We start from the raw sequence: 40,491 nt of genomic DNA, 5'->3' as shown, positions 1-40,491 counted from the left end.
AGCTTTTGCGTTCACTTAGACTCATATTGCAGCTCCCGAAAGTTCGGTTACATTAATTATGAGTCAACGATAGTTTTTAGGACTGACCTTGAAACAGCTAGGGTTACATTTAATGTGAGTCAATTCGACGCAAATAAAAAACTCACTTTCTACTTTTTATTTAATAAATGTCTACTATGCTTATTTTGTAGACAATTTTTTTGCTGAAAAATTAATAGTTATAATGCAACAGTTTGGCAGTTCGCTAGTTGTCTTAAAAATAAACCAATAAAAATAATATTTATCCTAGTTGTTTATAAATAATAACAATAAACATAGGAATTGGGGGCGTAGTGGAATTAACTAGTCAAGTTAATGAAATTTGGCCAATAGCGGCGTATTTTATCATTCTCGTCGCGATGCTAATTTTCATGATGGTTTTGTCTTATTTCTTAGGACCGAAAACTGCCTCCCGTGCTAAAAATACGCCTTATGAATCAGGCATAGTTTCTATTGATAACAATAAAACTCGCTTTGGTAATCACTTCTTTTTGTACGCTATTTTCTTTGTCATTTTCGATCTAGAAACAATCTTTCTTTTTGCTTGGGTTATTGCCTTCGATGAAGTGGGTTGGTTAGGATTTATTGAGGCGAGCATTTTTATTTTAGTGTTATTGGCCGCTTTAGTTTACCTCATTAGAATAGGTGCATTAGAACTTAATAAACGCCATCAACCACTTCGTGTTCAACAGCTCAATATCAGTAATAAGGAGCGATTTTAATGGAATGGTCGTTAACAAAAGCTAAGCTTGATGAACAAATGAGCCAAGCTAGTTCGGTAACCGAGGAGGAGCTACAACGTAGTGTCTTCATGGCTAGGCTTGATGACATGATTAATTGGGGGCGAAAAAACTCTATTTGGCCGTTTAACTTTGGACTAAGTTGTTGTTATGTGGAAATGGCAACTAGTTTTACCTCTCGCCATGACATTGCCCGTTTTGGAGCAGAGGTAATTCGTGCTACGCCAAGACAAGCTGATTTAATGGTGATTTCAGGCACTTGTTTTCGTAAAATGGCACCGGTTATTCAACATTTATACGAGCAATTATTAGAGCCACGTTGGATAATTTCTATGGGTTCTTGTGCTAACTCTGGCGGCATGTACGATATTTATTCGGTAGTGCAGGGGGTTGATAAATTTATTCCTGTTGATGTTTATGTTCCAGGTTGTCCTCCTCGTCCAGAAGCCTTACTAGAAGGTTTACTTTTATTACAAAATCAAATTCAGCATCAACCTAGGCCGCTAAGTTGGGTAGTGGGTGAGCAGTCAGTATCACAAATTGCCAAACCCTCACTTCGAGATATTAAGCATGAAAGTCGAATACAGGTCACTAATCTAGATTCACCGGACTTATCTTAATGGAAAGCTTAATGAATAGATTAATGGAAAGGTTAATAGATAAATTAATGAAGGGCTTAATAGGGGTATTAATTGCGGCTGTTAGCATTGGGGGATGTAATGATAGCTAATGCAGTTGATTCCATTGACTTAACTGCCAGTAAGGATTGGCAGCAAGCCAATGTTATTAGCATATTTGATGAAATTACCACGCTTGTGCCAGAAGTAAAATTAACCCCAGTTACCGCAGTTGAAAATATTGTTGATGACATTCCTAGCTTTTGGCTTGATAAATCGAATATTTACAAGTTGATGGACACGTTAAAAAATAATTTATCTAAACCTTTCGATATGTGTTTTGATTTAAGTGCCATTGATGAAACTGAGCGTCAGCACAAAGCTGATTATGTTGGCGATTTTACGGTTAGCTATCACTTACGTTCTCATCAACGAAATCAAGATATTCGCTTAAAAGTAGCACTGGCGCGCCATGATAAAAATATTGATAGTATTAGTCGTATTTGGCTCAATGCGAATTGGTATGAACGTGAAGTTTGGGATATGTTTGGCATCAATTTTATAGGTCATCCCTACCTTTGCCGTATTTTAATGCCAAACACTTGGCAAGGACACCCGTTATTAAAAACCCATCCGGCGCGCGCTACAGAAATGGCACCCTTTACGTTACCGCCAGATGTACAAGATAAAGAGCAACAAGCATTAAAATTCGACCCGCAAGCATGGGGCATGAAACGTCAAAGTGGTGTTAATGGCGAAGATAACGACTTTATGTTTTTAAACCTTGGGCCCAATCACCCCAGTGTTCACGGTGCATTTCGAATTGTGTTGCAAATGGACGGTGAAGAAATTGTCGATTGTGTGCCTGATATTGGTTATCACCATCGCGGCGCAGAAAAAATGGGCGAGCGTCAATCTTGGCATAGCTATATTCCTTATACCGATAGAATTGATTATCTCGGTGGCGTAATGAATAACTTCCCTTATGTGATGGCAGTTGAGAAATTGGCAGGCATAACAGTACCAGACAGAGCCAAAGTCATTCGAATTATGACCGCAGAAATGTTTCGTATTTTATCCCATTTACTGTTTTACGGTACTTTTGCACAAGATATTGGCGCGCTGTCACCTATTTTTTATATGTTTATTGACCGTGAAAAACTCTTTGGCATTATTGAAGCCTTTACTGGCGCTCGTATGCACCCTAGCTGGTTTCGAATTGGTGGTGTTGCGCAAGACTTACCTCAAGGTTGGGATAAGTTGGTACGTGATTATGTTGACTACTTGCCAAAGCGTCTTGATGAATATGAAAAAATGGTGATGCAAAATGCTTTATTGAAAAGACGTACCGTTGATATTGGGGCTTACTCCAGTAAAGAAGCGTTGGAATGGGGGGTTACTGGGCCCGGTTTGCGCGCCACAGGTTATGCGTGGGATTTACGTAAACAACGACCGTATGGCGGTTATGATCAATTCGATTTTGAAGTGCCACTGGGTCATAAAGGTGATTGTTATGACCGATGTAAAGTGCGCGTGGAAGAAATGCGCCAAAGCATTCGTATTATTGAACAATGTTTAAATAATATGCCTGCTGGGCCATACAAAGCAGAACATCCACAAACTACGCCACCAGATAAAGCACGCACTATGCAAGATATTGACACTTTAATTCCTCATTTTGTCAATGTTACTTGGGGGCCGGTTATTCCTGTGGGTGAGGTATCAATGTTTGTTGAAGCCACTAAAGGCATTATGGGTTATCACCTGATTAGTGATGGTAGCACCATGAGTTATCGCACTAGAATTCGTACGCCAAGTTTTGCTCATTTACAAATGCTACCGTTAATTTCAAAAGGGCAAATGGTGGCAGATTTAATCGCTACGCTTGGCAGTATTGATTACGTTATGGCAGATGTAGATAGATAAAAAGTCAGTTGCGAAAAGCAAGTTAAACATAAATTAAGCATAAATTAAGGTTAGGCATTTATGAATAACAATAACACTGAAATTATACCTAGCATGATGATCACTGATGAAGAAATCGATTTTCGTCAGTATCTTAGCTCGGAAGAATTATCTGTTATTGAACATGAAGTGTCTATTATGGAAACACGCGAAGCCGCAGGAATTGAAGCGCTTAAAGTAGTGCAAAAACATCGAGGCTGGATCAGCGATAATAGCTTAATTGCCATTGCTCAATGTTTGCAAATATCGAGTGCACAGTTAGAAGGCGTAGCGACTTTTTATAACCTTATTTACCGACAAAAAGTCGGACATTACGTCATTCATCTTTGCGACAGTATTAGCTGCCATTTAACCGGTTATGATGAAATTCTAAAAGTTATTCAAACCTATCTCGGCATTGGTTATGGCCAAACTACTCCTGACGGTGAATTTACCCTGCTGTCCAATGTTTGTTTAGGCAGCTGTGATAAATCACCGGCAATGATGATTAATGGCCAGCACTATCATTCGCTTACTAATGAGTCTGTTGTCAGTATTTTAAATGGGCTTAGCCAAAATGCGGGAGAGAATGTATGACGAGTGAAAGCTGGCTAGAACAAGCATTATCTCAAGCACTAACTAGACCATTAACGCACTTGGTTAACTTAGAGCAGCCGCTTGATCTTCAAAGTTATGTTCAAGCTGGCGGTTATATTGGGGCAACAAAAGCATTAACTCAATTAACTCCTAAAGAAGTGCTCGATATTGTCAGTGATTCAGGGTTGAAGGGACGTGGCGGTGCGGGCTTTCCCACAGGAATGAAATGGGGTTGTATACCTGCATTGCAAGATGAAAGTAGGCAGGCACCACCGAGCTATTTAATTTGCAATGGCGATGAAATGGAGCCAGGAACCTTTAAAGACCGATACTTACTTGAAGGCGTTCCTCACCAACTTATTGAAGCGATGATTATTGCTAGTTATACCATCAATGCTGATAAAGCGTTTTTATTTTTACGAGGTGAATATCACTTAGCGGCAACTCGCTTACAACAAGCGATTGACCAAGCTTATGAAAATAACTGGCTAGGTGAAAACATTCAAGGCACTAATTACCAATTAGATTTATACCTGCATACTAGTGCAGGTCGTTATATTTGCGGTGAAGAAACTGCACTGATTAATGCCTTAGAAGGCAAACGAGCTATTCCTAGAGCTAAGCCGCCATTTCCACAAGTAAGTGGTTTATTTGGCAAGCCAACGGTAGTTAATAATGTCGAAACCTTAAGTAATTTACCTCATATTCTCAAGCATGGAAGTCAGTGGTTTAAAGACTTATCGCCTAATAGTGATCCCGGCACAAAACTGTATGCTGCCTGTGGGCAGGTAAAAAATCCCGGCGTGTGGGAGTTGCCTATGGGGGTAACCATTCGGGAGTTATTGTATGACTATGCTGGCGGCATGAAAGATGATGTAAAGCTAAAAGGTTTATTACCGGGTGGCGCCTCTACTGATTTTCTCGTTGAACAACATCTTGATACCCCGATGGATTTTGATTCTATTGGTAAAGCGGGTAGTCGTTTAGGTACAGGTGGTTTAATTGTGTTAGGTGACAAACATTGTCCTGTAGCGATGGTGCTTAATTTATTACGTTTTTTTGCACAAGAGTCTTGTGGTTGGTGTACACCTTGTCGAGATGGAACTCCGTGGGCGGTAGAAATATTAACGCGTATTGAGCAAGGGAAAGGGTCGCTTTCCGATATGACGCAGCTAGAAGATTTATGTGATTTTATGTGGTTAGGCAAAACCCATTGTGCTTTAGCACCTGGGGCAGTAGAGCCGCTAAAAAGTGCCATGCGTTATTTTAAAGATGATTTTGAACAACATATCGAACAAGGTTGCTGCCCTTATCAATCTAATAGCAATGAACAGGCGCAGAAAGAAGAACAAATAGAGTCAGAACATTTAGTAAGAGAGGGTACAAATCAAGAGGGCTTAAACCTAGAGGGCATAAACCAAGAGAGGGACAGCGATGAGTGATGATGTTAACGGCAAAACACAAAATATAAAAATCACCATTTATGTTGATGATGTGCCTTATCAAGTATCGCCTGATAATAACTTGCTTGCTGGCGTGTTATCCAACAAGTTAAAACTCCCTTATTTTTGTTGGCATCCTTCTATGGGCTCAGTAGGAGCTTGCCGTCAATGTGCAGTGACTCAGTACATGGATGAAAATGATACGCGTGGTCGACTGGTGATGTCATGTATGACACCTGTTGTTGATGGCATGCGGATTGGTTTAACGGACAAGGCTTCAGCTAAGTTTCGTGAGCAAGTTATTGCCGCCATGATGACAAATCATCCCCATGACTGTCCTGTTTGCGCAGAAGGCGGTGAATGTCACTTGCAAGATATGACGGTGATGACTGGACATAGTGCTCGTCAATATCGTGGTGAAAAGCGAACCTTTACTAACCAATATTTAGGCGAGTTAGTTGGGCATGAAATGAATCGCTGCATTACTTGTTATCGTTGTGTGCGATTTTATAAAGATTATGCGGGAGGTAAAGATTTTGATGTTTTTGGTTCACGAAATCAGGTGTATTTTGGCAGACAAAAAGACGGCGTTTTAGAAAGTGCCTTTAGCGGTAATTTAGTGGAAGTTTGTCCCACGGGGGTTTTTACTAATAAGCTTTTTTCTGCTCATTATACCCGCAAGTGGGATTTACAATCAGCCCCTTCGGTGTGTGCTCATTGTTCAATAGGGTGTAATACTAGTATAGGTGAACGCTACGGCTCAGTTAGACGAGTGATGAATCGCTACAATCATGAGCTTAATGGTTATTTTTTATGTGATCGTGGTCGCTTTGGTATTGGTTTTGTCAACTCAATGGCGCGCATTCGTACTATTAAAGGAGTAAATAGTACGGTAGACGAGTTAAGTGTTGGCTTATTTAATGAAAAAAAATTTGCTAAAGAAATCAACAAGCACAGCAGCGAAAGCTTTATTGGTATTGGCTCTTCGAGAGCTTCCTTTGAAGCCAACCGTTTAGTAAAGTATTTAGTTGGTAGAGAAAATTTCTCCTTAGGTTATACCAATCAAGAAATGCAATTAGCATTGCGACACAAGCAATTATTAGTGCAATATCCACAACAGAGTTTAACCGGAATGGAGCATAGAGTTCATCAGGGAAGTGAAGCTAAAGAACATGATTTGGTTGTACTTATTGGTGAAAACATTGAACAAACTGCACCACGTTTGGCGTTAACAATTAAACAAGTATTAAGAAATTCGGCGCGTGAAAAAGCCGATAGTATCGGGGTGAAACACTGGCAAGATTCAGCAGTACGTACTTATGCCGGAAACACTACAACGCCATTATTTTCGCTACAAGCACAGCAAAGTGAATTTGTTCAACAAGCAAATGGTGCCTTGGTTTTATCGGTACAACAAATTATTACCTGTGTTGAGCATTTAACGCAAATGCTAAAAGCGGAGTTTATCAGTCATATCGTAGTGCCACTGAAAACGCAGCAAAGTAACCCTGAAAGTAACGCTACTGAAAGAGCCAACCAAGGATGCTCTAGCCAAGAAAGTGTCGGTAAAGATCTGTCTGATCAAGAAAGTGAGTTTCTCTTATTACTTGCTAATGCTTTGTCACAAGCAAAAATGCCACTTATTGTTACTGGGCTGAGTTTAAAGTCGCCCAAGTTATTAAGCGCAATAGATAATTTGATGGCTTGTTTATCGCAAAAGTCTCATGTTTTTTCTCCTGAACTTACCGTGGTAGCACCAGAATGTAATAGTGTTGGCAATCTACACTTTTTAGACGAGCATAATTTATCGATAGAGCAAATAATTAAACGCTGCTCAGCTAGCTCTGCTGAAAATAAAGCTGCGTCTACAAGCTTGTTGATTCTTGAGCAAGATTTAGCACAGTTAAGTCATCAACAATTACAGCAGTTGCGCCAGCACTGTAAAACCATGATAGTGCTGGATCACACCAAAAATAAATTGACAAAAATGGCTGATATTGTTTTACCTGTCGCTGCGGTAAGTGAAAGTAATGGTCATTTTGTTAATTACCAAGGTAGGTTACAACGTTTTAGTTCAGCACATATAGCCGTTAAACCGATTATGGAAAATTGGTATTGGCTTGGTTTATTAGCTAAACATTTATTTGTCCATCAAGAAGTGAATTTTTCGAGTTTAACGCAGCTTCAATCATTTTTTGCTGAAGACGGAGAGCCATGGGCGCTGCAAGTACTGACTTGTCAGCAATATAATCGCCACGTAGCTCGACAAACTCATCGAGCCAGTGGCCGTACAGCGATGACGGCAAATCAATCGGTACATGAATGTAAAACCTTTTTAGAAAACGGTAATAACCAGGAGGATTTCCGTTATTCAATGGAAGGTGATAATGCCAATAGCAGTCCTAATATGCCTTATGCTTGGGCTCCTGCATGGAATTCAAATCAATCAATTTTTCAATATCAACAAGAAGTAAATGGTGAACTGAATCATCAAGGTAATGAGAATTTACTCAATTTGAGTTTGTCTGTCTTTTTTGATGACACAAAAGAAGAAAATGTCGATGAGAAACTGGAAAAATTGTGGCCATGTAAAGTGTTCAAACGAGATGGCGATTTAACACTTATTCAAAATATCCCTTGGTTTTTAGCTGAACAACAAACCCGTAATCTACCTGAGTTTATACTGATGTTTGTTGGCAACAGCATTGAAATGTCGACAGAACTAGCCACACAAAATGGTCACTGTAGTGGTGATGTTCTAAAGTTAGTTATTGATGGTCAGCAACTATTTGGCAAAGTGAAGGTGAATGAAAAACAGCCTCGAACTGTGGTGTTAGTGAGTTTATTTGACCTACCAATGTCGATAAACAATGTGGTTATTACCGCTAAAAACATGAGTAAAGCAACGACTGAAGAAGTGACTGAATTTCAACAAATAGAACACAATCGTAAGCAAACTGCGCAACAAGAAAAGGCTGATATTTTAACGAGACTTAAAAAACAAGATCAAATCGTTCCCATTTCTTTCATTATCGATGAAAGTAAAGCTGATGCAAGTGAAGCAGAGGGGAAACCCAATGCTTGAACTTTTATTTAAACTGCTTGAAATAACGGTGATTATCGCATTATTAATTCCTATTGCGGCTATGTTGGTATGGGTCGAACGACGGATGATAGGCATTTGGCAAGACCGTTTAGGCCCAAATAGAGTTGGCCCTTTTGGCATTTTACAATCATTAGCGGACTTGTTAAAAATTTTGGGTAAAGAAGATTGGATCCCCCCATTTAGTGATCGCTTAGTGTTTACTATTGCTCCGGTAATAGGTGCGGTTTGTGTGCTCATGAGTTTTGCCGTTATTCCTTTTTCACCAAGTATCGGCGTATCAGACTTAAATATTGGCTTATTGTTTTTTCTTGCGATGGCATCACTCTCTGTTTATAGCGTGGTGTTAGCTGGCTGGGCTTCTAATTCTAAGTATGCATTGTTAGGCAGTATGCGAGCAGCCGCTCAAACGGTTAGTTATGAAGTGTTTATGGGACTATCTGTGATGGGAGTGGTTTTGCTCACAGGAAGTTTTAATTTACGAGAAATAGTACTGGCTCAAGAGAGCGGTTGGCTTATTCAAACACAGTTTTTAGGTTTTATTATTTTTCTTATTGCAGGTATTGCTGAAAGTCACCGTTTACCTTTTGATTTACCCGAAGCAGAAACGGAGCTTACTGCAGGGTTTCATACTGAATATTCTGGTTTGAAGTTTGCGTTATTCTTTTTGGGTGAATATTTAAGTGTCACCCTGATTTCAGCGATGTCAGTGGTGTTATTTTTCGGTGGTTGGTTGATGCCAGAGCCATTCGCATCATGGTTGCCCCCCTTGGTGTGGTTTATTTTAAAAATACTCATCTTTGTGATGTTCTTTATTTTACTGAGGACTTCCTTGCCACGTCCTCGTTTTGACCAGTTACTGAGCTTTGGCTGGAAATATATGCTGCCATTGGCGTTGATCAATTTACTGGTAACTGCCGCCTTTAAATTGGGAGGCTTTTATGGATAAAGATAAAAAACAAAACACAGTTAGTGCTGCATTCGATATGATCTTTAGCCAACTAAGAACGATGGGCTTGGTGTTAAAACATACTTTTACCAAAGCTGATACGGTTGAATACCCTGAGCAAAAACCTTATTTAGCACCGCGTTATCGTGGGCGTATTGTCTTAACGCGTGATCCCGATGGTGAAGAGCGTTGTGTTGGTTGTAATTTATGTGCAGCAGCATGCCCTGTAGATTGTATCGCCCTACAACAAACGATAGATGACGATGGTCGAAAACGAGCAGATTTTTTCCGTATCAACTTTTCACGCTGTATTCTTTGTGGTTTTTGTGAGGAAGCTTGTCCTACTTATGCTATTCAATTAACGCCCGATGTTGAACTGGCTGAATACGACAGGCAAAACCTAGTGTATGAAAAAGAACACTTGTTGATTAATGGCGTAGGCAAGTATCACGACTATAGTTTTTATCGTCATAGCGGTATAGCAGTAGACATTAATGGTGAACGTAAAGCGAAGGGCGATGCGCAACAAGAAAAACCACCTGTTGATATTAAGGGGTTGATGCCGTGATTAGCACTTTTATACAACTAAACCCTTTACAATTAACCTTTTACTCTGCCGCACTTTTAGCCATTGTCGCTAGTTTAAAAGTGATTACGGGTAAAAACACCGTACATGCGCTGCTGTATTTAGTGGTGTCATTGTTAGCGGTGGCGGTGTGTTTTTATTTAATGGGTGCGCCATTTGCTGCTGGTTTAGAAGTGATTGTTTATGCAGGTGCTATTTTAATCTTGTTTGTTTTTGCCATTATGATGTTTGGTCTTGGACAAGATGAAACGCTACATGCGCCTAACATTGATGGTAGTAAGGTAAATAAATTTAACCTTTGGTTTGGGCCTTTTTTGTTGGCGCTACTCTTGTTGATCGAATTAGTTTATGCCATTAACAGTGGCGAAGTTCAAGCGAAGCTTACCTCCAATACTATTGATGCTAAGCAAGTAGGGATGTTGCTTTATGGACCTTATTTACTTGCGGTTGAAATAGCGTCTTTTTTACTATTAGCAGGGTTAATCGGGGGTTATCATTTTGCTAAACCTGAAGGCGTTGGCTTAGATCGAAAAAAAGACCTAGGAGAGCACGGATGATTGCTATCCCTCTGAGTCATATACTTATATTGGCAAGTATTCTCTTTGTTATCGGTTTTATCGGTGTTATTACCCGCAAAAATACCTTATTTATTCTGATGAGTTTAGAGGTGATGCTTAACGCGGTTGGTGTTGCCTTTATTGGTGCGGGTAGTGCTTGGCAGCAAGCTGATGGTCAAGTGATGTTTATACTTATTTTGACGTTAGCTGCAGCAGAAGTTGCCTTGGGCTTGGCCTTGTTAATTCAAATGCAGCGTCGTTTTAAGTCGCTTGATATTGACAACCTTAGCAAATTAAAGGGGTGATGAATGAATGACGCTATGCTCCCTTTAATAACAGAAACCGTTTTAGCCTGTTTGCCCTTTTATCCATTAATCAGTTTTGTACTGTTAATTAGTTTTGGCAAACACTTATCTTGGCGTGTTGCAGCAGGCCTTAGTGTTGGTGCTATGGTGTTCAGTGCCTTATCTAGCCTCTTTGTTATTCAACAACTTTCTATAGATGTTCCGGTAATTACGAGTCACTTATGGACTTGGTTTACGTTGGCTGAGGAAGTGAATCAAACGACCACGAGTATTAATATCAAATTTTATCTTGATGGTTTATCTGCGGTGATGATTTCAGTCGTTACTGGTATCGGTTTATTGATTCATATTTTTGCCGCAGCTTATATGAAAGAAGATGAAAACTTTAGCCGTTTTATGGCTTATATGAATTTATTTATTGTTGCGATGCTAATTTTAGTGTTAGCAGACAATTTAGTCTTGCTGTATTTAGGTTGGGAAGGAGTTGGCTTATGTAGCTTTTTGCTCATTGGTTTTTGGTATCATGAAAAAGCCAATGTAATGGCAGCAAGAAAAGCATTTATTGTTACCCGTGTTGGTGATACTGCCATGGCGATTGGTTTATTTATGCTGTTTAAAGAGTTAGGGCAGTTAACAATTGTTGATATAACCCAAAGTGCGCAAACCTTATGGACAACAGGTGATGATAAGGCCTATTGGATCGCTTTATTACTATTAGGTGGTGCGGTTGGAAAATCAGCTCAGTTACCATTGCAAACATGGTTACCTGATGCCATGGCAGGACCTACGCCGGTTAGTGCGCTTATTCATGCTGCTACTATGGTGACTGCTGGTGTGTACTTAATTGCCCGTATGAACAGTGTGTTTTTACTTGCACCACAGGTGATGACGTATGTTGCTTGGCTTGGCGCTGCAACATTAATACTTGCTGGTATTGCTGCCTTAGCACAAAGCGATATTAAACGAGTTTTGGCCTATTCAACCATGAGTCAAATTGGTTATATGATGTTGTCCTTAGGGGCAGGGGCATTTTCTGCGGGTGTATTTCATTTAATGACCCATGCTTTTTTTAAAGCGTTACTGTTTTTAACGGCAGGGGCAATTATTCTTGCTCTACACCATCAGCAAAATCTGTTTAAAATGGGGGGCTTATTAAAACGGTTACCTTTTGAAACGGCTTTGTTTGCTGTTGGCTTAGTGTGTTTGATAGCATTACCGGGAAGCTCTGGCTTTTTCTCTAAAGAAGCGATTATAGCGCAACTTTGGTCATCAAATACTGCTGGCCCTCTACTTTGGACTTGTGCGATATTCGGTGCATTACTTACCAGTATTTATAGTTGTCGATTGTTCTTTCTTGCCTTTATGGGAGAAAGTCGTTTTGAGCAAAGTTTACAACCCTCTTCAAGTAAATTAGTAAAATATTCCTTAATAGCGCTGGCGGTATTATCTCTTGTTGGCGGCATGTTCGGCAATATTATTGAAACGAGTTTGGCTCAAGTATTTCCCCTTGTTACTCGCTCGGCTTTAAATGAACCTAATTGGCTACATAGTGTTGCTATTGCTACGCCCTTTGTTGGTATTATCTTTTCTTGGTTCTATTTTGCTTCATACCGCAGTAAAGACAGTGCGGGTTTGAATAAAAATATCTTTATTGAAAGCACTAGCGGGCTAGCTAATTTTTGCCGCCAAGGTTTGGGCTTTGATTGCCTTTATCATTGGTTATTAGTGAAGCCTTATTGTTCGTTGGCTAAATTAAATCGTCGCGACATTTTTGATCAATTGATCATGTTGAATGCTTGGTATGTTGCTTTACTTCATGACGTACTTAAAAGTAGTCAAACCGGAAAGTTACGTTGGTATGCCGCTGCCATTGGCTTGGCAACTTTTTTATTGTTGTTAGTCTTGAGTGTTGATGTTATTTCAACGGAGGCAAGCTAATGAGTATTACATTGCTTATGTGTGGTTTACTTTTTGGTGGCGCTTTAGCGTGGTTTTTAGAAGGCGTAAAAGCGCAAAGTGCAAGGTGGGTGTCATTGCTAACGGTGTTAGTAATAGGTGGATATTTTGCTATTGCACTGAATGCCACAGCGTATGATTTTAGCACACTTCAGCTTTTAGTACGTGTTGCATGGATTTCTAGTTTTCATATTGAGTATGCGCTAGCACTTGATTACTTAAGCATAGTGCTAATATTGTTAACGTTATTCTTAGCGTTAATTTGCGTATTGGTTTCTTGGCAAGAGATTAATGACAAGGTGGGTTTTTATTATTTTAACTTATTGACTTCAATAGCGGGAATTATCGGTGTTTTTACCGCGGTTGATATGTTTTTGTTTTTCTTTTTTTGGGAAGTGATGCTTTTACCTATAACAGCATTAATCGCCATTTGGGGACATGAAAATAGACACTTTGCCGCGATTAAATTTTTCATTTTCACCCAACTGAGTAGTTTACTAATGTTAGTGGCAATTATTTCGATGTCATTTATTCATTATCAACAAGTTGGGCAGTTGAGTTTTTTCTATCAAGACTGGCTAACCCTCGATTTACCCTTATCGATAAGTCAGTATTTAATGTTGGGATTCTTTATTGCTTTTGCCGTTAAGCTGCCGTCAGTACCCGTTCATTCTTGGTTGCCTGATGCGCACACCCAAGCACCCACTGCCGGTAGTGTTTTACTTGCCGGTGTACTGCTGAAAACCGGTGCCTATGGGCTTATTCGTTTTGTGTTGCAACTGTTCCCACAAGCTAGCGTAAACTTCGCTCCTGTTGCAGCAACGTTAGGTGTGGTGAGTATTTTATATGGCGCAAAAATGGCTTTTGCTCAACAAGATCTTAAACGTTTAGTGGCGTATAGTAGTATTAGTCATATGGGATTTGTTATGTTGGCATTATTTTCCTTTAATGCTATTGCTTATCAAGGCGCAGTATTAACACTGGTGGCGCATGGGTTAAGTAGCGCGGCTTTATTTGCGCTGGCGGGTATGATTTATAGCCGTATTCACTCACGAGATTTAAATCATATGGGTGGATTTTGGCTTAATACACCGCGGATGGGGGGCTTTGCTTTAGCCTTTAGTGCGGCAGCATTTGGCTTACCAGGACTTGCTAATTTTGTTGCTGAATTTTTATCACTTGTTGGTGCTTATCAACGCTACCCTATATTAACTATTCTTGCTGCTTTTGGGCTCATTGGTTCGGCAATTTATGGCATGGTGTTATTTCAAGGTGTATTTCATGGCAAGTGTCAAGTTAAGCAACAAGCTGTGAATGACTTATCATCTAGAGAGTTGTTGGTTTTCAGCTCTTTGCTGGCGCTACTTATTTTTATTGGATTTTATCCTAATAGTATCTTGGGGTTTTTTCAGAGTGATAGCATTATTATCGCGATAAATAATACGGTAGGGGTAAGCAAATGACCCAACTTATGTTGCATAGTTTATTGCCAGTGTTGATTGTCGCTTTTGGTATTGTTTTATCATTATTATTAATTGCGTGGCGTCGTTCTCAAAAACTAATATTAATTTTCACAATAACTATTTTTAGTGTTGCTTTACTTGCTAGCTTTTCTTTATTTGTTGACTTAGCCGATGCAGTACAGGTGACCACATTGGTTAAGGTTGACAGTTACGGGCTTTTTGCCTTTATGCTTGTGCTTGTTGCTAGTATTGCGGTTAGTGTGCTTAGCTCAATGTGGTTAACCCATACCACTGAAGTGCACGACGAGTTTTTTGTTTTATTGCAATTGGTGGTATTAGGCGCAGGCATTTTAGTGATAAGCGATCATTATGCTTCACTATTTTTAGGTTTTGAATTACTCAGTATTGCGCTGGTGGGCTTAGTTGGCTACAGCCGTGATAGTGAATTTAGTGTTGAAACTTCATTTAAATATCTGGTGTTAAGTGCTTGTGCCTCCAGTTTTATGTTATTGGGAATCGCTTTTATTTATAGTTACAGTGGATCGTTAAGCTTTTCTACTGAGCAGTTGATGTTTGATAACATGAGTGATCTCAGTATTTTAGTCCGTAATTATGGTCATGGTGATGTGCTTTTCTATCGTGTTGGTTTTTTACTCTTCATGGTTGGTATCGCTTTTAAGTTATCACTCGCGCCTTTTCATTTATGGACGCCTGATGTTTATCAGGGAGCGCCAACACCTGTTACTTTGTTACTTGCTACCGTATCAAAAATTGCCATATTTATTGTGCTGATGAAATGTTGGTTTAGCCAAGCCATTTTTGTAGATACAAAAAGTAGTGATGAGAATATGCTTTTTTTAATGAGTATATTTGCCATAGCATCCATGCTGATTGGTAATGCTTTAGCGTTAAAGCAACAAAATATTAAACGACTATTGGCTTACTCTTCTATTGCTCATATGGGCTACTTACTTATTGTTTTGATTGTTATTTCTCCGCAAAGTGTTGCTCTAGCGTGGCAAAGTGCATTATTTTATTTAACGGCTTATGTATTAGCAAGCATATCCATTTTCATGACAGTACAGCTTACCCAATATCATCATAATAAGTCCGAGCTAAATGTCGATGATTGGCAGGGAATGTTTTGGCAAAACCCTTCATTAGCCGTGTTAATTATTGTTGCTATATTGAGCTTAGCCGGTATTCCGCTGACAATGGGCTTTATTGGTAAGTTTTATTTACTTAACGTTGCGGTGCAAGCACAACAATGGTGGTTAATTAGCGCATTAATTATTGGTAGCGGTATAGGCTTATTTTATTATTTACGTATTATTTTTGTATTGTTTACTATCGTTAATGAAAAAAACATCGCCAAAGAGTTAATACCTGTTTCTTTAACACTATCGCCAGCGGTGAACTTCTCAGTAATGATTGTTATTATTTTAAGTGTTTTACTAGGTATTTTTCCTGATTTACTTGGAAATTTACTCGTAACAGTGAACTAAGTGAAATGACTCCTTAAACTTTAGCAAAATCGTACAAATATTGCCTTTCCTTGGCTTGTTATTGAATATTCAGAAGAGCAAAGCGCTTTATGGAAAAATAGTGGGGATTTAGTACTAAAAGGTAATACTAAATACCAAATAAATGTGTAGCCATATTTACTCTTATGATGGTTCGTGTATATTCGTAACACATAAAAAGATTCATATAATAAAAGTAGTAAATTATAATGAGTATATTACAACGCAAAGTAACAATTATATATTATTGTGATGATGGCTTAGAGCTTCATCACGAAGTTAAAACCTTAGAACAGAATGATGTCGGGCGAGTGGTTATTCCACAAGCTTTTAAAGAGGGTAAGTCTATCATCGCGGTTTGTGATGGCGAGATTGAAATTCTTAATAAGATAGGTGACCGTATATTATCGGTTAACTATACTACTTAATAAAATACAAAAGAAACTCACATGATAATTGATGGTAAACAGGCAGCAGCACAATTAAGAGTGGCTATTGCACAAGGGGTGACTGCCCTTAAAGAGTCAAAAGGAATTACACCTAGTTTAACGGTTGTACTGGTTGGTGAAGATCCAGCTAGCCAAGTTTATGTGCGTAATAAAGCTAAACAAACAACTGAAGTTGGTATGATTTCAAATGAAATTCGCTTACCAGTAAGTTGCAGTCAGGCTGAACTGCTATCGCAATTATCTAGCTTAAATAACGATCCTAGTGTTCATGGTATTTTGGTGCAATTACCTTTACCTAAACACATTGATGAAAGTGTTGTTATTAGTGCAATAAGGCCAGAAAAAGACGTTGATGGTTTTCATGCAATGAACTCAGGACGATTACTTAATGGTGAATCAGGTGCTTTGGTTCCTTGTACACCACAAGGTTGTATTATCCTTGCTAAGCAGCATCTAGGTGATGATTTATCTGGTAAGCATGCTGTGGTAATAGGTCGCTCAAATATTGTTGGTAAACCTGTAGCCTTATTATTATTACAAGAAAATTGTACCGTAACTATTGCTCACTCTCGTACTAAAAATCTTGCTCAGGTATGTCAACAAGCAGATATTTTAATTGCTGCGGTTGGTCGTGCCGAGTTTGTACAAGCAGATTGGGTGAAAAAAGGTGCAACGGTTATTGATGTGGGTATTAACCGAATTGAAGATGCCGTTACCGGTAAAATGAAATTGGTTGGCGATGTAGACTATGCAGCTGTTAGCGATGTTTGTGGTGCAATAACACCGGTTCCTGGTGGTGTAGGTCCTATGACCATTGCTTGTTTGCTTAAAAACACGCTTGAAGCGGCCAAGTTATACGGCTAGTTTTTAGATATTGAAGCTAGAAAATAAAAAACCGAAAATAATTAATTTATTTGCGGTTTTTTAGATTTTAATCTTTTGTAATGTTAATGAGTATAAATATTAATAATTATTCTTTAGTTGTTTATCGCTATAGTCTAATTTTTTATAATCTTTACCTGCTGCATCAGCAAGCTCGGCTGGCATGTAATTTTCGTCATGCTTCGCTAACACTTCACTTGCTTCTACATAGAGTTCGCCGGATGAACTACGGGTTAACGTACCATTGGCAACAATACCTTGTGCTTCTCTAAACAAATCAGGCAATATACCCTCGTAATGAACACTGACCATAATGTCACTCTCATCAAAAACGATTGGCATCTTCATATCAGATAAACTAAATGATACTTTCAGGTTATTTGGATCTCGTTTTACGGTATTAGGGACTACTAGCCCACCGATACGAATTCGCTGACCAATTTGTGGTTTAATGCCAGAGTCTTTTTTTCCTTGTGTGATTTCTGCGGGTGTAAAAAATAAATCAATATTTTGGCTTAATGCATATAACACTAAACCCGCGACAACCGCTATACCAACTAATACTGAACCGACAATGGTTAAGCGTTTTTTACGGCGTGGATTCATTCTGTTACCTCTTCAGATAGTTTTGATTTTAACTGTTTGTCTTGTTTCTGTCGCTGATTGCGCACTTGGCGAAGTTTGTCTTCTCTTTGTTTGCGTTGAGCAATATTTTTGATTACTTTTTTATGGCCAGTAATTGAACTCAATATTAAGATCAATAATAATGCAGTGGCTACACCATAGGATAACCAAACATAAAAGCCGTATCCGCCCATATCAATAAAAGCACTAAGGCTATCAAACTGCATTGGTTTTCTCCTGAGTTAAGTGCGCTGAAACTAAGGTTCTAACCCAAGGTCGAATACTGTTTCTCGCTAAAATCTCACTGCGAAAACGAATGCAGATAATGACGCTAACAAGTAAAATAAAACCAAGAAAGCAAAAGAGGAATGGCCATAACATGTCAACAGACATTGAAGGTTTACCTAACTTACTTACCGTTGAGCCTTGGTGTAAAGTATTCCACCACTCTACTGAATATTTGATAATGGGTAAATTAATCACGCCAACTAAGGTTAATATACCGGCGGCTTTACCGGCTAAATTCTTATCTTCAAAAGCACTTTGTAATGCAATTACACCTAAATATAAAAATAATAAAATTAGCTCTGAGGTTAACCGCGCGTCCCAAATCCACCAAGTTCCCCACATAGGTTTTCCCCATGCAGCACCAGTAATAAGTGCTATGGCGGTAAATGTTGCGCCAACAGGTGCCATGGCTGCAGCAGAAGCATCGGCTAATTTAAATTGCCATACAAGGCTGGTAAAAGCAGTAATTGCCATACCAAAATAAATCCCCATAGAAAGCGAAGCTGCGGGCACATGAATATAAAAAATACGAAAACTATCGCCTTGTTGATAATCGGCAGGAGCAAATGCCAAAGCCCAAACAAGACCAATAGATAAAAACAGTACCGCTAAGGCACTTAACCAAGGAAGCAATTTACCAGCAAAGTGATAAGACACTTCCGGGTTTGCGTAGGGATGTAACCATTTCCACATAGTTTATGTTCTCATTTTCTTTAAAGTTAGTGGCTAATTGGTACTGACTTTTAACGCGGCACCAACAGCAAAAGGTGCTAACGTTAATGAGCCAAAAAATAGCGCGGCTATTATAGCAAGTTGACCGCTATAAGGTAAGCCAAGTGCAGCAGTATCTATAGCGCTAGTGGCAAAAATCAATACCGGAATATATAAAGGTAATACTAATAAGCTAAGTAATACGCCACCTTTTTTAATGCCAACTGTTAATGCTACACCAATTGCGCCAAGCAAACTTAATACCGGGGTACCAAGCAATAGCGTTAATATTAGTGCTTCATAGCTTTGTTCGTTTAGGTGTAAAAGTACAGCGAGTAAAGGGGCAATTAAAATAAGTGGTAAGCCAGTAATAAGCCAATGAGCTACAATTTTTGCTAGCACTAATATAAAAACAGGTTGTGGGCTTAGTAACATTTGCTCTAATGAACCGTCAATGTGATCAGACTTAAATAACCTATCTAAAGATAAAAGTGTCGATAACAGTGCTGCCACCCAGATTATCCCTGGTGCTATGCGACTTAATGTTTGTGCTTCAGGGCCTATTCCTAAAGGAAATAAAGTGACAACGATAACAAAAAACAACAACGGATTTATAATGTCATCTTTATGACGCATGGCAATGGTTAAGTCGCGTTTTAGTACTAAAGAAAAAACCGCGCGATAGGATAAATTAGCTACAGACATTCTATAGTCGACTCTTTTCTTGATTGGATCTTTGAAACTTGTTATTCATTATTTGTTATTCACTTTTCTAATCAATAAGGTAGTCTAAAGTAATTTTCTTTATTTGCGAGGGTGAAAATGTAAGCAAATCTTGATGAGTGGTCAAAATAACACACCCGCCTTGTTTTATATGCGCTTTAAATAATTGCTCTAACGAATGAACGCCTTGTTTATCTATGGCGGTAAAAGGCTCATCTAAAATCCATATGTTAGCAGTTGATTTATATAATCGTGCTAACGATATTCGTCTATGTTGTCCTGCACTTAAATGAGAAGCCAAGCTATCTTCAAAACCTGTTAAGTTCACAAGAGCGAGTGTCTCTTCAATTTCACTTGAGTTAATATGTAAGCCATGTAATGTCAGGTTAAAATTTAAATTCTCTTGTGCTGTCATTTCTCCCTTTACTCCGGGTAAATGCCCCAGATAAAGTAAGTTTTGGTGAAATTCTTCACGAGATTGAGTAATTAATTGGTTCTTATAGAAGACTTCGCCTTCATAAGGTTGAGATAACCCAGCTAAAATACGTAACAGGCTCGTTTTTCCTGAACCGTTAGGGCCTTCTACTTGCACAATGTCGCCCGCATTTATTTCAATCGTTAACTGATCAAACAGTAAACGCTCTTCGCGAATACAAGTGAGGTTAGAGGCACTGATTAAAGCAGGTTCATCCTTGGATGCTAAACTGGCGGCTAAATTGGCTGACAAGGGAAATATACACTCTTTAACATGTTGAAAATATCTGACAAAGTCTAACCTATGTTTATCAGCTTTATTTTGATGCAGATCGTTTTTTGATTTGGATCGTGTTATTACATAGCGCAATATCATACCATAGCTCTATTAAAATCGAATAATAAATACTAAGAGCAAAATTGTAACATTAAGAAACAATTGACTGGGCATTTAACCTGTACTTATTTTAAAATGTGATAGAATTGCGCCACTATTTTTAGCTTGTTGTATTTATATTCACTTTGTTTACTTTAAAGCTCATTTTAAATAAACACAAAGCTGAAAACGTATTAAAGAGTAACCGGAGAAATAAATGATTCCTGACGTGGTACCCCAAATAATACCTCATCTTTTACCTGAACTTGGCCATCTTGCTTTGGTGATAGCTTTTGCTTTTGCACTATGTTTGAGCATTGTACCTTTGGTTGGCGTACACAGTTCTCAAACTAAATTAATGAGCTATGCTAAGCCTCTTACCTTCGGAATGTTTACATTTACTGCGATGAGTATTTGTATTTTAGCTTATAGCTTTGTGCTTGATGATTTTTCAATTAAGTATATTGCTAGTCATTCTAATAGTCATTTACCTTACTATTTTAAAATAAGTGCAGTTTGGGGAGGGCATGAAGGTTCGTTACTGTTATGGGTTTTCTCTTTAACTGCATGGACAATGGCTGTCGCCTCATTTTCAAAAAACGTTGAAGAAGAGTTTATTGCTCGTGTGTTGGCCGTAATGGGAATGATAGCGGTTGCTTTTATCGCTTTTACCTTGCTTACTTCTAATCCTTTTGAACGTCTATGGCCTAATGTGCCTATGGAAGGCCGTGATTTAAACCCGCTCTTACAAGATATTGGTTTAATAATTCATCCGCCATTATTGTATTTAGGTTATGTTGGCTTTGCTGTTGCTTTTGCTTTTGCTGTTGCTGCTTTAATGTCAGGTAAAATGGACGCTGCTTGGGCGCGTTGGTCTCGTCCTTGGACAGTTGGCGCTTGGATGTTTTTAACCTTAGGTATTGCTTTAGGTAGTTGGTGGGCATATTACGAACTTGGTTGGGGCGGTTGGTGGTTCTGGGATCCTGTTGAAAACGCATCCTTTATGCCTTGGCTTGTTGGTACCGCTTTAATTCACTCGTTGGCAGTAACTGAAAAACGAGGTACTTTTAGAAACTGGACCGTATTGCTGGCTATATTTGCTTTTAGTTTAAGTTTGTTAGGTACATTTTTAGTACGCTCTGGGGTTATAACCTCGGTACATTCTTTCGCTTCAGATCCCTCTCGAGGTATCTTTATTCTAGTTATTTTAGCGATAGCTGTTGGTGGTTCACTTACTCTATATGCGTTTAGAGCGAGTAATGTCGCTAGCTTTAGCCGATTTGCGCTTTATTCTCGTGAAACAGCCTTACTTTTATGTAATATCATTTTAGTTGTTGCCGCGACTACCGTGTTGTTAGGTACGTTATACCCGCTATTAGTTGATGCTTTAGGGTATGGAAAAATATCTGTCGGCCCTCCCTATTTTAACGCCGTCTTTGTTCCAATCATGAGTTTGTTATTTGTGATCATGGGAATAGGACCAATGATTCGTTGGAAAAAAGCCAAAAAAGGGGAACTTCGTAAACAATTAGTTCAACCGTCGGTACTTAGTATTGTTTTTGGTTTATTATTTCCTGTTTTTTATGGCGGCGAATTCAATGCGCTTGTTGCGATGGGAATAACCTTAGCCTCATGGGTTTTCTTAGTCGTTATCAAAGATTTAATAAATCAATTTAAAATTAGGTCATCATTAGGTTTAGGCCAATGGGGTATGACCGTAGCGCATGCAGGTATTGCTGTCACTATTGTTGGCGTTACATTGGTTTCGAGTTATGAAAGCGAAACTAATGTGAAAATGGCGCTAAATGAAAGTGTAGAAATATCAGGCTATCAAATAGAATTTAAGGGTGTTATTCCAGTAGAAGGACCTAATTATAGTGCCGAACAAGGGCAAATTAACATCTATGAAATTAACGTTGATGGCGAAAATGACTTTGTTACTTTATTAAAACCAGAGCGTCGTTCTTATCGAGTACAATCTATGGGAATGACCGAAGCCGGTATTGATGGCGGCTTATTTAGAGATATATATGTTGCCCTTGGTGACCCACTTGACGGTGGAGCGTGGGCAATTCGTGTTCATTATAAACCCTTTGTTCGTTGGATCTGGCTTGGCGCTATTTTTATGGCTATTGGTGGCATCTTAGCCATGATGGATAAACGTTATCGTGTTGCTAAGAAAGACAAGGGTGCAGAAAGAGCAACAGCCATCGAAAATCAAAAGAACATAGATAGTGCTAACAGTAATACCACACCTATTTCGGAGTTGTCATAGTGAATAAAATCATTCGTTTTTTACCACTTATTTTAGTGATAGCGTTAGGTGTAGTGCTTTATAGAGGCTTATCGTTAAATCCACAAGATATGCCGTCAGCACTTGTAGGTAAAACCATGCCTGAATTTTCGTTGGTCACGTTAAAGGATGATAATAAAACCGTAACCAAAGCTGATTTGGTGGGTGATATTGTCCTATTGAATGTGTGGGCAACGTGGTGTCCAACGTGTAAATATGAACATCCTTATTTGTTAGAACTTGCTAATGATCCGCAATTAAAACCTTATGTTAAGTTGTACGGAATAAACTATAAAGATGAGCGTTTAGCCGCGCAGCAATGGTTAACTCACTATGAAGATCCTTATCATTTTTCAATTTTTGATGAAGAAGGTACGCTTGGTTTAGACTTAGGTGTGTTTGGCGCTCCCGAAACATTTGTTATTGATCATCATGGTGTTATTCGTAAACGTTTTGCAGGGGCTATTGATACCCGAGTTTGGCGTAAAGAATTTGCACCGCTTATTAAGCAGTTGATTTCTGAAAAAACAGCAGGGTAAATAGCGATGTTAAATAAAATTTTATTGATTGTAGTGTTAACTGTTACCGCACTTATGCTGACGAGTACAGCTAATGCAAGTCCAGTTGAAACGTTTGAATTTAGAGATGAAGTGACAAAGGTTCGTTTTCAAGCGTTAAGCAAAGAGTTGCGTTGCCCTAAGTGTCAAAACCAAAACTTAGCTGATTCTAATTCCCCTATTGCCGAAGATTTACGTCGTGAGCTTTATGAATTATTACAGCAAGGTAAAGCCGATAGTGAAATAGTTAACTTTATGGTTTCTCGCTATGGCGAATTTGTTTTATATCGTCCCCGTGTATCAAGTATCACTTATATACTTTGGTTTGGCCCCGCCTTGTTAATTTTAATAGGTGTTATTGTAGTCATTGTTATCTTACGAAAAAAACCTGCAGTAAAAGCGGATTTAGCATTAAGTTCGCAGCAGCAAGATAAATTACAACAGTTACTAGAAACCAATAAAGAACACGCTAGTCAAAACTTAAACACCGACAGAAAAGATAAAGAGTAGTTAACCATTATGGAAATAGCATTAATCGTCCTTGTTTTTATTGCCTTACTTTTGTATATCGTTTGGTTACCTTTCTTTAAAGGCACAAGCACAGGTGTGAACAATAATTCAGCTCAAGAAAACCCTAAAAATAATATACGTGATGAAACCAACGTTCAACTTTATAAAGAGCATAAAGCTGAAATAGAAAAAGATTTTAGTGATGGTGGTATCGACGAAGAAAACTACCAATATTTATTGGCTGAACTTGATAGTAGCTTGTTGCAAGATATAGAGGCAGCAAAGAAAGAGTCAAATGTTATTGTTAGTAATAAACATTTTAGTGTGTTGTGGCCCTTGTCTTTATCATTATTTATTATCGCCTTTTCTATCGTACTATATTTAAAACAAGGTACGTTGACGGCTTTAATGACTACACCTAATGCGAAACAATCAAGCCAACAAGAACAGATGTCAGGCGATCAACAAGCACAAGCCCAACAAGAGCAACAAGAGCAACAAGAACAAATATTGGCATACATTACTCAATTACAGCAACACTTAGAAAAAAATGTTGATGATGGTGAAGCTTGGTATAAGTTAGGACAAACCTTAGTTAGCGTGGGTGAATTTGACATGGCAATAACTGCCTTTAATGAAGTGATTCGTATTGAAGGCGAACAAGCTGATTTATTAGGTGCAATCGCACAAGCCCACTATTATAGAAACAATCAACAAATTGATGAACAAGTACAAAGCTTTATTGATCGAGCATTAGCATTAGATATCAACGATCCTTCTACTAATATTTTGATGGGAATGCATAACTTCATTGCTAAAGAATACGAACAAGCAATTGGGTATTGGCAACGAGTGATTGATACTAAAAAACAAGGGGTAAATATAAACGCATTACAAGAAGCTGTTAACGAAGCAAAAAGCCGCCTTGGTATGCCTAGTATGAATAGTAATCAACCAGAAAAAGCTCAAGCAACAGGCCCAACATTAAACGTTAGTATTAGCTTAGCGGATGATGTTGCTCAGCAATTGGCGCAAGGTGAAGATAAGGTTGTTTTTGTTTATGCTATTCCAACAGATGGTCAGCGTATGCCGTTAGCGGCAATGAAATTTATGGCCAGTGATTTACCTAAAGTTATTACCTTAAGTAATGACAATGCGATGTCACCGGCTAATAATTTAAGCAGTGTTAGTGAAGTACACATTTATGCGGTTGTTTCTAATCAAGGTGGAGTAGGTATAAAATCAGGTGATTTTAAAGCTGAAATTCAGAATATCTCTGTAGATAATACTGACACTCTCAGCCTAGTTATTGATAGCCTAGTTGAATAATAGCTTTGTTGAGTGATTATTTTAGCGTGAATAGTTTTGAATAGTAAAAATTCACGTAATTATTCACCTATCGTCACTCCCGAGGTCTTTAAATCGGGAGTCTAGAATTTTAAACACTGAGATTCCAGCTTAAGACACAACTGGAATGACGGGAATACTAGGTATGGTGAATAGTTACAAATTCACAAAGGTAAATTAATAAATGAAGTCACGTTTTAGTGCAAAAAAGAATAGTTCAAAAAAGAATAGTTCAAAACAAAGTAGTGATTATAGTCATTCAGCGCCTAAAGTTGGGGTGCTATTAACTAATTTAGGCTCACCTGCTGTGCCTACTACCACTGCTGTACGCAACTATTTACGTGAGTTTTTATCTGATCCACGAGTGGTTGAAATTCCCCGTGTGATTTGGATGCTGATATTACATGGTATCGTGCTACGTTTTCGCCCTAAAAAATCGGCCAAATTGTACCAAAGTGTTTGGACAGAGCAGGGCGCGCCATTATTGGTTATTAGTCAGGCTCAGCAACAAAAAGTTGCGGCACAAATAAAACAGCAATTTGGCGAAGATGTCATTGTTGATGTAGCTATGCGCTATGGTGACCCCTCCATAAGCAGTGTATTACAAGAATTTCAACAACAAGGCGTAGACCAACTTGTAGTGTTACCTTTATATCCACAATATGCAGGCCCAACGACAGCATCTACTTTTGATGCAGTGAGTAAAGAGCTACAGCAATGGCGATATGTACCAAGCCTTCATTTTATCAACAGCTACCATAACAACCCTTTATATATAAAAGCGTTAGCAAACTCTGTCAGTGAGCATTTATCTGAACATGGCATACCCGATAAGTTAGTACTTTCCTATCACGGTATGCCAGAGTTATTTTATCAATGGGGTGATCCCTACTTTGATTTTTGCCAAATCACCACGGATTTACTTAAAAAAGAGTTACTAGCAAGATCATTAGGCTTAACTGATGAGACTTTCGTGATGACTTTTCAATCACGCTTTGGTAAAGCAAAATGGTTACAGCCTTATACTGACGAAACCCTTGCAACTTTAGCTAAAGAAGGAAATAAACATCTTGCTATTATAAGCCCTGCTTTTAGCGCCGACTGTTTAGAAACCCTTGAAGAGTTAGAATGTGAAAACCGTGAGGTGTTCATACAAGCAGGTGGAGAACAATATTATTACATTGCCGCATTAAATGATCGTGATGATCATATTTCGGCATTAGTTAATATATTAACACCGCTGATGAATAAAAAATAATTTTGTGGTTGTTTTTCTCGGTGAGGACATAGTTCCTCGGTGTTCTCTGTGGTGAATTTTACTTTATCACTGAAGTAACATGTTTAACCACCGAGAACACAGAGACGCTGCGCGCTGCACAGAGAAGTGATTAAGGAAATTATATTTAATATGGCAGTGAACAGTTTGGTTAAAGCATAAAGCTTTTTAGTACATTGACATACTGTATAAAAACTCAGTAAACTGTTGTAATGAAAAACGTATCATCAAAAAAGACAATTGTAAAAAAAATAATTCACGTTGACATGGATTGTTTTTTTTAACCAATGCTATCTTGAAGACTAAATTGCATACCTAATCTAGTCAAAGATCAAAAATTTATATTGATATAGTTTGCGCTATAGTTCAATCTAAAATGAACACTTTTTGATAATAGCTAAAATGGAAAAATTTATACATAACAGTAACTACATGAAATCAATTCAAGTAGATAGGTTTGTTAGCTTCATTGATTCTGAAGGTTTACCAGTTCTTTTACCAACACTGTTCTCAATTTCAATGAACAGGATGGGATATGTGCCAGAGCGAAAAGAAAGAGTTAATAAAACAACAGGAGAAGTTGAAGTCATTCTCGATAAAATAGAGGTATCTCAACATACGATTAATCAATATGAGGGGGTTATTCTACATTTCCTCCAATATGTTGAACAACAATCTCAAGTAAACTCTAAACTTCCCAATGTTCATATGCATACTCATGCGACTTCTGAATTTATAAATACATACTTGAACGATTATTTGATTTCAGATCTAAAAAAAGGTATCAACACAGCTACTCAAGTAAGATCTGTCCTTACAGCATATTACAATTACCTTTCACTTTTTGAAATAACTAATACCAAGAATTTATATATATATCCAAAACTTAGGAAAGAAGCTCAAAAAAATGTAATACGTAAAAGAGCTTATAAGTACATTCTAAAAAGTACTAGAACAATGATGTTACTTGAATGTAAGACAGTAAGAGATGAACTACTATTAAGGTTTGGCTTTGAATGTGGACTTAGATCAATGGAAAATACAAGTTTATTCCTCGAAAACTTTACGTATGCAAAAAAGCCAGTTAAAGGTTTTTTAACTTTATTTGATGAGCTAAAGCAAAAAGATAAACAAGTTTTTGAGTATTTATTGATAATTACTAAAGCAAGACGAAACGAAGGTTCTCCAGCGAGAATAATATATATTCCTCGTTCTTTATTAGAAAAATGTCATCAATATTATCTAACCGAACGTCCAGATTCTAATTCTAATTCATTATTTGTTAGCTATGAAACTAATCACTCAGGAAATGCAATTACTGTTAAATGTGCAACTCGCATATTTACTGAAGTTAAAAATAAGTTACTCAGTAGTAGTAGCGTAGATGATATTGTTTTGAATGAAGAAAACTCATATCACCACCTTCGTCATAGTTTCGCAACTGAAAAATTCCATGTGCTTTGTCGTGGTACTCCTCATCATTCAATAACCCCTGGTCATGCTGTAATTAGTGAGATGGCGCGGTTAATGGGCCATAAAATCAATAAAAAAGAATTCGCTCAGGAAGTAACTATGCGATATATACGCTCTGTTGATTTCATGCTTATAGCTGAAAAGGTCTAGGGTAATCTAAATGGATGAAATTAAAAAAACGACAAACTATGAAATTGAGACTGAAGTGCACCAAATCCGCTCAGCATTCAATAAGTCATTAAATGCTGATATTGAACAGAAGACCAATGTTAAAACAATACCTGTGCTACCAAAGCGCATTACTATCGGTATGCCAACACGAGTAAAGGAAATTACTTTTGAATGCATTAGTAACGATGAAACAGCTCAATTGGTTTTTGGATCTGTAGCTTTGTATTATACTTATGTCAATGCTCATCAGAATGAGTATGGAGAGTCCAAATTAAAAGAAATATCAGAGCAATTTCCAAGGTTAACTGAGTTTTTAAATCAATATGAACTTAACAAAAGTAAATTCAAAATAATTAAAGATTTTGAAACTTACCTTGTTGATAAAGGCTTTAGTGGGAAGGGAGCAACTCGCGTAATATCCTTTATTAATTACGCTAAGAGAATACCATCATTAAATGCAAAACAAACCAATATACTATTAGCAATTGAAAGTGCAACAAAGCTAAATCCAATAGAGTCCGAACAAAAATCCCTTGTAGATTGGTTTTTGAGCATTAATTGGCTAGGATCAAAAATGGCACAAGATGGAAAATCTGATGTATTTCAACGACTAAGTTCAGCTAGATTTCTAATGCAATCCTTCAATCAGACAGTTGCAGAGTTAATGTTAATTTTGCAAGAAGTGAGTCGTGATCTAACTGACACACTAAAACGGAACGACTTTAACGTGGCGATTGTAAAATCAACTATCACTGATAAAGATAAAACATTTAGAAAATATAAATTTCAAAAAGAAATTTTATATTCAGTGACAAGAATGACACATAGTGTTGAAAAGCAAACTTTGGAAGTGTTGGTACATGATTTTTGTCTCGAAGAAAATAAAAATTATGTTGTTACTACACTGGGCAGTAATAGAAATTTAATTTTAAAAAAATTGATTGATAAAAAAACAGTATTTACTTTTTGCAAGGCAATAATATTTGATGATAGTTTTATTAATCAACTTGATGGTTTTTTGAAGGGTGAGCAAACATCGTATCCCGTCAGTAAAGCAGAAGAAATATGTTTTTATTGGCTGAACTGTTCTCAAACTGTTCAAGCTAGTGATGCAAGAAAATTAAGATACGAAGACTATATTTTTTATGGTAGTGCTAAAAAAATAACGCATCTTAGTTGTGATTATTGGAAATCAAGAGCACACGATTTTAAGACGACAGACACATTAGATACCAAACTACCAGCCGGTAAAGCTTTATTAACCTTTCTACAAAACAGAAAGTCAGTCGATGAATTAATGTCAATAACATCAACAGATGCAAATAAAGCGCCATTTTGCTCTACTGGTTCAATTGGAAAAATGCTTACACTTATGTCAGGGGGGACTTGTCTTCAGCGTGTTAAAAAAGGATTACAACAGCAACAAGTATCCACCTTGTTTTTAAGTTTAATTCAATGTCTATTTAATAATTATGAAATGACACTTAAACGTTGGATGAATATTAGAATAAAGCAAGGCCATGATGATACAAGTATATATACCTACAGAAAATTAGTAGCAAATTGGATTCACCCAACTTGGTTCACGGGGTCAATGATTAAAACGGCTGCCGTTCATGCAAAAAGTAAATATTTTAGAGTTGGTGCACTGGTTAATAACAACTCGCACATGGGTAGTACTGAGCATGACGTTTACTTTTCTGAACAAAATTTAGAGCATAAAAACACAGCAGCGAGGTTATTGAGATTCGTAATGGAAGATATTGAAAACGTCGCTTTTAAGCCTAATATTGAAGAAATTCAAAAAAAAATAACAGAGAGACAGATAAGAACTCAACTTATATCAGAGACAAGTGGAAATGTGCAGCCCTTCGATAGTATAGATAAAAATAAAGAGCCGACAGATACTGATATAGAAGGTGATGCGATTAGAGTCATAGATAGTGTTGAGACAGTCGTTAATTTCTTGCATTACATAAAGGAAGCTGAAAAGCACTATAAAGTACTAGCAACTCACAATCCAATTTATCTGGAAAAACATGTACTTGTAGAAGCTGAATGGAAAGAATATGTTCTGAATAATTTAATATCAAAACAGATTAAAACCAAGGGTTTTGTAGCGTATGAACAGTACAAACCTATGTTACCAAATTTATTTTTATCACAAATTAGAGTATAAATATTTATGACTATAACTTATGTTGAAAAAACAAAAAAAATAGAAGAAACAAGTATTTATATTAAATTAAAAACTCAAGTTGCAGGATTGACACCAGAGAAAGGGGAAGTGTTTGATGATGTTTTAGTGCTAAAAGATATTACAAGCTACAGTTTCAATTTCGGTTGGTTTGATCTGTCAGCATACAGGGCAGAAACACACTATTTTATTATTGTAGATGGACAACAGTTTTCAATAAAAACATCCATGCTCGCATGGATTATTTGGTGTGATGTGGTAGGTGATATCAAAAGTAATAAAGTTAAAAAAGTTGTTTTTCAAGGCTTGCTTTTGCTATTTGGCTTTTTAACACAAGAAAAAATAGATACGGTAAATGCACAATCATTGACCACTCTCTTAGAAGTCATGTTGACATGTTCAGCTAACGAGAAAGGAATATCAAAGAGAATAGGGGTCAATGGTGCACGTCTTTTTTGGGCATTTAATCCACCTAAAATTGAAATGATATGTAAATTATTGGGTATGAAAAATGTCTTAATTCATGCTATGAGCAAAAAAAGACTAACAAGCGCACTTAACAAGGTGCTTATGTCTGTTGCAGATATATCTTATACAGATTATGCAGAGGGTGGGTCATTCAATTTTTTAACGCTCGATATAGGTAAGCACTACATAAATCATTTGAATATATTATTTAGTCAACACTTTTTTGCAGCTTATGCCGTTGCTCAAGTGAAAAATCAAAGTTCAGAACTTATTAGTGGTTATGAAGATACAAGAATCAATCATTCATTAGTATGGATATCAATCTTGGAAACTCATTCTACAGAACAAACAAGAATGATAAATAAACAAAAGAAAGCTTTTACTACGTTTAAAAAACGAGCGATGGTTGCTTATGAAAAGCACTACAAAGATGCAGTAAAACAATTTGCAATATTTAGCGATACAGCATTAGATATATTGCTCGAACGTCTTGGACTTACCAGTAATGAAGATAACAAATTATTTATCAAATCATTGTTATCTATTGACGTATCCTTATCAAATATTTCAGAACAACAAATAATAGATGATTTTTCTGATACCTTGGAATATCTAGTGAACGGGGCAAATCTTACTCTTAATAATTTCAAAATAGAAAAAAACAAACTGATTGACGAACTTGTTAAGCAGACTGTAATCGTTAAGCCTGATACAAATATATCTTCAATTTTTATGTTTGATACAACAATTGGACGATATGGTTTTACTAATATCATGGCTTTGCTAGGTTGGCGTGAGTCAGAATATACATTTCCAGAAACTGCAATTAATATCTCTCGTAATCATGATGTAGTAGATCAAATTCGTTACCCTGTTCGTTTTCAAGTGAAATGGAAAGTGCCAAAAATGGGGGGTGAAACTAAAATATATAGAGAGATATCGTTAAATTCATATATCTTGTTAAAGCAACTTCAAACACTTCACTGTTCAGATGAAACACAGCCTATATTGTTCAAAAGTGATGAAGATAGTCAGTCGGTTGATATTCGCAATAGGGCTAATGTTGCATGTGTTACGGGATGGCGACACTTTAATGATAATTATGTGCCTTTTGTTGAATTAGATATGCTAGAAAAATTGCAAGAAAAACGAGCTAAAGGGGTGTTAGATATTTCAGAAAGAACCACTCTGTTAGTGTTATCAGAACGATATTCATCTTCTAGTAATACCCAACAAGTATGTAATGTAAGACGTAAAGTACGAGATGATTTATCAAAATTGATAGCTGTCGGTGTTATCACTGAAAGTAAAAGGTGTACAGGTGCATTTTTGATCGAAAGCTATTGTAACAATACCATGAGTATTGAAAATCGTTTGGTGTGGGATGAACAACTATTACTTGAACATAAAGAATATTTAGCTTCACTTGAGCCAGGTGAAAAAATTGATCGAGGAAGTCTTAACGATATTTTGAATACGATCAAATCAAACTGTGCGTACCCCACACCCCATGCTTTTCGTCATATCTGGGCTGAATGTGTATATCGACGTTATTCCGGTGATGTTGGTTGGTTAATACGCACAAACTTCAAGCATTTCGGAGAGCAATTCTATCGTAGATATCTGCGTGAAAAGCATATGCAAACATCGGAAGAAATAGCTAAGAGAAGAGTGATAAGTTCCATTTTAACTGCACATTTAAATGCGATGAAATTCGATGAAAGACGTGATTTTGGAGGGAAAATGGATGTTTTCTTAAGAAGGGTATTTAAACAAACTAAAGTGGTTAGTCCAGAGCAATATGGTCAAGCCTTGATGGAATTTGCAAATCTTGAGATAGCAGACATAAAAGCTAACCCTTGGGGCTTTTGCATGTTAAAAATGAGGAACAGACATAGAGCTAACTGTGCTGAAGATGGTGTCCCTCAACGAGATAAAGCTGGTGTTGAATTTTGTATCGGCTGCACTAATCATCTAGTAGAGCAAGAGAATATTGTTTTCATTGTTTTAAATGTTGCAAATCATGTCACAGCATTAAAACAACCAATGCCACTGGTTTTCAAGATTGAGAGTCAACGTATTGTTACAGAAACTATCAAAATGATGAAACAATTAGATAAAAACAACAAAACAAATAGAAATGTGAGCTATATCGAAGAGATGCAGTCAGCGATTGATATATCAAAAAAATGGAATTATTAGCATGACTTTGTTAGATATTTTAAATAAAGAAGTAAACTCTAATATAAAAGAAGGTGTCCCTGATTGGGTTAGTGAAAAGAATGCATCACTGAAAGCATATAACATAATCAATGAGTTAAAACTTGAAAAACTTACCTTTATTAAGAAACACAGTAAGGTTACAGACTACAGAAAGAAGGGAAATTATCAGATTAAAATACAAGATATTGTTCGCCAAATGAAGGAAGGAAGAACAGGTGTTTTTCAAAGTAACTCATACTCTACTGACCTTAAAAAATATTTTAAGGAAATTAACGATGAGTTAGAAAAGAAGATGAATGCTCGTATCAAGAAGAAAGGTGGATTACTTGCTAAAAACAAAATTACAATAGTGAAGAAAGCTCAAAGCTTGCAGCAAGAATACGACGAATTGAAAGATAAAAAACTGAGTGAATTTTATGACGATTTAATAGGAAAAATGCCGATTAAAGATAAACTAAAGCTAGGGATTATTTAAAAGCAGGATATTTATAGCTATCAACTTGTGCTAAGTATATATAATCAGTTTTCCTAGAACCATCTGGAAAATCTCTACCATCAGTGCCACCTAATTGCATTTACCTTTGCCAGCCAATTACATTTAACTGTGCCAATAATATTTCGACTTTATTAGATCTGTCATCTTTGGATATATTGAACACTGCTAATGCACACTTCTGCCACTAAAAAGACGATCTCCTAATGACAAAAAATGCCACATTACTGACCTAAATTAGTCCTCAAAATTAGGCCAGTTTATGTTCACTTAGATACGATAGCGGACGTTCCCCACAGATGAGTATATGGGACTTTTGATGATGGCTTTTTGCCAGTAAGTCGCTCAGCCTGAGTGTGAACAATGCCACCAAAGCGGCCATTCGAAAGTTCAGTATATAATCAGTTGTGCCTCAAAAAAATCATACTTTTCGAAAAAATTGCTTATTGATCTGTATTCCTCAGAATGCTGCATGCATTGAAAGTGTTTATTCATAATTAATTCGAGTGTTAGTATGGGGTATGAATGAAAAGTGAAAACTTATCAATAATTTCAGTTTATTATGTGCCAATAAAGAAATGTCTAATGTCTAACGTTAATCAAACAGTAAAAAAGTTATCGGAATTTAAAGATGCAGCTAAATTTGAAAGGTTAGCTACTGCTTATTTAAGATCGTTTAATCCAAATAAGTATCAGAGTACAAGTCATTTAGGTGTCAACCCGAAAGGAAGTACGGTTAAAGCACCATTAGACGGGTTTTCAGTCTATGTAGAAAATGGTGAATTAGGAGTAGCTGGTTTAGAACATACAACGACAGATATCAGTCGCCTACATGACAAGCTTCTTAAAGATCTATCGACTGTAAAGCCCAAAGACCTCGCAAAAGGCCCCACTGGTAACGAGGGGGATTTAAGAAAAGCTATTAATGAAATTAACGGTTATCGTTCTAAATATCAAGATATAAAAAAAGCAACAATCGCTTTAGTATCGACATTTGATCCTAAACCAGAAACGATCTTAGATGCTAAGACTTTAGCCAAAGAAAATGATATAGACTTAGAAATTCATGGAGGTACTACAATAGCCAATTACCTCGACACGACAGCTAAAGGTCAATATTTAAGAAAACTATATTTGGCTGAAAAACCAGAGAAGTTATCACTTGAATTGTTGAGGGAAATTACAGAAAAGCAAATCGATGATTATTCCAAGCTTATTGATGTTCAGTTAATGGTTCAAAGAGTAACCTATCAGCCTGTAGTAAGTAATCATCAATTTTTAGTCGGGGAGTCAGGCGTTGGTAAATCAATTATTGCTTTTAATTTCTTTAAAGCTAATTTTGATAATGGCAGCGCAGGTATCATTTTATCTGAAAGAATCATTGATAAATCAAATTCTCTAGAACAAGCTATAACTGAGCAATTATCCGCATTTGAAAACAATTTAAACGATGATGCTGGAGCAACAGCCCTTGATCTTTGTCAACACCAATTGCCTTTCGTTATAGTTATTGAAGACATAAATAACTCGGATAGCCCAACAAAAACATTACAGAAAATATTAAAATGGATACAAAAAAATACATCTGATAAATGGCTAATTGTATGTCCTGTATATCCTAATTATGTCGATAGCTTAAAATATGATGAAAAAGTAAAAATTAGTGAATTTACTTCATATGTAAGCAATTTTTCAAAAATAGAGGCAAACGAAGCTGTCAAAGTAAAAGCAGAAAAGATCGGAGTCGAACTATCAGAAGTAGAAATAGCATCAATATGCTCATCACTTGGTAATGACCCTTTATTAATAGCTTTAAGTGACTTAAGTTCAGAAACCTCCGCTGCCGATATCATTGAAAATTATATAAGCAACGACATTTGTAAAATTTCGGCTAATTTTGATGATATTTATGAAGATGAAGTTGAAGAACTATATGAAGAGTTAGTTTGCTGTTTATTGAACAATAGAAATTTCAATCCAACCATAAAAGAAATAACTGGATGGTTCAAATACTCACCTAGCAAATTAGGCAGTTTGAAGAAGCTATTGAAAAAAGGCTCTGCAATTTATTTTTCAAACAAAAATGGTAGTAACTCTCTTTCCTTCCGTCACGATAGAATTAGCTTAGCAATGACTGCAAAAATTATTGCTAAAGACTTAAATTCACAGCAAAAAATTGAATATATATGCGACCCATTTTATTCGGAAGCAATAGCCGTAGCACTTGTAAAAAATTTACTTAAACAAAAATCAATAGACTACCTTTTAAGAAAAAACCCCTTAAGTTTATTCCATACATTCAAACTGACTACAACAAGTAGCCTTATAGATACGACTTATCTGATTAAAAAAATTGAAGCGTGGATTGTTGAAACTAACAAAGATAAATTGGCGAATGAATATATAAGATTTGAAGCAATTAGCATACTTTCAAGGATTGATTCTGAATGCGTTATACCAATGACTACGTTATTTACAAACAGCTCGTCAAATGAATTCTGGCTGGAGGCTAGGTTTAGAAATGGTGATTTGAATGCGGGTCTAAACCTAGTTTCAAGGCATGAGCTTGGTATAAAAGTAAGTGGAAGAAAAGAGTTGTTAGCTCATGTTTTTTCAAAACATGGGCAGGCTTACAGTAAGCAGCTAAGTGATTTATTAGGCTCAAACCCTAAATGCGATAATACACTGAATGCTGGTTTATTATTGGCAGGTTATCTAGGTGATTCCTCACTTGAACCATCAATAGGTAAATGTTGGAGAAAGTCAAAAGACAAAAAAGAAAACCTTTTGAGCTATATGTGGGCGGCTGCTCGCTGCCATGAAAATGATGAATCATTATTGGGTGAAGTTTGCGATCAATGGGCTATTTTACCTGCTGAAGAAGATGATTACGGAAGTAGTGGTTTAAACTCTTTTGCTAGTGATGGTTTGTCTTGGGCATTTGAATCCTATGTACCTATTAATGCGCTAACTTACTTTGCTAAAAGGGCGAGTGAGGATGAAAGACTTGAGTGGCCTATTACTTATATGTTTAGAGTATTAGGAGTACCTGTTGCTGTACAACACATAGTTGAATCTTTGGCTAAAAGGTATGAAAAATCAAAATATGGCTTCTTTGTTAGCTCAACATTTACTGATCACTATAGACGCAAAAATAAGATGTCTGATGAGTCTAAAAAGCTTTTAGAAAAAATTATTAAAGATAAACAATCTTCCCTCTCCATGGTCAAAGCTGCTACAAAAATTTATGGTTCAGTTGAAAAAAATACAGACCTCTCATTTCTAAATTCAATTTACAAAGAAGATGACGCTTTTGAATGGGCTATTTTTCAAAGAGCCAAGAGAGGTGATTTATCTGTTATCAATTCGGTAATAGAGTTGATCCCTTCGAATAAAAGATATTGGTGGCAAACAGGTAGATATGTTTGGAATAAAGAACTTACCGATTATTTTTCTAAAACAATAAGCGAAATAAGCACAGAAAAAGAGGGGGACGTAGATTATATTCTTTCTGAATTATTGATGGAGATGGAACTAGATACATCAAATCGGATCTTGCTAGATAATTGGGAAAAAGTTAAAAGTCGGAGACGATTTATTCAAGCAGCATTATATATTTCTCTTCCTAAATTATTAGAGCTTGTTCACAAAGAGGTTGAGAGTTCAACAGAACCTCAAGATATTTTCAAACATGTTTTAATGGCGTTTGGTGACAGGACTAATGGAAGAAAAGGAATAACAAGGCTAAAGCAGGTAGAAGCCTTATGGCGTTATAAAGAGCATTTAAGTGAAAGTGATATTCACTCTCTTTGGAACGTATGTAATCGAAATAAGTGGTTTCAATATAGACGAACAAATATTGATGAATCTGTTTCAAAAAATAAATATAGATCAATCACATCAATTAACACTGACACCTTAGAAAAAGAGTATGCAGATGAGCAAGCGTTATCATGGCGGCTCACCACGCAGTGGTTTGAAGACTGTATTGAAAGCGGATTCGAACATTCTGACTTAGTAAATTTAGTAATCAAGTGGTTCGAAACAAAAAAAGATGTAAATAGTTTCAATATAGTAAATCAGATAGCAATGAAAATGTTCACTAGGAAGGATATGGCTAAACTTAATAATGCTGTAAATGGGTTGAAAGACTTAGATAGATCGTTTAAAAATTTAGATTTTTATATAAAAAATAGGTCTCTATCTTAGTTCTTACCACCACATGATGTTCACAAAAGTAGTAAGCCTTTTTTGCCTTTTAGGAACGATGGAATCCTAAAAATCAGCTTCCGCTTTGAGCTTAAACCAGCCCCACAACCAAGTAGTAAATTTTAGTTAAACTTACCCTGAATATGAACATGGTTTATCAAAACTTAATGTCAGCTTATGGCTAACTGAAGAATGCTCTAATTCTCACTGGTTCGATGTTAACAAAGATACGAAAGCAGACGTTCCCCAAGCGGACATTCACTTAAAAAGGAATAATACACGTATCTACCATTGCACCTTCTCTTCCTTTTTCACTTGGATGCACAAAGTTTAATATTTCCTGAATTTCATCATCAGATGGTAACGGTATTTTTGAAGTTATGTCTTCAAATTCCAATAGATAGTTTTTATCTGATGTAAATTGAACTTTTAATAATCTGGCTTCATGGCCAAATCGCTTTAATAGCCCTAGTCTAATTTCTTGCCAGTGAGATAATTTACTACTATTTCCCTTTACCTCTACTGCGTAATATTTATCGCCTTTATAAGCGGCTAAATCATATCGTCCAGGGTGTTGAGAAAATTTATATTTTTTTCTTGTTTCTTTGAAGTTAGTCTCATAAAAATTTTTATAAACAATATATCGTTGTATAAAACGGTGAACTTTAATATTGTCTTTTAAGAATTTATTTTTTAAAAAACTAGAGTCTTTCATTACCGCAGATACCAATCCTAACCTTGTTTGGCATTTAGAAATACTTAAACAACCAGGTTTATGGCCCGTAGTTAATTCTGGATTTAAAGTTGCCAACTTATCTGGATTAAACATATCTTCTCCCAAATTACATGGAGCGTTTGTAGGATCAACCTTGTGTAATAAACAAGGAAATTTGGTTTGACAAATGTTCGCTAATTTAATTAATTCTGTTTTTAGATAATCGAATTCTTTGGGGAAATTAGAAGTTTTTAAAACACTAGGAGAAATTTCAGGTAATATCTCTCTAGTCTTTTCAAGTTCTTTACATATATTAATAATTGATGAACCAACGTTAATTTCAGGCAAACGTTCTATATCTAATGATGAACTTTGTTGATTATAACTTCTCCCGAATTGCAAAATCGTAAACCCATTATCTTTTAGCCAGTTCCTAGCAATACTTTCAGCTTCCTCTCCCATTTGTGTAATTTTTTTAGCTTTTAATGTGTCTTTTTTATTTGATTCTTTGGTTTTGTTTGCTAGTTTCTTCCAGTTTCCTCGCCAACCTAATTCTAAAGCTAAATTACAAACATTTTTCAATTCAACAATACGATCTTGTTCGATTAAAAATTTTGCATATATTTCTAATCCCGTATGTCTTGGTAAAGTAGGTAGAAAGGCTTTAGTTGTTTCAGAAAGTTTATCTAAGACTTCCTTCCCCACTTCATTCAAGAAAGGTAAAGCCTCGCTATGCTTTTTGGAACATTCGAAAAGATTTTTAATAATAGATGAATTTAAAAAGTGGGTAGCTGATGATGAGTTATTAAAATTATGTCGAGACTTTAGTAAATTCAAATAAATATCAATATGACCATTTTTGTATATTAAGTCTATGACTTGTGCGTATTCTCTTGCTGTAAATTCAATAGTATCTAAAAGATATGGGCATTCTTTTTGTATAAGTGAGTTTACGAGTTCAATACTTTCTTTATTTAAATCCAATATATTATTTAAAATATTCATAAAAAAATTCCTGTAATAACCACAATACTAAATAATTATTTTATTTTGCCTAAAACTAGTTATCTTCTTCAAACCAGCATATTTTAAATTAACATACAAAGTCAAATAACCAACACCAATATAGCAATCATTAAACCAGAACTATAACGGCTGTTCATACTTCTGAAATTAAGAGTAAATTTTTAATTTGTATTGGCATTGCATCAATTAGGTTATTTTGATTCTGTTATAGTAATTATGCATCTCAATTTATTAAAAGGGATTTGAAACAGATGTTAAGTAAAAATGATAAAGTCATATCAGTAAAAGCTACATTAAATCGTATTGTTCCGAAACTTAAAGGCAGAACTTGGATTGTAGATTATTCTTATCGGCATAAAATAGGGAATAAGTTACCAAGAGGAAAAAGATACAAAAATTATAAACAAGTTGAAAAAAAAGAAAAGTGGATATCTCATATCACAAATGATCACTCGCTCATAAATTTTTATTTTAAAAAACAGATATCTCCCTTATTACTTTCACAGTTAGCTTTGTTAAGAAAAGCTACAATATATAAAGAGTGTCAATTAAATACTCAACAAGTCTTTGAAGTTATAAAGTGGCTTGAAGGTGAAGAAAATGTACCTCCATCGACAAAACTATCAAAGAACCCAAAATCTTTCAGTGGAGGCTGCTTGTTGAAAAACTATGAACATATCCATGCACCAATGCTTCCCAATGCTTATATGGAAATGATGGAAAAACCCAAAAACATAGAACGAATTGTAAATAATCTAAGTGATGAGACGGGCAAAATTGATCTGAAAAAAGTTGAAAGTGAAATATTAAAATCTGGAAAAAATAAAGCAGGAAGACAAACGGGACACTGGTTAATAACTAGAATGAAAAATGGAATTCGATATTATCTTGGAGTATTTCCGCATGATTATAGCTTTAAGTTAATTCATGAACAATTATTAGAATCCCAACGACTTCTAAATTTAAAAAATTAAAGGAAACGATAACTACTCTTTCTTTTTCAGTTAAAAATAAACTATATTGAGCTTAAACCAGCCCCACAAATGAGCAGAAAATCTGTGAAGGTCTGGGTAAAACACTTAGCTAAGTTTTACATTCCAGGGCAATAATGTTTCGATATCAAGTGCAGAGTTGGTCAATTGCTCTAGGCAATGCATGAGATAGTCGAATGGTATTAATCCATTC

The 40,491-nt window shown here is 36.5% G+C and carries 32 protein-coding genes; 26 read left to right on the top strand and 6 right to left on the bottom strand.

Annotation, left to right across the window (positions count from 1 at the left end; all coding sequences use genetic code 11):
* The first annotated feature begins 332 nt into the window (after positions 1-332).
* The 15 genes from ndhC to folD all read left to right on the top strand — a co-directional run bounded on the left by ndhC (position 333) and on the right by folD (position 17,134).
* On the top strand, positions 333-761 hold the full coding sequence (gene ndhC, locus DWA31_RS02840) for an NADH-quinone oxidoreductase subunit A (protein WP_245942456.1): 429 nt from the start codon (positions 333-335) through the stop codon (positions 759-761).
* Positions 761-1,399 carry a NuoB/complex I 20 kDa subunit family protein gene (locus DWA31_RS02835; RefSeq protein ID WP_114325153.1) on the top strand — a complete coding sequence of 213 codons (639 nt, stop codon included), beginning with the start codon at positions 761-763 and terminating at the stop codon, positions 1,397-1,399. Before ndhC ends, DWA31_RS02835 begins: the two co-directional genes overlap by 1 nt.
* A gap of 99 nt (positions 1,400-1,498) precedes the next feature.
* Positions 1,499-3,322 (top strand): NADH-quinone oxidoreductase subunit C/D, encoded by a 1,824-nt coding sequence (gene nuoC, locus DWA31_RS02830; RefSeq protein WP_114325152.1) that lies wholly within the window; start codon positions 1,499-1,501, stop codon positions 3,320-3,322.
* 60 nt (positions 3,323-3,382) lie between these two features.
* The gene (gene nuoE, locus DWA31_RS02825; RefSeq protein ID WP_342766943.1) at positions 3,383-3,937 is read left to right on the top strand and encodes an NADH-quinone oxidoreductase subunit NuoE; all 555 of its coding nucleotides are present in this window, start codon (positions 3,383-3,385) and stop codon (positions 3,935-3,937) included.
* Entirely contained in the window at positions 3,934-5,379 is a 1,446-nt protein-coding gene (gene nuoF, locus DWA31_RS02820; protein WP_114325151.1) for an NADH-quinone oxidoreductase subunit NuoF, read from the top strand. The genes nuoE and nuoF overlap by 4 nt, the downstream gene beginning before the upstream one ends.
* Positions 5,372-8,464 carry an NADH-quinone oxidoreductase subunit NuoG gene (gene nuoG, locus DWA31_RS02815; protein ID WP_114325150.1) on the top strand — a complete coding sequence of 1,031 codons (3,093 nt, stop codon included), beginning with the start codon at positions 5,372-5,374 and terminating at the stop codon, positions 8,462-8,464. The genes nuoF and nuoG overlap by 8 nt, the downstream gene beginning before the upstream one ends.
* On the top strand, positions 8,457-9,431 hold the full coding sequence (gene nuoH, locus DWA31_RS02810) for an NADH-quinone oxidoreductase subunit NuoH (RefSeq protein WP_114325149.1): 975 nt from the start codon (positions 8,457-8,459) through the stop codon (positions 9,429-9,431). The genes nuoG and nuoH overlap by 8 nt, the downstream gene beginning before the upstream one ends.
* Positions 9,424-9,999 (top strand): NADH-quinone oxidoreductase subunit NuoI, encoded by a 576-nt coding sequence (gene nuoI / locus DWA31_RS02805; RefSeq protein WP_425451849.1) that lies wholly within the window; start codon positions 9,424-9,426, stop codon positions 9,997-9,999. Before nuoH ends, nuoI begins: the two co-directional genes overlap by 8 nt.
* The gene (nuoJ, locus tag DWA31_RS02800) at positions 9,996-10,574 is read left to right on the top strand and encodes an NADH-quinone oxidoreductase subunit J (protein ID WP_245942454.1); all 579 of its coding nucleotides are present in this window, start codon (positions 9,996-9,998) and stop codon (positions 10,572-10,574) included. Before nuoI ends, nuoJ begins: the two co-directional genes overlap by 4 nt.
* Positions 10,571-10,879: an NADH-quinone oxidoreductase subunit NuoK gene (nuoK, locus tag DWA31_RS02795; RefSeq protein WP_114325148.1), complete on the top strand. Its 309-nt coding sequence runs from the start codon at positions 10,571-10,573 to the stop codon at positions 10,877-10,879. The genes nuoJ and nuoK overlap by 4 nt, the downstream gene beginning before the upstream one ends.
* 3 nt (positions 10,880-10,882) lie before the next feature.
* Positions 10,883-12,817 (top strand): NADH-quinone oxidoreductase subunit L, encoded by a 1,935-nt coding sequence (nuoL, locus tag DWA31_RS02790; protein ID WP_245942453.1) that lies wholly within the window; start codon positions 10,883-10,885, stop codon positions 12,815-12,817.
* A complete protein-coding gene (locus tag DWA31_RS02785) occupies positions 12,817-14,298 on the top strand; it encodes a complex I subunit 4 family protein (RefSeq protein ID WP_114325147.1) in 1,482 nt (493 codons plus the stop codon). The genes nuoL and DWA31_RS02785 overlap by 1 nt, the downstream gene beginning before the upstream one ends.
* Positions 14,295-15,803, top strand: coding sequence for an NADH-quinone oxidoreductase subunit N (locus tag DWA31_RS02780; protein WP_114325146.1), 1,509 nt, complete (start codon positions 14,295-14,297; stop codon positions 15,801-15,803). Before DWA31_RS02785 ends, DWA31_RS02780 begins: the two co-directional genes overlap by 4 nt.
* Before the next feature lie 227 nt (positions 15,804-16,030).
* A complete protein-coding gene (locus DWA31_RS02775) occupies positions 16,031-16,249 on the top strand; it encodes a TIGR02922 family protein (RefSeq protein WP_114325145.1) in 219 nt (72 codons plus the stop codon).
* Between the two features lie 21 nt (positions 16,250-16,270).
* A complete protein-coding gene (gene folD, locus DWA31_RS02770) occupies positions 16,271-17,134 on the top strand; it encodes a bifunctional methylenetetrahydrofolate dehydrogenase/methenyltetrahydrofolate cyclohydrolase FolD (RefSeq protein WP_114325144.1) in 864 nt (287 codons plus the stop codon).
* A 99-nt stretch (positions 17,135-17,233) separates the two neighbouring features.
* On the opposite strand, the gene ccmE is transcribed toward folD, so the two are convergent.
* The 5 genes from ccmE to ccmA all read right to left on the bottom strand — a co-directional run bounded on the left by ccmE (position 17,234) and on the right by ccmA (position 20,225).
* Entirely contained in the window at positions 17,234-17,758 is a 525-nt protein-coding gene (gene ccmE, locus DWA31_RS02765) for a cytochrome c maturation protein CcmE (protein ID WP_114325143.1), read from the bottom strand.
* Positions 17,755-18,003, bottom strand: a complete 249-nt coding sequence (ccmD, locus tag DWA31_RS02760; protein ID WP_114325142.1) for a heme exporter protein CcmD — start codon at positions 18,001-18,003, stop codon at positions 17,755-17,757. The genes ccmE and ccmD overlap by 4 nt, the downstream gene beginning before the upstream one ends.
* Complete coding sequence (locus DWA31_RS02755) at positions 17,993-18,757, bottom strand: heme ABC transporter permease (RefSeq protein ID WP_114325141.1); 765 nt, start codon at positions 18,755-18,757, stop codon at positions 17,993-17,995. The genes ccmD and DWA31_RS02755 overlap by 11 nt, the downstream gene beginning before the upstream one ends.
* A gap of 33 nt (positions 18,758-18,790) precedes the next feature.
* Positions 18,791-19,480 (bottom strand): heme exporter protein CcmB, encoded by a 690-nt coding sequence (ccmB, locus tag DWA31_RS02750; RefSeq protein WP_114325140.1) that lies wholly within the window; start codon positions 19,478-19,480, stop codon positions 18,791-18,793.
* Between the two features lie 67 nt (positions 19,481-19,547).
* The gene (gene ccmA, locus DWA31_RS02745) at positions 19,548-20,225 is read right to left on the bottom strand and encodes a cytochrome c biogenesis heme-transporting ATPase CcmA (RefSeq protein ID WP_245942452.1); all 678 of its coding nucleotides are present in this window, start codon (positions 20,223-20,225) and stop codon (positions 19,548-19,550) included.
* A gap of 340 nt (positions 20,226-20,565) precedes the next feature.
* On the opposite strand from ccmA, the gene DWA31_RS02740 reads away from it, so the two are divergent.
* The 10 genes from DWA31_RS02740 (at position 20,566) to DWA31_RS02695 (ending at position 37,565) form a co-directional block, all read left to right on the top strand.
* Positions 20,566-22,623 (top strand): heme lyase CcmF/NrfE family subunit, encoded by a 2,058-nt coding sequence (locus DWA31_RS02740; RefSeq protein WP_114325138.1) that lies wholly within the window; start codon positions 20,566-20,568, stop codon positions 22,621-22,623.
* Positions 22,623-23,180, top strand: coding sequence for a DsbE family thiol:disulfide interchange protein (locus tag DWA31_RS02735; protein ID WP_114325137.1), 558 nt, complete (start codon positions 22,623-22,625; stop codon positions 23,178-23,180). Before DWA31_RS02740 ends, DWA31_RS02735 begins: the two co-directional genes overlap by 1 nt.
* 6 nt (positions 23,181-23,186) lie before the next feature.
* Complete coding sequence (locus tag DWA31_RS02730; RefSeq protein ID WP_245942451.1) at positions 23,187-23,708, top strand: cytochrome c-type biogenesis protein; 522 nt, start codon at positions 23,187-23,189, stop codon at positions 23,706-23,708.
* A 9-nt stretch (positions 23,709-23,717) separates the two neighbouring features.
* Positions 23,718-25,037, top strand: coding sequence for a c-type cytochrome biogenesis protein CcmI (gene ccmI / locus DWA31_RS02725; RefSeq protein ID WP_114325136.1), 1,320 nt, complete (start codon positions 23,718-23,720; stop codon positions 25,035-25,037).
* Positions 25,038-25,239: 202 nt separating this feature from the next.
* The gene (hemH, locus tag DWA31_RS02720) at positions 25,240-26,313 is read left to right on the top strand and encodes a ferrochelatase (protein WP_114325135.1); all 1,074 of its coding nucleotides are present in this window, start codon (positions 25,240-25,242) and stop codon (positions 26,311-26,313) included.
* Between the two features lie 450 nt (positions 26,314-26,763).
* Positions 26,764-27,954 carry a site-specific integrase gene (locus DWA31_RS02715; RefSeq protein ID WP_114325134.1) on the top strand — a complete coding sequence of 397 codons (1,191 nt, stop codon included), beginning with the start codon at positions 26,764-26,766 and terminating at the stop codon, positions 27,952-27,954.
* A gap of 10 nt (positions 27,955-27,964) precedes the next feature.
* On the top strand, positions 27,965-30,154 hold the full coding sequence (locus DWA31_RS02710) for a hypothetical protein (RefSeq protein WP_114325133.1): 2,190 nt from the start codon (positions 27,965-27,967) through the stop codon (positions 30,152-30,154).
* Between the two features lie 6 nt (positions 30,155-30,160).
* Positions 30,161-32,842, top strand: coding sequence for a hypothetical protein (locus DWA31_RS02705; RefSeq protein ID WP_114325132.1), 2,682 nt, complete (start codon positions 30,161-30,163; stop codon positions 32,840-32,842).
* Position 32,843: 1 nt separating this feature from the next.
* Complete coding sequence (locus DWA31_RS02700) at positions 32,844-33,338, top strand: hypothetical protein (RefSeq protein WP_114325131.1); 495 nt, start codon at positions 32,844-32,846, stop codon at positions 33,336-33,338.
* A 603-nt stretch (positions 33,339-33,941) separates the two neighbouring features.
* Entirely contained in the window at positions 33,942-37,565 is a 3,624-nt protein-coding gene (locus tag DWA31_RS02695; protein ID WP_114325130.1) for a hypothetical protein, read from the top strand.
* Positions 37,566-37,827: 262 nt separating this feature from the next.
* Here the strand turns inward: DWA31_RS02695 and DWA31_RS02690 are convergent, their stop codons facing one another.
* The gene (locus DWA31_RS02690) at positions 37,828-39,285 is read right to left on the bottom strand and encodes a hypothetical protein (protein WP_114325129.1); all 1,458 of its coding nucleotides are present in this window, start codon (positions 39,283-39,285) and stop codon (positions 37,828-37,830) included.
* Positions 39,286-39,557: 272 nt separating this feature from the next.
* Between DWA31_RS02690 and DWA31_RS02685 the strand changes: the two genes are divergently transcribed.
* The gene (locus DWA31_RS02685) at positions 39,558-40,280 is read left to right on the top strand and encodes a hypothetical protein (protein WP_114325128.1); all 723 of its coding nucleotides are present in this window, start codon (positions 39,558-39,560) and stop codon (positions 40,278-40,280) included.
* Positions 40,281-40,491: the final 211 nt, after the last annotated feature.

The organism is Candidatus Colwellia aromaticivorans (assembly GCF_003333305.1).
GTDB classification, from domain to species: domain Bacteria; phylum Pseudomonadota; class Gammaproteobacteria; order Enterobacterales; family Alteromonadaceae; genus Colwellia; species Colwellia aromaticivorans.
This window is presented reverse-complemented; position numbering and strand designations above follow the sequence as displayed.

Coding starts and splice junctions, on each gene's coding strand:
- ccmI (WP_114325136.1), top strand. CDS start 23,718: ATGGAAATAGCATTAATCGTCCTTGTTTTTATTGCCTTACTTTTGTAT.
- DWA31_RS02740 (WP_114325138.1), top strand. CDS start 20,566: ATGATTCCTGACGTGGTACCCCAAATAATACCTCATCTTTTACCTGAA.
- DWA31_RS02755 (WP_114325141.1), bottom strand. CDS start 18,757: ATGTGGAAATGGTTACATCCCTACGCAAACCCGGAAGTGTCTTATCAC.
- DWA31_RS02705 (WP_114325132.1), top strand. CDS start 30,161: ATGACTATAACTTATGTTGAAAAAACAAAAAAAATAGAAGAAACAAGT.
- DWA31_RS02685 (WP_114325128.1), top strand. CDS start 39,558: ATGTTAAGTAAAAATGATAAAGTCATATCAGTAAAAGCTACATTAAAT.
- ccmB (WP_114325140.1), bottom strand. CDS start 19,480: ATGTCTGTAGCTAATTTATCCTATCGCGCGGTTTTTTCTTTAGTACTA.
- DWA31_RS02780 (WP_114325146.1), top strand. CDS start 14,295: ATGACCCAACTTATGTTGCATAGTTTATTGCCAGTGTTGATTGTCGCT.
- nuoC (WP_114325152.1), top strand. CDS start 1,499: ATGATAGCTAATGCAGTTGATTCCATTGACTTAACTGCCAGTAAGGAT.
- ccmE (WP_114325143.1), bottom strand. CDS start 17,758: ATGAATCCACGCCGTAAAAAACGCTTAACCATTGTCGGTTCAGTATTA.
- DWA31_RS02775 (WP_114325145.1), top strand. CDS start 16,031: ATGAGTATATTACAACGCAAAGTAACAATTATATATTATTGTGATGAT.
- DWA31_RS02785 (WP_114325147.1), top strand. CDS start 12,817: ATGAGTATTACATTGCTTATGTGTGGTTTACTTTTTGGTGGCGCTTTA.
- nuoK (WP_114325148.1), top strand. CDS start 10,571: ATGATTGCTATCCCTCTGAGTCATATACTTATATTGGCAAGTATTCTC.
- nuoI (WP_425451849.1), top strand. CDS start 9,424: ATGGATAAAGATAAAAAACAAAACACAGTTAGTGCTGCATTCGATATG.
- nuoH (WP_114325149.1), top strand. CDS start 8,457: ATGCTTGAACTTTTATTTAAACTGCTTGAAATAACGGTGATTATCGCA.
- folD (WP_114325144.1), top strand. CDS start 16,271: ATGATAATTGATGGTAAACAGGCAGCAGCACAATTAAGAGTGGCTATT.
- DWA31_RS02695 (WP_114325130.1), top strand. CDS start 33,942: ATGTCTAACGTTAATCAAACAGTAAAAAAGTTATCGGAATTTAAAGAT.
- nuoF (WP_114325151.1), top strand. CDS start 3,934: ATGACGAGTGAAAGCTGGCTAGAACAAGCATTATCTCAAGCACTAACT.
- DWA31_RS02700 (WP_114325131.1), top strand. CDS start 32,844: ATGACTTTGTTAGATATTTTAAATAAAGAAGTAAACTCTAATATAAAA.
- nuoL (WP_245942453.1), top strand. CDS start 10,883: ATGAATGACGCTATGCTCCCTTTAATAACAGAAACCGTTTTAGCCTGT.
- DWA31_RS02835 (WP_114325153.1), top strand. CDS start 761: ATGGAATGGTCGTTAACAAAAGCTAAGCTTGATGAACAAATGAGCCAA.
- nuoE (WP_342766943.1), top strand. CDS start 3,383: ATGAATAACAATAACACTGAAATTATACCTAGCATGATGATCACTGAT.
- ccmD (WP_114325142.1), bottom strand. CDS start 18,003: ATGCAGTTTGATAGCCTTAGTGCTTTTATTGATATGGGCGGATACGGC.
- nuoG (WP_114325150.1), top strand. CDS start 5,372: ATGAGTGATGATGTTAACGGCAAAACACAAAATATAAAAATCACCATT.
- DWA31_RS02730 (WP_245942451.1), top strand. CDS start 23,187: ATGTTAAATAAAATTTTATTGATTGTAGTGTTAACTGTTACCGCACTT.
- DWA31_RS02715 (WP_114325134.1), top strand. CDS start 26,764: ATGAAATCAATTCAAGTAGATAGGTTTGTTAGCTTCATTGATTCTGAA.
- hemH (WP_114325135.1), top strand. CDS start 25,240: ATGAAGTCACGTTTTAGTGCAAAAAAGAATAGTTCAAAAAAGAATAGT.
- DWA31_RS02690 (WP_114325129.1), bottom strand. CDS start 39,285: ATGAATATTTTAAATAATATATTGGATTTAAATAAAGAAAGTATTGAA.
- DWA31_RS02710 (WP_114325133.1), top strand. CDS start 27,965: ATGGATGAAATTAAAAAAACGACAAACTATGAAATTGAGACTGAAGTG.